Source organism: Pseudomonas sp. PKS, assembly GCF_051913525.1.
In the GTDB taxonomy this organism is placed as follows: Bacteria; Pseudomonadota; Gammaproteobacteria; order Pseudomonadales; family Pseudomonadaceae; genus Aquipseudomonas; species Aquipseudomonas guariconensis_D.
On record NZ_JBEGDO010000031.1, the window covers coordinates 1 to 53,957 of the forward strand.

General features: G+C 63.3%; 48 protein-coding genes. 21 read left to right on the top strand and 27 right to left on the bottom strand.

The genetic code is table 11. The annotated features are described in order from the left end of the window. The 9 genes from ABOA88_RS22265 to gloB form a co-directional block, all read right to left on the bottom strand. A partial coding sequence (locus ABOA88_RS22265; RefSeq protein ID WP_440127988.1) for a hypothetical protein occupies window positions 1-82 on the bottom strand: 82 nt, incomplete at its 3' end. A gap of 322 nt (window positions 83-404) precedes the next feature. Continuing rightward, a complete protein-coding gene (gene hutC, locus ABOA88_RS22270) occupies window positions 405-1,160 on the bottom strand; it encodes a histidine utilization repressor (RefSeq protein WP_328329737.1) in 756 nt (251 codons plus the stop codon). A gap of 294 nt (window positions 1,161-1,454) precedes the next feature. Further along, window positions 1,455-3,053 (bottom strand): ABC transporter ATP-binding protein, encoded by a 1,599-nt coding sequence (locus tag ABOA88_RS22275; protein ID WP_196171141.1) that lies wholly within the window; start codon window positions 3,051-3,053, stop codon window positions 1,455-1,457. Window position 3,054: 1 nt separating this feature from the next. Continuing rightward, window positions 3,055-4,074, bottom strand: coding sequence for an ABC transporter permease (locus ABOA88_RS22280; RefSeq protein WP_043214149.1), 1,020 nt, complete (start codon window positions 4,072-4,074; stop codon window positions 3,055-3,057). Window position 4,075: 1 nt separating this feature from the next. Then, a complete protein-coding gene (locus ABOA88_RS22285; protein WP_043214147.1) occupies window positions 4,076-5,149 on the bottom strand; it encodes a microcin C ABC transporter permease YejB in 1,074 nt (357 codons plus the stop codon). Between the two features lies 1 nt (window position 5,150). Beyond that, window positions 5,151-6,998: an extracellular solute-binding protein gene (locus ABOA88_RS22290; protein WP_367852132.1), complete on the bottom strand. Its 1,848-nt coding sequence runs from the start codon at window positions 6,996-6,998 to the stop codon at window positions 5,151-5,153. Continuing rightward, window positions 6,995-8,827 carry an extracellular solute-binding protein gene (locus ABOA88_RS22295; protein ID WP_230388068.1) on the bottom strand — a complete coding sequence of 611 codons (1,833 nt, stop codon included), beginning with the start codon at window positions 8,825-8,827 and terminating at the stop codon, window positions 6,995-6,997. Before ABOA88_RS22295 ends, ABOA88_RS22290 begins: the two co-directional genes overlap by 4 nt. A 167-nt stretch (window positions 8,828-8,994) precedes the next feature. Further along, window positions 8,995-10,422, bottom strand: coding sequence for a lytic transglycosylase domain-containing protein (locus ABOA88_RS22300; protein WP_196171138.1), 1,428 nt, complete (start codon window positions 10,420-10,422; stop codon window positions 8,995-8,997). A gap of 100 nt (window positions 10,423-10,522) precedes the next feature. Beyond that, window positions 10,523-11,290, bottom strand: coding sequence for a hydroxyacylglutathione hydrolase (gene gloB, locus ABOA88_RS22305; RefSeq protein ID WP_367852131.1), 768 nt, complete (start codon window positions 11,288-11,290; stop codon window positions 10,523-10,525). Window positions 11,291-11,372: 82 nt separating this feature from the next. On the opposite strand from gloB, the gene ABOA88_RS22310 reads away from it, so the two are divergent. The 4 genes from ABOA88_RS22310 to ABOA88_RS22325 all read left to right on the top strand — a co-directional run bounded on the left by ABOA88_RS22310 (window position 11,373) and on the right by ABOA88_RS22325 (window position 15,952). Continuing rightward, window positions 11,373-12,131, top strand: coding sequence for a class I SAM-dependent methyltransferase (locus ABOA88_RS22310; RefSeq protein ID WP_367852130.1), 759 nt, complete (start codon window positions 11,373-11,375; stop codon window positions 12,129-12,131). A 39-nt stretch (window positions 12,132-12,170) separates the two neighbouring features. Then, window positions 12,171-12,617: a ribonuclease HI gene (gene rnhA, locus ABOA88_RS22315; protein ID WP_070092842.1), complete on the top strand. Its 447-nt coding sequence runs from the start codon at window positions 12,171-12,173 to the stop codon at window positions 12,615-12,617. Between the two features lie 166 nt (window positions 12,618-12,783). Continuing rightward, window positions 12,784-13,560: a DNA polymerase III subunit epsilon gene (gene dnaQ / locus ABOA88_RS22320; protein ID WP_196171135.1), complete on the top strand. Its 777-nt coding sequence runs from the start codon at window positions 12,784-12,786 to the stop codon at window positions 13,558-13,560. Window positions 13,561-13,690: 130 nt separating this feature from the next. Then, window positions 13,691-15,952 (top strand): Orn/Lys/Arg decarboxylase N-terminal domain-containing protein, encoded by a 2,262-nt coding sequence (locus tag ABOA88_RS22325; protein WP_196171134.1) that lies wholly within the window; start codon window positions 13,691-13,693, stop codon window positions 15,950-15,952. Here ABOA88_RS22325 and ABOA88_RS22330 read toward each other — a convergent pair. Next, window positions 15,936-16,154 (bottom strand): hypothetical protein, encoded by a 219-nt coding sequence (locus tag ABOA88_RS22330; RefSeq protein WP_196171133.1) that lies wholly within the window; start codon window positions 16,152-16,154, stop codon window positions 15,936-15,938. The two genes, ABOA88_RS22325 and ABOA88_RS22330, sit on opposite strands and share 17 nt — an antisense overlap. A gap of 153 nt (window positions 16,155-16,307) precedes the next feature. Between ABOA88_RS22330 and chrR the strand changes: the two genes are divergently transcribed. After that, complete coding sequence (gene chrR / locus ABOA88_RS22335) at window positions 16,308-16,865, top strand: class I chromate reductase ChrR (RefSeq protein WP_043214127.1); 558 nt, start codon at window positions 16,308-16,310, stop codon at window positions 16,863-16,865. Between the two features lie 100 nt (window positions 16,866-16,965). Here the strand turns inward: chrR and phnX are convergent, their stop codons facing one another. Next, on the bottom strand, window positions 16,966-17,793 hold the full coding sequence (gene phnX / locus ABOA88_RS22340) for a phosphonoacetaldehyde hydrolase (protein ID WP_043214125.1): 828 nt from the start codon (window positions 17,791-17,793) through the stop codon (window positions 16,966-16,968). Window positions 17,794-17,830: 37 nt separating this feature from the next. Next, a complete protein-coding gene (locus ABOA88_RS22345) occupies window positions 17,831-18,937 on the bottom strand; it encodes a 2-aminoethylphosphonate--pyruvate transaminase (protein ID WP_367852129.1) in 1,107 nt (368 codons plus the stop codon). A 113-nt stretch (window positions 18,938-19,050) separates the two neighbouring features. Here ABOA88_RS22345 and ABOA88_RS22350 point away from each other — a divergent pair, with 113 nt between their 5' ends. From ABOA88_RS22350 to ABOA88_RS22385, 8 genes are all read left to right on the top strand, one after another. Next, window positions 19,051-19,914, top strand: coding sequence for a LysR substrate-binding domain-containing protein (locus ABOA88_RS22350; RefSeq protein ID WP_196171131.1), 864 nt, complete (start codon window positions 19,051-19,053; stop codon window positions 19,912-19,914). 128 nt (window positions 19,915-20,042) lie between these two features. Beyond that, window positions 20,043-21,074: an AraC family transcriptional regulator gene (locus tag ABOA88_RS22355; protein ID WP_367852128.1), complete on the top strand. Its 1,032-nt coding sequence runs from the start codon at window positions 20,043-20,045 to the stop codon at window positions 21,072-21,074. Between the two features lie 69 nt (window positions 21,075-21,143). Further along, window positions 21,144-25,631, top strand: a complete 4,488-nt coding sequence (locus ABOA88_RS22360; protein WP_367852127.1) for an NEL-type E3 ubiquitin ligase domain-containing protein — start codon at window positions 21,144-21,146, stop codon at window positions 25,629-25,631. A 121-nt stretch (window positions 25,632-25,752) separates the two neighbouring features. Next, window positions 25,753-27,399 (top strand): AMP-binding protein, encoded by a 1,647-nt coding sequence (locus tag ABOA88_RS22365; RefSeq protein WP_367852126.1) that lies wholly within the window; start codon window positions 25,753-25,755, stop codon window positions 27,397-27,399. A 12-nt stretch (window positions 27,400-27,411) separates the two neighbouring features. Continuing rightward, complete coding sequence (locus ABOA88_RS22370; RefSeq protein WP_196171127.1) at window positions 27,412-28,179, top strand: SDR family NAD(P)-dependent oxidoreductase; 768 nt, start codon at window positions 27,412-27,414, stop codon at window positions 28,177-28,179. Between the two features lie 13 nt (window positions 28,180-28,192). Then, window positions 28,193-29,386: an acetyl-CoA C-acyltransferase gene (locus ABOA88_RS22375; protein WP_367852125.1), complete on the top strand. Its 1,194-nt coding sequence runs from the start codon at window positions 28,193-28,195 to the stop codon at window positions 29,384-29,386. An 8-nt stretch (window positions 29,387-29,394) separates the two neighbouring features. Next, the gene (locus ABOA88_RS22380; protein ID WP_367852124.1) at window positions 29,395-30,522 is read left to right on the top strand and encodes an acyl-CoA dehydrogenase; all 1,128 of its coding nucleotides are present in this window, start codon (window positions 29,395-29,397) and stop codon (window positions 30,520-30,522) included. 13 nt (window positions 30,523-30,535) lie between these two features. Next, the gene (locus ABOA88_RS22385) at window positions 30,536-31,309 is read left to right on the top strand and encodes an enoyl-CoA hydratase (RefSeq protein ID WP_043213863.1); all 774 of its coding nucleotides are present in this window, start codon (window positions 30,536-30,538) and stop codon (window positions 31,307-31,309) included. A 35-nt stretch (window positions 31,310-31,344) separates the two neighbouring features. On the opposite strand, the gene ABOA88_RS22390 is transcribed toward ABOA88_RS22385, so the two are convergent. Beyond that, window positions 31,345-35,883, bottom strand: coding sequence for a hypothetical protein (locus tag ABOA88_RS22390; RefSeq protein WP_367852123.1), 4,539 nt, complete (start codon window positions 35,881-35,883; stop codon window positions 31,345-31,347). Between the two features lie 328 nt (window positions 35,884-36,211). Here ABOA88_RS22390 and ABOA88_RS22395 point away from each other — a divergent pair, with 328 nt between their 5' ends. Continuing rightward, window positions 36,212-36,616 (top strand): TraR/DksA family transcriptional regulator, encoded by a 405-nt coding sequence (locus ABOA88_RS22395; RefSeq protein ID WP_043213866.1) that lies wholly within the window; start codon window positions 36,212-36,214, stop codon window positions 36,614-36,616. A 179-nt stretch (window positions 36,617-36,795) separates the two neighbouring features. Then, entirely contained in the window at window positions 36,796-36,990 is a 195-nt protein-coding gene (locus ABOA88_RS22400; RefSeq protein ID WP_043213867.1) for a hypothetical protein, read from the top strand. Between the two features lie 15 nt (window positions 36,991-37,005). Here ABOA88_RS22400 and ABOA88_RS22405 read toward each other — a convergent pair whose 3' ends face one another. Further along, window positions 37,006-37,197, bottom strand: a complete 192-nt coding sequence (locus ABOA88_RS22405; protein WP_440127987.1) for a hypothetical protein — start codon at window positions 37,195-37,197, stop codon at window positions 37,006-37,008. A 301-nt stretch (window positions 37,198-37,498) separates the two neighbouring features. Here ABOA88_RS22405 and ABOA88_RS22410 point away from each other — a divergent pair, with 301 nt between their 5' ends. After that, window positions 37,499-37,969 (top strand): hypothetical protein, encoded by a 471-nt coding sequence (locus tag ABOA88_RS22410; protein ID WP_043213872.1) that lies wholly within the window; start codon window positions 37,499-37,501, stop codon window positions 37,967-37,969. Next, window positions 37,966-38,172, top strand: coding sequence for a hypothetical protein (locus ABOA88_RS22415; protein WP_196171122.1), 207 nt, complete (start codon window positions 37,966-37,968; stop codon window positions 38,170-38,172). Before ABOA88_RS22410 ends, ABOA88_RS22415 begins: the two co-directional genes overlap by 4 nt. Window positions 38,173-38,199: 27 nt before the next feature. Here ABOA88_RS22415 and ABOA88_RS22420 read toward each other — a convergent pair whose 3' ends face one another. From ABOA88_RS22420 to ABOA88_RS22450, 7 genes are all read right to left on the bottom strand, one after another. Then, window positions 38,200-38,565, bottom strand: a complete 366-nt coding sequence (locus tag ABOA88_RS22420) for a Na+/H+ antiporter subunit G (RefSeq protein ID WP_196171121.1) — start codon at window positions 38,563-38,565, stop codon at window positions 38,200-38,202. Further along, window positions 38,562-38,840 (bottom strand): K+/H+ antiporter subunit F, encoded by a 279-nt coding sequence (locus ABOA88_RS22425; RefSeq protein WP_043213878.1) that lies wholly within the window; start codon window positions 38,838-38,840, stop codon window positions 38,562-38,564. Before ABOA88_RS22425 ends, ABOA88_RS22420 begins: the two co-directional genes overlap by 4 nt. Beyond that, window positions 38,837-39,325 (bottom strand): Na+/H+ antiporter subunit E, encoded by a 489-nt coding sequence (locus ABOA88_RS22430; RefSeq protein ID WP_070574068.1) that lies wholly within the window; start codon window positions 39,323-39,325, stop codon window positions 38,837-38,839. The genes ABOA88_RS22425 and ABOA88_RS22430 overlap by 4 nt, the downstream gene beginning before the upstream one ends. Further along, the gene (locus ABOA88_RS22435) at window positions 39,322-41,001 is read right to left on the bottom strand and encodes a monovalent cation/H+ antiporter subunit D (RefSeq protein WP_367852122.1); all 1,680 of its coding nucleotides are present in this window, start codon (window positions 40,999-41,001) and stop codon (window positions 39,322-39,324) included. The genes ABOA88_RS22430 and ABOA88_RS22435 overlap by 4 nt, the downstream gene beginning before the upstream one ends. Beyond that, window positions 40,998-41,342: a Na+/H+ antiporter subunit C gene (locus ABOA88_RS22440; RefSeq protein WP_043213881.1), complete on the bottom strand. Its 345-nt coding sequence runs from the start codon at window positions 41,340-41,342 to the stop codon at window positions 40,998-41,000. Before ABOA88_RS22440 ends, ABOA88_RS22435 begins: the two co-directional genes overlap by 4 nt. Further along, window positions 41,342-44,257 (bottom strand): monovalent cation/H+ antiporter subunit A, encoded by a 2,916-nt coding sequence (locus ABOA88_RS22445; RefSeq protein WP_367852121.1) that lies wholly within the window; start codon window positions 44,255-44,257, stop codon window positions 41,342-41,344. Before ABOA88_RS22445 ends, ABOA88_RS22440 begins: the two co-directional genes overlap by 1 nt. A gap of 150 nt (window positions 44,258-44,407) precedes the next feature. Continuing rightward, entirely contained in the window at window positions 44,408-45,358 is a 951-nt protein-coding gene (locus tag ABOA88_RS22450; RefSeq protein WP_196171118.1) for a DMT family transporter, read from the bottom strand. Between the two features lie 84 nt (window positions 45,359-45,442). Between ABOA88_RS22450 and ABOA88_RS22455 the strand changes: the two genes are divergently transcribed. After that, complete coding sequence (locus ABOA88_RS22455) at window positions 45,443-46,006, top strand: helix-turn-helix domain-containing protein (RefSeq protein ID WP_196171117.1); 564 nt, start codon at window positions 45,443-45,445, stop codon at window positions 46,004-46,006. Window positions 46,007-46,010: 4 nt separating this feature from the next. On the opposite strand, the gene ABOA88_RS22460 is transcribed toward ABOA88_RS22455, so the two are convergent. Beyond that, a complete protein-coding gene (locus ABOA88_RS22460; RefSeq protein WP_367852120.1) occupies window positions 46,011-46,568 on the bottom strand; it encodes a cysteine hydrolase family protein in 558 nt (185 codons plus the stop codon). Window positions 46,569-46,650: 82 nt separating this feature from the next. On the opposite strand from ABOA88_RS22460, the gene ABOA88_RS22465 reads away from it, so the two are divergent. Next, entirely contained in the window at window positions 46,651-47,634 is a 984-nt protein-coding gene (locus tag ABOA88_RS22465) for a GlxA family transcriptional regulator (RefSeq protein ID WP_367852119.1), read from the top strand. A 13-nt stretch (window positions 47,635-47,647) separates the two neighbouring features. Here the strand turns inward: ABOA88_RS22465 and soxR are convergent, their stop codons facing one another. Further along, window positions 47,648-48,088, bottom strand: coding sequence for a redox-sensitive transcriptional activator SoxR (soxR, locus tag ABOA88_RS22470; RefSeq protein WP_196171114.1), 441 nt, complete (start codon window positions 48,086-48,088; stop codon window positions 47,648-47,650). Between the two features lie 87 nt (window positions 48,089-48,175). Here soxR and ABOA88_RS22475 point away from each other — a divergent pair, with 87 nt between their 5' ends. Continuing rightward, a complete protein-coding gene (locus ABOA88_RS22475; protein ID WP_196171113.1) occupies window positions 48,176-48,556 on the top strand; it encodes an antibiotic biosynthesis monooxygenase in 381 nt (126 codons plus the stop codon). Here ABOA88_RS22475 and ABOA88_RS22480 read toward each other — a convergent pair. Both ABOA88_RS22480 and ABOA88_RS22485 read right to left on the bottom strand, forming a co-directional pair. Then, window positions 48,535-49,305 (bottom strand): alpha/beta hydrolase family protein, encoded by a 771-nt coding sequence (locus ABOA88_RS22480; protein ID WP_196171112.1) that lies wholly within the window; start codon window positions 49,303-49,305, stop codon window positions 48,535-48,537. The genes ABOA88_RS22475 and ABOA88_RS22480 overlap by 22 nt on opposite strands. After that, a complete protein-coding gene (locus ABOA88_RS22485; RefSeq protein WP_367852118.1) occupies window positions 49,289-50,401 on the bottom strand; it encodes a DUF3182 family protein in 1,113 nt (370 codons plus the stop codon). Before ABOA88_RS22485 ends, ABOA88_RS22480 begins: the two co-directional genes overlap by 17 nt. 175 nt (window positions 50,402-50,576) lie before the next feature. Here ABOA88_RS22485 and ABOA88_RS22490 point away from each other — a divergent pair, with 175 nt between their 5' ends. Continuing rightward, on the top strand, window positions 50,577-52,385 hold the full coding sequence (locus ABOA88_RS22490; RefSeq protein WP_367852117.1) for an aminopeptidase P family protein: 1,809 nt from the start codon (window positions 50,577-50,579) through the stop codon (window positions 52,383-52,385). A 52-nt stretch (window positions 52,386-52,437) separates the two neighbouring features. Here ABOA88_RS22490 and ABOA88_RS22495 read toward each other — a convergent pair whose 3' ends face one another. Together ABOA88_RS22495 and rhtA are read right to left on the bottom strand one after the other, a co-directional pair. After that, the gene (locus ABOA88_RS22495; RefSeq protein ID WP_043213898.1) at window positions 52,438-52,719 is read right to left on the bottom strand and encodes a hypothetical protein; all 282 of its coding nucleotides are present in this window, start codon (window positions 52,717-52,719) and stop codon (window positions 52,438-52,440) included. A gap of 189 nt (window positions 52,720-52,908) precedes the next feature. Further along, complete coding sequence (rhtA, locus tag ABOA88_RS22500) at window positions 52,909-53,796, bottom strand: threonine/homoserine exporter RhtA (RefSeq protein WP_196171109.1); 888 nt, start codon at window positions 53,794-53,796, stop codon at window positions 52,909-52,911. Window positions 53,797-53,957 lie beyond the last annotated feature (161 nt).

Consider the following 53,957-nt stretch of genomic DNA (forward strand, 5'->3'; position numbering starts at 1 on the left):
CTTCGGTCAGCCAGCTCTTGGCGGTCAGCTTGTTGCCACGCGGGGCGCGGATTTCAGTGTCGCGGAATCGGGAAGCTTTCATGGCGGTTTCCTTCTTGTGAGTGCAATGCTGGGATGGGTGTTGTGATGTCTTATACATACAACCATATATCAACCTGTATATACAACATGAGGCAAACGAACGTTCCTCAGGTCAGGGGAAAGGATTCAGCTTCAGGGGGCAAGAAATAATTATCTTGTTTTTCAGTGGCTTGCACTTTGAAAAACAGCGATCAACGAGGCGAGATAGCGGAAAATTTGGCGACGGAAGGCAAAAAAAATTTTTGGATCAACGTCTGAGCGCGAGAAGGCGCAAGAGGCCATCGACCGAACTCAGTCGATGGCCATGCCGGACGACAGAGCGATTACTGGCCGAAACGACCTTCCAAGCGGTAGCGCGAGCCTGGATAGATCAGACGAGCGCACCCAACTTGCGTTTTACCCGACCAACTGCGACGCCGGATGAGAAGACAAGGGTCGGTGCGTTTGATGTGGAGCAGTTTGCACTGCGCGGGTGTTGCATGGATGGCCTCCACCATGTGCTCGGCCTCGGTCAGCGGCGCGAGTTGCATCAAATAGGCAAAAGGTGTGATACGTGTGAAGTCCTGCTTGAGATAATCGGGGGCGATGTCGGCATTGACGAAGCGTTCCTCGATTTGCACCGGAATTTCGTTTTCGTAATGCACTAGCACCGAGTGGAACAGGTTCTGGACCTCATCCAGGGAGAACGGCAGCGAGGCCGGGAGCGGTTCTGCCAGCGCCTCGAGCAGAACCACGTCGCTGCGATGGAGATGACCACGCTTGGTGATTTCCTCGGCGATATCGTGAATCTGAAATAGCGCGGCGTGTCCTTTGACTTCCGCTACGAAAGTGCCGACGCCTTGCAGGCGCACCAGCACGCCCTCGATGGTGAGCTCGCGCAATGCCCGGTTGATGGTCATCCGGCTGACGCCCAGCTGATTGAAGAGCTCACTCTCGGAGGGAAGCTTGAAGTTCGGCCCCCAGACGCCGGTGCGAATCTGTTGAAGGATGATGTCTTTGACTCTTGCATAAAGCGGGGCGGGGCTTTCAAGCGCAAAAGCGGCCAAAGATCCACGATCGTCGTCAGAAAGTTGGGGCACTGTTTTTTCCTGGTGATAGGGAGCGAACTGACGAGCAGTTTAACCTTTACTTCAGGGTCCTTGCCATGAACGACAAGGTGAGAGTGACCCAAGCTCTCTTCCACCAGCGGCTGCTAGGGGGCGATAGCAGTCATTGGACTCTTACCCCGCAAAATGCGCCGCCATCGTCAGTCTGTCGTACCCGAGAGGATACACCTGGTGGGCAGTCTTGGGTTCACGAGGCCTCTCCTGCATTCAGCGAGTAAACCGTGCGCAACAGTGGTCCGCACAGTCCCAGTAAACCCCAACCACTCCCTACACCTCCAAAAACGCCGCCTCCAACAACTGCTTCGTATATGCATGCTGCGGCGCATGGAAGATCGCTTGCGCATCCCCCTGTTCAACCACATGCCCATGCTTGATCACCATCAACTGGTGACTCAACGCCTTCACCACCGCCAGGTCATGACTGATGAACAGGTACGTCAGGTTGTACTTGTGCTGCAGATTCCTCAGCAACTCCACCACCTGCCGCTGCACCGTGCGGTCCAGCGCGGAGGTGGGTTCATCCAGCAGAATCAACGCAGGCTTCAACACCAGTGCGCGGGCGATGGCGATGCGTTGGCGCTGGCCGCCGGAGAATTCGTGGGGGTAGCGGTGGCGGGTGCGGGGGTCCAGGCCGACTTCTTCCAGGGCGGCAATGATCGCGGCTTCCTGTTCGGCAGGGGTACCGATGCGGTGAATGCGTAAGCCTTCGCCGACGATGTCGGCCACGCACATGCGCGGGCTGAGGCTGCCGAAGGGGTCTTGGAACACGACCTGCATTTCTCGCCGCAGGGGGCGGACGTCTTTCTGGCTGAGGCCTTCGAGGTTCTGGCCGTGGAAGCGGATGCCGCCGCGGCTGGCGATCAACCTCAAGATGGCCAGGCCCAGGGTGGATTTGCCGGAGCCGCTTTCACCCACGATGCCGAGGGTCTGGCCCTGGGGCAGGCTGAAGTCGATGCCGTCAACGGCTTTGACGTGGTCGACGGTGCGGCGCAGCAGGCCTTTCTTGATGGGGAACCACACGCGCAGGTCTTCGACTTCCAGCAGAGGGTCACCCACGGGGTTGTGGGCAGGAGCGCCGCTGGGTTCGGCGTTGATCAGCATTTTCGTGTAGTGATGCTGCGGCGCGTGGAAGAGGGTGGCGCAGTCGGCCTGCTCGACGATTTGGCCACACTGCATCACGCACACGCGGTGGGCGATGCGTCGCACGAGGTTCAGGTCATGGCTGATCAGCAGCAGGGCCATACCCAGGCGGGCCTGCAGCTCCTTGAGCAGGTCGAGGATCTTCAACTGCACGGTGACATCGAGCGCGGTGGTGGGCTCGTCGGCAATCAGCAGCTCGGGCTCATTGGCCAGGGCCATGGCGATCATCACGCGTTGGCGCTGGCCGCCGGACAGCTCGTGGGGCAGGGCCTTGAGGCGCTTGTGCGGGTCCGGGATGCCGACCATCTCCAGCAGCTCCAGGGTGCGGGCAGTGGCCTGCTTGCCGGTGAGGCCTTTGTGCAGCAGGAGGATTTCGTTGATCTGCTTTTCGATGGTGTGCAGCGGGTTCAGCGAGGTCATCGGCTCCTGGAAGATCATCGCGATGCGGTCCCCGCGGATGCGGCGCATGGGCTTCTCACCGAGCTGCAGCAGGTCCTGGTCGTTGTAGCGGATGCTGCCGCTGGGGTGGCGGGCCAGGGGGTAGGGCAGCAGGCGCAGGATGGAGTGCGCGGTGACGGACTTGCCCGAGCCGCTTTCGCCGACCAGGGCCAGGGTCTCGCCCTTGCGGATGTCGAAGCTGATGCCGTCGACCACGCGATGCACGTGTTCGCCGGTGACGAATTCCACCGAGAGGTCGCGCACTTCGATCAGGTTGTGTTCGCTCATGTCATTTCCTCGGGTCGAAGGCATCGCGGGCGGATTCGCCGATGAACACCAGAAGGCTCAGCATGATCGCCAGCACGGCGAAGGCGCTGATGCCGAGCCACGGCGCCTGCAGGTTGGACTTGCCTTGGGCCACCAGCTCGCCGAGCGAGGGGGCGCCCGGTGGCAGGCCGAAGCCGAGGAAGTCCAGGGCGGTGAGGGTGCCGATGGCGCCGGTGAGGATGAACGGCATGAAGGTCATGGTGGAGATCATGGCATTGGGCAGGATGTGCCGGAACATGATCGGGCCGTCGCGCATCCCCAAGGCCCGGGCGGCGCGCACGTATTCCAAGTTGCGCCCGCGCAGGAACTCGGCGCGCACCACGTCCACCAGGCTCATCCACGAGAACAGCAGCATGATGCCCAGCAGCCACCAGAAGTTGGGCTGCACGAAGCTGGCGAGGATGATCAACAGGTACAGCACCGGCAAGCCCGACCAGATCTCCAGGAAACGCTGGCCGGCCAGGTCCACCCAACCGCCGTAGAAGCCCTGCAGGGCGCCGGCGATGACGCCGACGATGGAACTGAGCACCGTCAGGGTCAGGGCGAACAGCACCGAGACGCGGAAGCCGTAGATGACCCGCGCCATCACATCGCGGCCCTGGTCGTCGGTGCCCAGCCAGTTGTCCGCCGAGGGCGGTGCCGGGGCCGGGACCTTGAGGTCGTAGTTGATGCTCTGGTAGCTGAACGGGATTGGCGCCCACAGCACCCAGCTGTCCTTGGCCGCGAGCAGTTCGCGGATGTAGGGGCTCTTGTAGTTCGCTTCCAGGGGGAATTCGCCGCCGAAGGTGGTCTCCGGGTAGCGCTTGAAGGCGGGGAAGTACCACTGGCCTTCGTAACGCACGGCGATGGGTTTGTCATTGGCGATCAGTTCGGCGCCCAGGCTCAGGCCGAACAGCACGATGAAGATCCACAGCGACCACCAGCCGCGGCGGTTGGCCTTGAAGCGCTCGAAGCGTCGGCGATTGAGAGGGGAGAGTGCCATGTCAATGCTCCCGGCTGGCGAAGTCGATGCGGGGGTCGACCAGGGTGTAGGTCAGGTCGCCGATCAGTTTCACCACCAGCCCCAGCAGGGTGAAGATGAACAGGGTGCCGAAGACCACCGGGTAGTCGCGGTTGATCGCCGCCTCGAAGCTCATCAGTCCCAGGCCGTCGAGGGAGAAGATCACCTCGATGAGCAGGGAGCCTGTGAAGAAGATACCGATGAACGCCGAGGGGAAGCCGGCGATCACCAGCAGCATGGCGTTGCGGAACACATGCCCGTACAGCACCCGCGAGCGGCTCAAGCCCTTGGCCTTGGCGGTGACTACGTATTGCTTGTTGATCTCGTCGAGGAAGCTGTTCTTGGTCAGCAGGGTCATGGTGGCGAAGTTGCCGATGACCAGTGCGGTGATCGGCAGCACCAGGTGCCAGAAGTAATCGAGGATCTTGCCGCTGGTGGAGAGCTCGTCGAAGTTGTTGGAAGTCAGCCCGCGCAGGGGGAACCAGTCGAAGTAGCTTCCGCCGGCGAACAGCACGATCAGCAGGATGGCAAACAGGAACGCGGGGATGGCGTAGCCGACGATGATCGCCGAGCTGGTCCAGACATCGAAGTGGCTGCCATGGCGCACGGCCTTGGCGATCCCCAGCGGGATCGACACCAGGTACATGATCAGCGTGCTCCAAAGCCCCAGGGAGATGGACACGGGCATCTTCTCGGCGATCAGGTCGATGACCTTGGCATCGCGGAAGAAGCTCTCGCCGAAGTCCAGGCGGGCGTAGTTCTTGATCATGATCCACAGGCGTTCGGGCGCCGACTTGTCGAAGCCGTACATGCGCTCGATTTCGGCGATCAGGGCCGGGTCCAGGCCCTGGGCACCACGGTAGTTGGAGCCGGCCACCGAGACTTCAGCGCCGCCGCCGGCGATGCGGCTGGTGGCGCCTTCGAAGCCTTCGAGCTTGGCGATCATCTGTTCCACCGGGCCGCCGGGAGCAGCCTGGACGATGATGAAGTTGATGATCAGGATGCCGAACAGGGTCGGGATGATCAGCAGCAGGCGACGCAGGATGTAGGCCAGCATGTCAGTTCGCCTCTTGCGCGGCTGCCGCTTCTTCGGCCTGGGCCTCGGCCGGCTTCGCACCGGGCTTGATCCACCAGGTGTTGATGCCGATGTCGTATTTGGGCGACACCTCGGGGTGGCCGATGTTGTTCCAGTAGGCCACGCGCCAGGTCTTGATGTGCCAGTTGGGGATTACGTAGTAGCCCCACAGCAGCACGCGGTCCAGGGCGCGGGTGTGGGCGATCAGGCTCTGGCGCGAGTCGGCGTTGATCAACTGCTCGACCAGTTGGTCGATGGCCGGGTCGCGCAGGCCGATGAAGTTGCGGCTGCCTGGGTTGTCGGCGGCGGCGCTGGTCCAGAACTCACGCTGCTCGTTACCCGGCGAGCTCGATTGCGGGTAACCGCCGACGATCATGTCGAAGTCGCGCGAGCGCAGGCGGTTGATGTATTGGGAGACGTCGACGCGGCGGATGTTCAGCTCGATGCCCAGGTCGGCGAGGTTGCGCTTGAACGGCAGCAGGATGCGCTCGAACTCGGTCTGGGCCAGCAGAAACTCGAGGGACACCGGCTTGCCCTGGGCATCGACCATCTTGTCGTCGACGATCTTCCAGCCGGCTTCCTGCAGCAGTTTGTAGGCCTTGCGTTGTTGGTCGCGGATCATGCCGCTGCCGTCGCTGACCGGGTTGTGGAAGGCTTGGGTGAAGACTTGTTCGGGGATCTTGCCGCGCAGGGGCTCGAGGATCTTCAGTTCATCCGGCCCTGGCAGGCCGCTGGCGGCCATCTCGGAGTTCTCGAAGTAGCTGCCGGTACGGGTGTAGGCGCCGTTGAACAGCTGCTTGTTGGTCCATTCGTAGTCCAGCAGCAGGCTCAGCGCCTCGCGTACCCGCACGTCCTGAAACACCGGGCGGCGCAGGTTGAAGATGAAACCCTGCATGCCGGTGGGGTTGCCGTTGGCCAGTTGCTCACGGATCAGCCGGCCTTCACGCACCGCCGGGATATCGTAGGCGGTGGCCCAGTTCTTCGCGCTGGTTTCCAGCCAATAGTCGAACTGCCCGGCCTTGAGCGCCTCCAGTGCGACGGTGTTGTCTCGATACGCGTCGTAGGTCATGGCGTCGAAGTTGTAGAAGCCGCGGTTGATGGGCAGGTCTTTGGCCCAGTAGTCCTTGACCCGCTCGTAGCGGATCGAGCGCCCAGCCTTGACCTCGGCGACTTTGTACGGGCCGCTGCCCAGTGGAATCTCCAGGTTGCCGCGCTCGAAGTCGCGGCCTTCCCACCAGTGCTTGGGCAGCACCGGCAACTGGCCGAGGATCAGTGGCAGCTCGCGGTTGTTCTTGTGCTTGAACTTGAACAGCACCCGCAGCGGGTCTTCGGCGACCACCTCGGCGACGTCGGCGTAGTAGCCGCGGTACAGCGGTGCGCCTTTGCTCATCAGTGTGTTGAAAGTGAACACCACGTCGTCGGCGCGCATCGGGTGGCCGTCGTGGAAGCGTGCCTCGGGGCGCAGGTAGAAGCGTACCCAGCCGTTGTCGGGGGCCTTTTCGATCTTCTCGGCCACCAGGCCGTACTCGGTGAAGGGCTCATCGAGGCTCTGGCGCATCAGGGTGTCGTAGATCAGGCCGATGTCGTCGGCTGGCACGCCCTTGTTGATGAACGGGTTGAGGCTGTCGAAACCGCCGAAGCTGGACTGGCGGAAGGTGCCGCCCTTGGGCGCGTCAGGGTTTACATAGGCGAAGTGCTTGAAGTCCGCCGGGTATTTGGGCGGCTCGCCATACAGGGTCAAGGCGTGCTGCGGCGCGGCCATCGCGGGGAGGCTCAGGCAGGCCAGCAACAGGCTGCTGGCCAGCAGGCGCAAAGGGTGCGTTGGCATCATTGGGCTTTCTCCGAAGTCTTGAGCCACCAGCTGTTCAGGCCCAGGGTGTAGGGCGGCGTGGCGACGAAGGCGAACCGGTTGCGGTAGGCCAGGCGGTGATTGTCGAGATACCAGTTGGGAATCATGTAGTACTGCCACGACAGCACCCGGTCCAGGGCGCGGGCCGCGGCGACCTGGTCGGCGCGGGTGCGGGCGGCGAGCAGGGTGTCGAGCAGGTGGTCGACCACCGGGTCCTTCACTCCAGCGTAGTTCTTGCTGCCCTTGACCGAGGCTTGGCTCGAGTGGAAGTACAGCCACTGTTCCAGGCCCGGGCTCAGGGTCTGGTTGAGGGTCATGAGGATCATGTCGAAGTCGAACTGGTCCAGGCGCTGCTTGTACTGGGCACGGTCGACCGTGCGCAGGTGTGCGTCGATGCCCATGCTGGCGAGGTTTTCCACGTAGGGCTGAAGGATGCGTTCGAGGTTCGGGTTGACCAGCAGCAGCTCCATGCGGAACTGCCGGCCCTTGGCGTTGACCAGACGCTGGCCGTCGAGCTTCCAGCCGGCCTGGGCGAACAGCGCCAGGGCCTGGCGCAGGGTCTGGCGGCTGATGCCGCGCCCGTCTGTGTGGCTGACCGTGTAGGGTTCGGTGAACAGCTTGGGCGGTAGCTCGTCACGGAACGGCGCCAGCAGCAGCCACTCCTTGCCCTTGGGCAGGCCGGTGGCGGCGAACTCGCTGTTGGGGTAGTAGCTGGTCGAGCGGCGGTAGGCACTGCTGAACAGCGCGCGGTTGGTCCACTCGAAGTCGAGCATCAGACCTAGGGCCTGGCGCACCCGTGGGTCGCTGAAGTTGGCCCGGCGGCTGTTCATGAACAGCCCCTGGGTTTGCGTCGGGATGCGGTGCGGGATCTGCGCCTTGATCACCTGGCCGCGTCGGATGGCCGGGAAGGTGTAGCCGTTGGCCCAGTTCTTGGCCTGATGCTCGATATAGATGTCGAACTCGCCGGCCTTGAAGGCTTCGAAGGCGACCGTGGCGTCGCGGTAGAACTCGTACTCGACACGGTCGAAGTTGTACTTGCCGCGATTGACGGCGAGGTGCTTGCCCCAGTAGTTCTTCACCCGCTCGAACACCAGGCGCCGGCCGGGCTGAACCTCGGTGATGCGGTACGGGCCGCTGCCCAGCGGTGGTTCGAATGTGGTGGCCTTGAAGTCGCGGCCTTTCCAGTAGTGCTTGGGCAGTACCGGCATCTCGCCCAGGCGCAGGATCAAAAGCGGGTTGCCGGCGCGCTTGAAGACGAAGCGGATGCGCAGTGGGCCGAGAATGTCCACGCGCTGCACTTCCTGCAGGTTGGTGCGGTAGATCGGATGACCTTCCTTGAGCAGGGTGCGGTAGGAGAACGCTACATCCGCCGAGGTGATGGGGTGGCCATCGTGGAAGCGCGCCTCGGGGCGCAGGTTGAACACGACCCAGCTGCGGTCTTCGCTGTATTCCACGGAGCGGGCGATCAGCCCGTAGCTGGAGGTGGGCTCGTCGCCGGAAGGGTCGTACTGGCCGGTGCCGACCATCAACGGCTCGTTCAGCTCGTTGACCCCGTACTGCAGGAAATTCGGCGTGGTGACCGGGCTCGAGCCCTTGAACGTGTAGGGGTTGAGCGTATCGAAAGTGCCGAACGCCATCGCCCGCAACGTGCCGCCCTTGGGCGCTTGCGGGTTGACCCAGTCGAAATGGGTGAAGGTGGCTGGATACTTGAGGGTGCCGAACTGCGCATAACCGTGGCTTTCGCTCACCGTTGCGGCAGCGGGAAGGCTCATGGCGAGGCTGAGTGAAAGCAACAGGAGGGGACGTATCAAGTCGGTGATCCGATCCAGGCAGCGTGGGGCGTTGGTCGGGCTACAGTAACAGCTTGTCTGGGATGGAAAAAGGGTGTCTGGCGCGGGTCTGGGCGCGGGGGAGTGTGACTGGATTTGTCCTCGGGGGCTGCTTTGTAACCCATCGCAGCGGCCCCAAGGCAATCGGATCAGTGCGATAGGTAGACTGTCAGCGTCTGCCCAGGCTTGAGGGCATGGCCGCTACGCGGGTTCCAGCGTTTGAGATGCTTCATCTCGACGTTGAAGCGCTTGGCCACCGCATAGAGGGAGTCGCCCTTGCGGACTTTGTATTGAGTGGAGCGCTGCTTGGAGGCCGCGACACGGTTGGCGGCTCCGCTCGATGAGCTGCCATCGCGCAGGGCGAGCACTTGGCCGGTCTTGAGGTGGTTGCCCGAGAGGCGGTTCCAACGCTTAAGGTCACTCACCGACACGCGGTTGGCCTTGGCGATGGCGCCCAGGTTGTCGCCACGCTTGACCCGGTAGCTACGGGTCGCTGCGGGGGCTTTGGTCTCGGCCAGAGCGGCCTGGAACACGGCCTTGTTCGGTTGCAGGCTGACCAGTTCCTCAGGCTTGAGGTTGGACAGGCTGTCGGTCAGCAATTGGGCCTTGGCGGTGGGCACCAGTAGCTGCTTGGGACCGTCCACGGTCATGCGCTTCTTGAAGGCCGGATTGAGCTGGATCAGCTCGTCCTCGTCGATATCGGCGAACGCCGCAACCCGCGACAGGTCCAGGCGATCATTGATGGCGACGGCTTCGAAGTAGGGTTCGTTGGCGATGGGGCTGAGGCTGACGCCGTAGGCTTGCGGGGTCATGACCACCTGCGAAAGGGCCAGCAACTTGGGCACGTAGTCGCGGGTTTCCTGGGGCAGCGGCAGGTTCCAGTAGTCGGTGGGCAGGCCCAGGCGCTCGTTGCGCTCGATGGCCCGGCTCACGGTGCCTTCGCCGGCGTTGTAAGCCGCCAGGGCCAGCAGCCAGTCGCCGTTGAACATGTCGTGCAGGCGGCCCAGATAATCGAGCGCGGCGTTGGTCGACGCGGTGATGTCGCGGCGGCCATCGTAGAAATTGGTTTGGCGCAGGTTGAAGTGACGACCGGTCGAGGGGATGAACTGCCACAGGCCGACCGCATGGGCGCGGGAGTAGGCCATCGGGTTGTAGGCGCTTTCGATCGCCGGCAGCAGGGCCAGCTCCAACGGCATGTCGCGCTCTTCGAGGCGCTCGACGATGTAGTGCAGATAGAGACTGCCACGCTCGCCGGCGTTCTCCAGGAACGAGGGGTTGCTGGCGAACCACAGGCGTTGCTGCTCGATGCGCGGATTGACGTCGATGTTATCCTGCAAGGCGAAGCCCTGGCGCATGCGCTCCCAGACATCCTGGGGGGCTTGCTCGGCTTTCTTGACCATCAGCGGGGCAGGCTTGTGCTTGACGCGCGCCTGGTAGCTTGCGCGAACGCTGTCGGATTCGTCGAGCTGACGGGTGCTCTGGCAGCCCACCAAGGTGGCGGCCAAAGCCAGCGCGCTGATTTGGGCCAGACGCGTCAGGGCGACGGAATGAGAGGTTCTGCGGCTACGGGAAGACATCGGCTGGGACAGGTTTCCGGGCGAAAAATTTCGGCGATTCTAGAAACCGGTCCCCCCGGGGTCAACCGTTGACAACGGGTTGCGATATATCTTGAGGTTATCAGAAAGCGTCTTTCCAAGACCTCAAGGCAGCAAAAACAGAGGCTTGGCTTGCATTGGAATGTCCCTTCCATTCGTCTGCTTTTTGTTTAACCGATGTTTCAGCCGTGCGAAGAAATGGGTTGGTGAGACGCTCCAGACCGATGGTCGAGGGCAAGCTGATGCGATTTTCATCCCGCAACTGGGTAACGTCGGCGAATCGTTGGGCAACGTGCGGGTTTTCCGGCTCCACGGCCTTGGCGAAACGCAGGTTGCTCAAGGTGTATTCGTGGGTGCAGTACACACGGGTCTCGGCGGGCAGAGCGGCCAGCCGCGACAGGGACTGGTGCATCTGTTCGGGCGTGCCTTCGAACAGGCGACCGCATCCGGCGGCGAACAGGGTGTCGCCGCAGAACAGCAGCGGCGCGCTGTAGTAGGCGATATGGCCCAGGGTGTGGCCGGGCACGGCGATGATGTCGAAGTCCAGGCCCAGCACCTTTACCCGGTCGCCATCGTCCAGCGCCAGGTCGCGGGCCGGGATGCGCTCCTGGGCCGGGCCGCAGACGCGGGCGCCGGTGGCCTGCTTGAGGGCCTCCACGCCGCCGACGTGGTCGTGGTGATGGTGGGTGATCAGGATGTCCTCCAGTACCCAGCCGGGGTTGGCCGCAAGCCAGGCCTGCACCGGGGCTGCATCGCCGGGGTCGACCACCGCGCAGCGGCGTTTGGCAGTATCCTGTAACAGCCAGATGTAATTGTCGGAGAAAGCGGGAAGAGCATCGATCTGTATCATGTGCGTACCGAATCGCCTGGCGTGAACATGAAGGCATCTTAGCCACGATGGCGCGGACGGAGAACCTTCGAGGGAGAACGCAATGACCGACAAAGCCTTTGCCCAGGCCGATCCTGACTGGATCGAACTGATGAGCCTGGCCCGTGAATGGTTCCAGGGGCCGCTGGGGCAAATGATGCTGCACGAGGAGGAGAAACTTCTCGAGGACGAGCTTGGCCGCTTTTTCGGCGGCTTCCTGGTGCATTACGGCCCCTGTGCCGAGCCACCGCCCAGTGCCCCTCAGGTGCAGCGCAATGTGCGTCTTGGCGCGCCCTTGCCGGGGGTGGACATCGTCTGTGAAGAACAGGCCTGGCCGCTTTCCGAGCATGCCGCCGACGTGGTGGTGCTGCAGCATGGCCTGGATTTCAGTCTCTCGCCCCATGGCCTGCTGCGCGAGGCCGCCAGTGCCGTGCGCCCGGGCGGGCATCTGCTGATCGTCGGGATCAATCCCTGGAGCAGTTGGGGCGTTCGCCATTTCTTCAGCCACGGGGCGTTGCGCAAGGCCCGTTGCATCTCGCCGTCGCGTCTTGGCGACTGGCTCAACCTGCTGGGCTTCGCGCTGGAGAAACGCCGCTTCGGGTGCTATCGTCCGCCGCTTGCCTCGCCGGCCTGGCAACAGCGCCTAGCTGGTTGGGAGCGCATGGCCGGTGGTTGGCAGACTGCTGGCGGCGGGGTCTACCTGGTGGTGGCGCGCAAGATGGTGGTCGGCCTGCGGCCGCTGCGCCTGGAACGCCGCGAACCCATGGGCAAACTGCTGCCGTTGCCGCTGGCCAAGGTCAATCGTCGCCACAGTGAACCCTGAGGGGCCTGCGGTCGATATCACAGAGCGAAAAGGCGGTACATGAGCGAGAGCGTCGAGATCTACACCGATGGTGCCTGCAAGGGCAACCCTGGCCCCGGCGGCTGGGGTGTGCTGATGGTTTACAAAGGCGTCGAGAAGGAGCTGTGGGGCGGCGAGCGCGAAACCACCAACAACCGCATGGAACTGATGGCGGCGATCCAGGGGCTGATGGCACTCAAGCGTGAATGCGAGGTGGTGCTCACTACCGATTCGCAATACGTGATGAAAGGCATCAACGAGTGGATGGCCAACTGGAAGAAGCGCGGTTGGAAAACGGCGGCCAAGGAACCGGTGAAAAACGCCGACCTCTGGCAGCAGCTCGACGAGCAGGTCAACCGTCACAAGGTGACCTGGAAGTGGGTACGTGGCCACATCGGCCACCCTGGCAACGAGCGTGCCGACCAACTGGCCAACCGCGGTGTCGACGAAGTGCGTGCCAAGCGCTGAGTCCTCTATCCAGGGGGTACTGCAGCGGGGAGCGATGTCTTGCGCTGCGGTGGCCTTTTCGCGGGTAAACCCGCTCCCACAGAACCTGTGTTGATAGGTGGTAGCGGGTTCACCTGACGTAGCCCCCCATGCTGTCGTTTGGGGTACAATCCCCGGCTTTGTCCTGATGCAAGTTGGAGCCACCCGCGTGGAGCAGCAAGTCAACCGGTACGTCGTCCTCGATACCGAAACCACCGGCATGCCGGTCACCGAAGGCCACCGGATCATCGAGATCGGGTGCGTCGAGGTCATCGGCCGGCGCCTGACCGGGCGCAACTTCCACGTCTATCTGCAACCGGACCGCGAGAGTGACGAAGGCGCGATCGGGGTGCACGGCATCACTGATGCCTTCCTGGTCGGCAAACCGCGATTTGCCGATGTCGCCGAAGAGTTCTTCGAGTACATCAAAGGCGCGCACCTGGTCATCCACAACGCGGCGTTCGACGTTGGCTTCATCAACAACGAGTTCGCCCTGCTGGGCCAGCATGAGCGCACCGATGTTTCCCAATACTGCACCGTCATCGACACCCTGATGTTGGCGCGGGCGCGGCACCCAGGCCAGCGCAACAGCCTCGATGCGTTGTGCAAACGCTACGGCATCGACAACTCCGGTCGTGAACTGCACGGCGCACTGCTCGACTCCGAACTGCTGGCCGACGTCTACCTGGCGATGACCGGTGGCCAGACCAGCCTGTCGCTGGCCGCCCATGGTGCGGACGGCGACGAGTCCGGCGAGGGCGGTACCGGTAGCGAGATCCGCCGCATCGTCGGGCGTCAGCCGGGGCGGGTCATCATGGCCAGCGCCGAGGAGCTCGAAGCACATGCCGAGCGCCTGGCAGCGATCGCCAAATCGGCGGGGGCGCCATCGATGTGGCAGGTCCTGACGGAGCCTGCCGCCAGCTGATTGGCTGATGCCGGGGCCGCTCTGCGGCCCTTTCGCAGTCGTCGCCAGCGCCCGCAGAAAGATGCGCAGCCTGATCGGCCAGCTTCTACCCTGAAAGGACGGACCTGTCCTGCGAAGGGAGTAGTTGCCGATGTACAAGGACCTCAAGTTCCCCATCCTCATCGTCCATCGCGCGATCAAGGCCGACAGTGTCGCCGGTGAACGCGTGCGCGGCATTGCCGAGGAGTTGGCCCAGGACGGTTTCGCCATCCTGGCCGCCGCCGACCAGGCTGAAGCCAGGCTGGTAGCGGCGACTCACCACGGCCTGGCCTGCATGCTGATCGCCGCCGAAGGCGTTGGCGAGGACGCTCATCTGTTGCAAAGCATGGCTGAGTTGATCCGTCTGGCGCGACAACGTGCGCCAGACTTGCCGATCTTCGCGCTCGGTGAACAGGTCACCCTCGAGTATGCCCCGGCTGAAGCCATGAGCGAGCTCAACCAGTTGCGCGGCATCCTCTACCTGTTCGAAGACACCGTCCCCTTTCTTGCCCGCCAGGTCGCCCGCGCCGCCCACAATTACCTCGACGGCTTGCTGCCGCCGTTCTTCAAGGCCCTGGTGCAGCACACCGCGCAATCGAACTATTCCTGGCACACGCCCGGCCATGGCGGCGGGGTGGCCTACCGCAAGAGCCCGGTGGGGCAGGCGTTCCATCAGTTCTTCGGGGAAAACACCTTGCGCTCGGACCTTTCGGTCTCGGTGCCCGAGCTCGGCTCGCTGCTCGACCACACAGGCCCTTTGGCCGAGGCTGAAGCCCGGGCCGCGCGTAACTTCGGCGCCGACCACACCTTCTTCGTGATCAACGGCACTTCCACCGCCAACAAGATCGTCTGGCATGCCATGGTCGGTCGCGACGACTTGGTCCTGGTGGATCGCAACTGCCACAAGTCGGTGGTTCATGCCATCATCATGACCGGCGCCATCCCGATCTACCTGTGCCCGGAGCGCAACGAGCTGGGCATCATCGGTCCGATCCCGTTGAGCGAATTCAGCGCGGCTTCGATCCAGGCGAAAATCAAGGCCAACCCCCTGGCGCGGGGGCGAGGGTCGCGCATCCGCCTGGCTGTGGTGACCAACTCCACCTATGACGGGTTGTGCTATCACGCAGGGCTCATCAAGCAGGAGCTCGGTGCCAGTGTCGAGGTGCTGCATTTCGACGAAGCCTGGTTCGCCTATGCCGCTTTCCATGAGTTCTTTGCCGGGCGCTATGCCATGGGCACCGCGCGCGGCGACGACAGCCCGCTGGTCTTCAGCACCCATTCCACCCACAAGCTGCTGGCAGCGTTCAGCCAGGCGTCGATGATCCACGTCCAGGACGGCAGCCAGCGGCAACTGGACCGGGACCGCTTCAACGAAGCCTTCATGATGCACATCTCCACCTCGCCGCAGTACAGCATCCTCGCCTCCCTGGATGTGGCCTCGAGCATGATGGAAGGCCCGGCCGGGCGTTCGCTGTTGCAGGAGATGTTCGACGAAGCCCTGAGCTTTCGTCGCGCCCTGGCCAACCTGCGCGAGCACATCGCCGCCGATGACTGGTGGTTCAGCATCTGGCAGCCGCCCGCCGCCGAAGGGATCCACCGCCTGGCGGCGCAGGACTGGCTGTTGCAGCCGGGCGCCGAGTGGCACGGCTTCGGTGAGGTGGAGCAGGACTACGTGCTGCTGGACCCGCTGAAGGTCACGCTGGTGATGCCGGGGCTCACGGCCGGCGGTGCTTTGGGCGAGCACGGCATTCCGGCGGCGGTGGTGAGCAAGTTTCTGTGGGAGCGTGGGCTGGTGGTGGAGAAGACCGGGTTGTACAGCTTCCTGGTGTTGTTCTCCATGGGTATTACCAAGGGCAAGTGGAGCACCTTGCTCACCGAGCTTCTGGAGTTCAAACGCCACTACGATGGCAACACACCGCTGAGCCTTTGTCTGCCCAGCGTGATGGCAGTGGCGCCTTCACGCTATCAGGGCCTGGGGCTGCGCGACCTGTGCGAGCAACTGCATGACTGCTACCGGGCCAATGCCACGGCCAAGCAGCTCAAGCGGCTGTTCACCCGTTTGCCGGAGATGGCCATGAGCCCAGCCCAGGCCTATGACCAACTGGTGCGGGCAGAGGTGGAGGCCGTGCCGATCGAGGCACTGCTGGGGCGCGTCTCGGCGGTCATGCTGGTGCCGTATCCACCGGGCATCCCCTTGATCATGCCGGGGGAGCGTTTTACCGACCCCACGCGGGCAATCATCGACTATCTGGCCTTCGCCCGGGCCTTCAATAGCGGTTTTCCGGGTTTTGTCGCCGATGTCCATGGCTTGCAATGCGAAGACGCTGGCCAGGGGCCGGTCTACACGGTCGATTGCATCAAGGAATGCGAATGAGCTCGACGCCAGTGCGGGCCAGTTCGAAGCGGTCTTCACCCAGGTGATTGACCCGGTCGCCGACGGGCAGCCGGTAGGTGACGATTGGCGCGCCGAGGGGGCTGCCGTCGGCCTGGAGTGTGGACTCCTGGAACTCATGCACGGGATAGATGCGGCCTTCGGCGTCGCGTGCGTGGAATTGACCGACCAGGATTGCTGCCATTTGAGAGAAAACCTCTGAAATTTCCGAAATATCTGCAGGCATAGACCCGTGAAACGGGCGGGAAGTTTTCCGCTTTTGGGAAAAAAACTCCGGTGGATGGGTACGGTCATCTATAACTACAACTTCCCCAACCAACAGAGGTTGCACACCACCATGAGCCAGGTCTATTCGGTAGCGGTCGTCGTCGGCAGCTTGCGCAAGGATTCCTACAACCGCAAGGTGGCCCGGGCCCTCGGGGAGCTGGCACCGTCCAGCCTTGCCCTGAAGATCGTCGAGATCGGCGACTTGCCGCTGTACAACGAGGATGTCGAGGCCAATGCGCCAGAGGCCTGGAAGCGTTTTCGCGACGAGATTCGGCGAAGCGATGCGGTGCTGTTCGTCACTCCTGAATACAACCGCTCGGTGCCAGGAGGCCTGAAGAACGCCATCGATGTGGGCTCGCGTCCCTATGGGCAGAGCGCCTGGAGCGGCAAGCCGGCAGCGGTGGTGAGCGTATCGCCGGGCGCGATTGGCGGGTTCGGGGCCAACCATGCAGTGCGTCAGTCGCTGGTGTTCCTGGACATGCCCTGCATGCAGATGCCGGAGGCCTACCTCGGGGGGGCGGCGAGCCTGTTCGAGGACTCGGGCAAGCTCAATGACAAGACCCGGCCGTTCCTGCAGGCCTTCATCGACAAGTTCGCGGCCTGGGTGAAGCTCAACCGCGCGGTCTGACATCTGGTCGACTGAACCGACCCATTCGCGGACAAGCCCGCGCTTACAAGGGACGCACAGCCTTGTAAGCGCGGGTTTGTCCGTGAATGGCACCTCAGGCTTACGAGGCCTGCGGCATTTCACCTTTGGCCAGGCGACGGTTGATGTCGGCGATGACCTCTGGCAACTCGTTGATGGTGTCGATCAGGTAGTGCGGGCGGGAGCTTTCGAACATCGCGTGGATGCGCTTGCGCTCGCTTTCGAGCTTCTCGGCGCTCAGGGCGCGGTAGCCCTCCCAGGTCAGGCCCAGGGCGTTGCCCGAACAGACCAGGGCGACAGTCCACATGCCGGCGCGGCGGCCTTCGAGTATGCCTGGTACGGTGTCGTCGACCTTGACGCAGGCAGCGACATCATCGATACCCAAGGCAATCACGTTGGCAAGGGCCTGGGCCGGCCACGGACGGCCGTTCGGGGTTTCGTCGGTGGCCACCACATGGTCGGCGACATACCCATTCTGCTTGGCCAGCTCCACCACCTTGTCCATCACCACTTTCGGGTACCCGGAGCAGGAGCCGATCTTCAGGCCGTCCTTGCGCAGGCCTGTCAGGGTGTCCAGGGCGCCTGGGATCAGCGCCGAGTGCACGGCGATCTTCTCGATCTGCAGGGGCATGAAGCGCTCATAGATGGCGGTGACGTCGTCGTCGGTCGGCGTACGGCCGAACACCTTGCGGTAGCGCTCGGCGATCTCGGGCACATCGCACAGGGTACGGATGTGATCCCATTTGCCCATGCCCATCGGGCCGCGGGCTTCTTCGATGGACACCTGGACATCGAATTCGGCGAAGGCTTCGACGAAGATCTGGGTCGGGGCGAAGGAGCCGAAATCGACCACGGTACCGGCCCAGTCGAGGATGGCGGCTTGCAGCTGGGTTGGGTTGCTGTAGTTCATGTGCGCGGGTTCCTGAAGAAAAGGGTCGGTCGTTGAATTAGATGTCCAGCACTTCCATTTCCCGCAGCACCTGGGCCACGGCATCGACGGCAGCTTGCATGCCCTCGGCGCCCACCACGCCGATGCAGCCGACGCGGAAGGTTTCCACCTGGGTCAGCTTGCCCGGGTAGAGGATGAAGCCCTTGGCCTTGACGCGCTCGTAGAAGTCCTTGAACTGGTAGCGAGCATCCCGCGGGGCATGGAAGGTGACGATGATCGGCGCCTGGATCTCGGCGGGCAGGAAGCTGCGCAGGCCGAGCTTGGCCATGCCTTCGAGCAGGGTCTTGCAGTTGTCGGCGTAGCGTTGGTGACGAGCCGGCAGGCCGCCTTCCTCGTTGTATTGCACCAGGGCTTCATGCAACGCCGCCACCACGTGAGTGGGCGGGGTGAAGCGCCATTGGCCAGTCTTGGCCATGTACGCCTGCTGGTCTTGCAGGTCCATGGCCAGCGAGTGGCAGTTGCCTTCGGACGCGGCCAGGGCGTTTTTCTCGGCGAAGACGAAGCCCATCCCTGGTACGCCTTCAAGGCACTTGCCGGAGGCGGCGATCAGGGCCTCGAACGGTACTTGCGTGGCGTCGATCGGCAAGGCCCCGAAGGAGCTCATGGCGTCGATGATCAGGCGCTTGCCGTGGCGTTTGACCACCTGGGCGATCTCGGGCAGTGGGTTGAGGATGCCGGTGCTGGTTTCGCAGTGGATCAGGGCCACGTGGGTGACAGCCGGGTCGGCGGCCAGCAGGCGGTCGACATCGGCGGCGGTGGTCGGTTGGTCCTCGGCGGTCTCGAAGGTGCTGTAGGCACGGCCCAGGACCTTGCAGATCTTGGCCAGGCGCTGGCCGTAGGCACCGTTGATCAGCACCAGCACCTTGCCGTCGCGTGGCACCAGGGTGCCGATGGCGGCCTCCACGGCGAAGGTGCCGCTGCCTTGCAGGGGGACGCAGTGGTGGGTGGCCGCGCCGTTGACGATGGCCAGCAGTTGTTCGCACAGGCTGGCGGTCAGCTGGTTGAAGTCGCGGTCCCAGGAGCCCCAGTCCACCAGCATGGCTTGGCGGGTGCGGGACGAGGTGGTCAGTGGGCCAGGGGTCAGCAGGATCGGGGCGTTGCTCATTCCGGTATTCCTCACAAGCGGTGGGCTGAAACGTATGGGGCCTAAATTGCAATTTGCCGAGTTATCAATCAAATTGTTTGTCGTTATGCCAGCCATAAGTAAGGCCGATAGCTATGAACCTGTTCCAACTGCGTGCCTTCGATGCCGTGGCCCGCGAAGGCAGCTTCACCCGCGCCGCGGCGCGCCTGTTCATCAGCCAGCCGGCGGTGACCGGACACGTCAAGGCGCTGGAGGAGCATTACCAAATCACGTTGTTGCGCCGGACCGCGCGACGGGTGGAATTGACCGAGGAGGGCACGCGCCTGGCGGCCATCACCCGGGCGATGTTCAGCCTGGCCGAAGAGGCCCAGGCGATGCTCGAGGCCAATCGGCAATTGCTCACTGGGCGCCTGGAGGTCGCGGCCGATGGCCCGCACCGGGTGATGCCGATGCTTGGCATGCTGCGGGCGCGCTACCCGGGCATCACCGTCAACCTGCGCCTGGGCAATGCCCAAGAGACCTTGGCGGCGCTATTGTCGGAGCATGCGGACGTGGCAGTGCTCACCGAGGTTGAGCCGCGCAAGGGCCTGTACTTGCAAAGCCTGGGGGACTCGCGGCTGTGCGTGCTGCTGCCGGTCAGCCACCCCTGGGCAGCAGGCGAGGGCGAGTTGCCTCTGGCGGAGCTGGACCGTCAGATCATGGTGCTGCGCGAACCCAGCTCCATGACCCGGCGCACCTTCGACCAGGCTTGCAGCGCTGCCAAGGTGCAGCCTCGGGTGTTGCTGGAGCTGGACAGCCGCGAGGCGGTCACCGAGGCGGTGGCGGCCGAGTTGGGCTTTGGTATCGTCTCGTCGATGGAGGTGGCCCACGACCCTCGGGTGGTGGCCAGGCCATTGGCCGGGGAAGGGCTGGTCAACCGGCACATGATCGGCTGCCTGGAGCGGCGCCGGGAGTTGCGGCTGATCCAGGCGTTCCTGGGGTTGGCCGCGAGCCTTTGAAGCAGCTTGCTGCTTAGCGGGTTTACCCGCGAAACCGTCGGCAGGAGCAAGCCCCTTGTATGGCGCTGGCGTTTTTCCCCCACGGGCCTAAGATGGCCGGCTGAAACAACACAGGCGCTGGATGGCCAATGAGCGATAAAGACACCATTTCCATGCAGTTGGTGCGCGAGGCGCTGTTGCAGACCTGCCCAGCCGGGCAGGCCGATGCGCCCTTGCTGGCCCGGGCTGGCATCGATGCCAGCGAGTTCGACCTGCCCCAGGCACGGGTCAGCGCCGAAGCCTACGCCCGGCTCTGGCGCTTGCTGGCGCGCCGCTGCAATGATGAATTCTTCGCCATGGACCCGCGCGGCCTGCGCAGCGGCAGCCTGGCCTTCCTGTGCCGGGCGAGCATGGCACAGCCCACCCTGGGCGCAGGTCTGGAGACGGCCCTGGCCTTTCTGTCGTTGATGCTCGAGGACCTTCAGCCGAGCCTGGTGCGTCAGCAGAGCCTGGCCGAGATCGTCATCAACGAGCCGCGGGAAACCCCTCGCCGTGCCTTTACCTACTTCACTTTCTGGATGATCGTCCATGGCGTGGCCTGCTGGCTGGCCGGGCGACGCATCCCGATCCTGGCCATCGACCTGCGCTGCGCCGAGCCGCCGTTTTGCGATGACTACCGGGTGATGTTCTCGGAGAACCTGCAGTTCGACCGACCACGCACGCGCATGATCATCGCCGCCGACTGCCTGGATGTGCCGCTCAAGCGCACAGCAGAAGAGCTGCAGCGTTTTCTGGCCGAGGCACCGGGCAACATCCTCGTCAAGTACCGCGACCCGGCCAGCCTGGCACGGCGCATTCGTCACGACCTGCTGGCCTTGGACCCGGCGTCCTGGCCAGATGCCGAAACGTTGGCACGTCAGCTGTGCCTGTCTGCTTCGACGCTGCGCCGTCGCCTGGCCGAGGAAGGGCAGACCTACCAGGGCCTCAAGGACAGCGTGCGGCGTCAATTGGCGATCCAATGGCTGGCCGATTGCGAGGTGGGGCTGGGCACCATCGCCGAGCGCCTAGGGTTTGCCGACAGCAGCTCGTTCTACAAGGCGTTTCGCAAGTGGTTTGGGTGCAACCCAGGGCATTATCGCGAGCTGATCGGAGCGTCCGGCCCGGCCAAGGCCCTGCCCTAGGCGGATTTCCGTCTGCCGCGCGAGACGGCCTGTCGCCAAGGTGGCGCCTTTCGACACGAAGGGTTCACCATGACAAAGCGCGACAAATCACCCTTGGACGCGGCAAAAAAAGCCAAGCTGGCCACGGCTACCGATGACTTCATCATCAAGCGATTGCCTGCTTGGTTGGAGCAGGGCACGCCTGGGCAGATCAGCGCGCTTCGGACGCATTACAAGGCGCTGAAGGCCAGTCAGGCCAAGGTGAGCAAGGCGACCGAAGCCCTAGTCGGGCTCCAGGCGTATGCGGAGGAAAAACTGCGCCCGCTGCTGCCCACCACGCCGGCCCCCGATAAGCTGCAATGGCGCGAGATCCTGCCCAGTCTGCAGGTTCCATTGAGCAACGGTTGGCTGGATTACACGCCCGATGAGCGTCGCCATCCCGGTTTGCTGAGGCTGATGCAGAACTTTACCGAGGGCGCCCGGTTCTTCGACGGCAGTGGTTTGGTGGCCGAGGGCAAAGACACCGTACTTACACCGGACCTCACCGAGCTGGTCCGGCAATGTCGCGCGCTGGACGCCGGTGCTGGCTATCAGGCTTTGTTGAACAAGGTATTCGACCCATCCACTTGCACCGCCCTGGCTGGCGAAAAGCGCGTAGGTCTGAAGCTTGCGGCCGCTGTCGCTGGACTGGAAGGACAGCTGGACAGCGCCGCGCAGGCAGCCTTGGAGCGGATGGTGGACGCCCGCAGCGAGCAGGGCGAGCAGACCCTCGCTTACCCCGGCTTGCTGACGGTGCTCGGGCAGCCTCTGGTGGACGGGTTGCTGGTGCAACTGCGCAGCAGCAAGGGCGAGGATGTGGGGCAGGTGCTCTATCTGGGCGGTGACCCGGAGCATGGGATGCGTCATTTCTCTTCCCACGCGGCGTTGAACCTGGCCCTGGCCGAGTCCCTGAAGCGACCTGAGTATCAACAATCGTTCAGCCAACGGATCGCGCTTGGTCAGCGGCCAGAATGGCTGGCACTGCTCAAGCGGCGCCTGGCCGACGCCCAGCCTGATCTGCAGGTCGAAGGCGAACCGGTGACGGGTGACGTGTTCGATGGCCTTGTGCAGCGCCAGGCCGAGCGTCTGAAAGCCGATGCTCGCCTGTTGCTGGTGCCCACCGCCGAGGTGGACCACCAGGCCAGCAAGGCCAGGCTACAGGCATGGAAGGAGGCGGGGCTTGGCCTGGTCAATTTGGCCGGGATATTCGTGCCTGCTGTCGGCGCGGTGCTGCTGGGGCAGTTCGTGGCGCAGACATTGGCCCATGTGTTCGAAGGGGCGGTGGACTGGCAGCGCGGTCACCAACACGAGGCGCTCGGCCATATGCTGGGTGTTGCAGAAAACCTGGCGGTGGCCGGCGTGGTGGCCGTCGGTGCCCATGCCGTGGCCACTGGGTTCGAACGCAGTGCCTTCGTCGATGCGCTGGAACCGGTGACGGTCGAGGATGGCAGGACCCGGCTCTGGAACAACGACCTGAGTGTCTATGAGTGTTCGCCGGACGAACTCCAGCCTGCGTCGGATGGGCTCTGTGGCACGGGCGAGCGGCGCTGGCTGCGCCGCGGGCAACGCTACTACGAGGTACATCGGCCGGTATCGGACGGCCCCTGGCGTCTGCGTCATCCTGAGCGCCAGGACGCGTTTGGCCCGATCGTCGAGACCAATGGCGAGCGTTGCTGGCGCCTGCGCCAGGATAACCCGCTGGAGTGGAGCGACAGCGCGCACATGCTCGACACCTTGTGGCCGATGCCCGAGCCGCTGGACGCCGAGCACGCCGAGCAGATTCTGCGCATCGCGGTGATGGAGCAGACCGAGCTGCGCGCACTGCTGGTCGACAATCGCCCACTGCCGGTGCGGCTGCGCAGCACCTTGCGGCGTTTCGAGGCCCATGGGCGAATCGAGGCGTTCTTCGATCACCTAGAGGCCGGTACCGAGGGCGAGGCGCAAATCCAGGCATGGTGCGATGCCCGACCTGAACTGCAGACGCTGAGCCCGACGGCCCGACGTGAAAAGCTGCTGGATGACCAGGCGCTGCTACGCGAGCAACTGCTCCAGCACCTGAGCCAGGAGACCCTGGCCGACGATGCGTTGCGCACCCTGCTGAAGAGGGATTTTCCCGGATTACCGGAGGCCTATGCTCAGGACGCGATCAGCGATGTGTCCGCGGTCCAGCGTAGCCTGGCGCTGGCTGAGTCCCGAGTGCCTCTGGCGCTGGCGCGCAGGGCGCGTGTGCTCAATCAGCAAGCTCGGTTGGCGCGAGCACTGGAAGGGGTCTACCTGCCCCATGCCGACAGTGACCTGTGTGGTGAATTGGTGTTGGCCGTGCTCTCGCGTGTGCCCAACTGGCCACAGGATGTAAACCTGGAACTGCGCGAAGGTTCCGATACCGGCCCCCGCTTGGCCGTGATCGTGCCCACTGCCAGGCGTGACGAGGCCCGGACGTTGCTGGTGCGCAAGAAGGGCCGGTTCCGTCTCTATGACTACCATGGGCGTGAACTGGAAACAGACGTCGCCGAGCCGGGCGGGATCTTCGAGGCGGTCAGCGCCACGCTGACGCCTGAACAGGCCGCCCGGTTGGGCTTGGCCATCGACGATGTGCCGCAGGCCTTGCGTTTACTGGTTCAGCGTCGCCTGCCGACGACGCATAAAGGACTGTTGCAACTGCTCAGTTGGCCGGAGCATGCAGCGTCGTTCAATTTGCCCCAGCGCCTGGCCGATGGCCGGCTCGGCTATCCGCTCAGCGGCCGCGGCGCGCTACGCCAGCGTGCGCAGGACACCTTGCGAATACGTATTCGCAGCCTGTACCCGCAGTTCGATGATGAGCGGGTCGAGGCGTTTCTTGCGCAATTGCTCAGTACGCCGGGCTCGCCGTTCGAGGTGTTGCTGGTCCAGGAAAGCCAGTATGCCCAGCTCGACGAGGCGCTCAATCGATGGGTATCGTCCGAAGCAAGCGCATCCAGGCGCACATTGCGCCAGCATCTGGGGCAGCGGCTGCGCCAGTGCTGGCGGCTGCAGGGGGAGTCGGTGACCGGGGAAGATGGGCAGCCCCAAGGCATGCGCCTGGACCTGAGTGGTTTTTCATCGCAAGCGCTGCCTGAGATACCCACGGAGGTCGAGTTCTCGCACGTGACGGAGTTGACGCTGTCGAGCATGGACCTTGAGCAGGTGCCTACCCCGTTCCTGCGCTGCTTCGGTTTCTTACGGCGATTGAACCTGGCGGACAACCGCCTGCGCCGTCTGCCCCAAGGCTTGGGGTATCTGTCCGAACTGCGCAGCCTGCAGCTGGCGCGCAACGGCATTCGGCTCGATGCCGCCGGCATCGCTATTCTCACGACACTGCCCGATCTTCAGGTGCTGGACCTGAGCTTCAATCCACTGGGGGCGCAGGAGATGCGCTGGAACCATCTCCCAAGGCTGGATCAGTTACGCCTGCGCCGCTGCAGCCTGGCTACCTGGCCGTCGGGCCTCGAGTTGTGCGAACGGCTCACTTACGTGGATCTGCGTGACAACCTGATCACCAGTGTTCCGACCGAGACGCTGCACATGCCTTTGGCGCATCGGATGGCGTTCATCATCGAGGGCAACCCGCTGCCGGCCGTGGAGTTGGCTCGCCTGGTCGCTCTGGACATCGATCATTTGCCCCATGACCCGCTGGACATCGAGGTGTTGGAGCCGACCACCACCCGTGATCGGTGGTTGCAAGAGAGTGAGGCCGAACTGCGTCAGGGCCGTCAGGCGCAATGGGACAGCCTTGGCGGCGACCCTGAAAGCAGTGGCTTGTTCGAACTGTTGGGCAGACTGCAACGCACAGCGGACTACCAAAACGCGCCAGCCGAGCTGGCCGAGCAAGTCTGGGACCTCATCGGTTTTCTGGCCAACAACCAGACCCTGCGCGACCGTCTGTATACCTGGGCCAATCAGCCGCGCAGTTGCACTGACAGCGTTGCCCGTCAGTTCAGTGACCTATTGGTGCACCGGCAAGTGGTCGAGGTGGAGAACCGCGCGGGTATTGAGGACGCCGGCGAAGAGCTACTGAAGTTGGGCCGCCAGCTGTTCCGGCTGGATCAGGTGGAGCGTGTCGCCTCCCAGGACATCGCCCAGCGGGTGGCGGCAGGGCAGGTCGTCGATGCCATCGAGATCAACTTGTTCTATCGGGTGCGCCTGGCCCAGACACTGGAGTTGCCTTTTCAGCCGCGTTTGATGCGTTTCATGAACCTGGCCAACGTCAGCCAAGCCCAGTTGCAGGAAGCCTTGCGCACTGTCCAGGCCGCGGAAACCAACCAGGCGCTGGTCGAGAACCTGGGCGGGCGGCTCTTCTGGTGCGACTACATACAAGCCCGTCATCCGGCGGCCTTTGCCGGCCTGAACGCGTCCTTCGAGGCCCGGGGCACCGAGCTCGACGAGGCGCGTACCGGGCTGTCCAGTCAGGAATACACCGAACGATGGGAGCGTTTGCAGAAGGCGCGAGAGGCGGCGGTGCAGCAGAGGGTCGATCAGTTGACCTATGAAATCCTCGAGTCGCAGGCCCTCGATCAGGCCTGAGGGCACAACGGCCAAACCGGTCATCCAGATTGACAGCTTTGGCCATTGCCGGCCTGGATGACCGGCGCGAACATCGTCAGACAAATGGTGCACTCCAACAACAATAACCAGGAGTCTGACGATGCGTGACTACGCCGAAGCCGCCCGTTCGTTCGATTACACCCAGGCCGTCCAGGACGCGTTGCAGGGCAACCTGCAGGCCATGAACGCCTGTGTCGAGTGCTGCGACCGCCATGTGGGCAGCGACCGGCCTGCGTTGATCTGGGAGGATCGCGACGGCAATGGCGCGGTCTACAGCTTCGACCGGATGCAGGCCCTGGCCAAGCGCTTTGCCAATGTCCTGAAGGCCCAAGGCGTCGGCGCCGGTGACCGGGTTGCCGGCCTGATGCCCCGCACCCCTGAGTTGTTGGTGACCATTCTAGCCACGTGGCGGTTGGGGGCGGTCTACCAGCCGCTGTTCACCGCGTTTGGCCCCAAGGCGATCGAGCATCGTCTGGAGCAGTCTCACGCCCGCGTGGTGGTCACCGAGCGCAACAACCGTCCCAAGCTCGACGAGGTGGCGGATTGCCCAACGATCATCACGGTGGGTGCGGCGGTCGGTGAGCTGGATTTTCATACCGAGCTCAACGCCGCCGCCAGCGAGTGCGAGCCTGTGTTGCGTACTGGGGACGACCCCTTCCTGCTGATGTTCACCTCCGGCACCACGGGCCCGGCCAAGCCACTGGAGGTGCCGTTGCGGGCCATCGTCGCCTTCCAGGGCTACATGCGCGATGCCATCGATCTGCGCCCGGACGACAACTTCTGGAACCTTGCCGACCCGGGCTGGGCCTATGGTCTCTACTACGCCGTCACCGGCCCGTTGGCCTTGGGGCACGCCACCACCTTCTACGACGGCCCGTTCAGCGTTGAAAGCTGCGCGCGGATGATCGACAAGCACGGCATCAGCAACCTGGCCGGATCGCCCACGGCCTATCGTTTGCTGATCGCTGCCGGCCGGGAGTTCTCGGCGCCGATCAAGGGCCGCCTGCGAGTGGTCAGCAGTGCCGGCGAACCGCTCAATCCCGAGGTGATCCGCTGGTTTGCCGATGAGCTGAACGTGACCATTCATGACCATTACGGCCAGACCGAGCTGGGGATGGTCCTGTGCAACCACCACGCCCTGAAACACCCGGTCCACGTGGGATCGGCGGGCTTCGCCATCCCCGGCCACCGCATTGTGGTGCTGGATGAGCAGGGCCTGGAGCTGCCGGCCGGGCAGCCGGGCATTCTGGCAGTCGATCGCGCGCAGTCGCCGCTATGCTGGTTTGGTGGCTACCACGGGTTGCCGACCAAGGCCTTCGTCGGCCAGTACTACCTCAGTGGCGATACCGTCGAGCTCAATGCGGATGGCAGCATCAGCTTCGTTGGGCGCAGCGACGATGTGATCACCACCTCCGGCTACCGGGTCGGGCCGTTCGATGTGGAGAGCGCGCTGATCGAACACCCGGCGGTGATCGAAGCAGCGGTGATCGGTAAACCCGACCCGGAACGTACCGAACTGATCAAGGCATTCGTGGTGCTGGCCAAGGGTTTCGAAGGCAGCGCCGAACTGGAGGAAACCCTGCGCCAGCATGTGCGTCAGCGCCTGTACGCCCATGCCTACCCCAGGGAAATCGCATTCGTCAGCGAGCTGCCCAAGACCCCGAGCGGCAAGCTGCAACGCTTCATCCTGCGTAATCAGGAAATCGCCCTACAACAAGCCGCGCAGGCTTCTCACGCCAGCGCCTGAAGGAAGCACATCATGCAGATAGCCAACAAGCATTTCATCGTCAGTGGCGCAGCCTCCGGGCTCGGTGCTGCCACCGCGCAGATGCTGGTCGATGCCGGCGCCAAGGTCATGTTGGTCGACCTCAATGCCGAAGCGGTCGAGGCCAAGGCCTGTGAGCTGGGCGAACAGGCCCGCTTCGCCGTCGCCGACATCAGCGACGAGCAGGCGGCCAAGACGGCCGTCGATGCCGCGGTCAGCGCCTTCGGCAGCCTGCACGGGCTGGTCAATTGCGCCGGCATCGTCGGCGCCGAGAAGGTGCTAGGTAAACAAGGCCCCCATGGCCTGGCCAGCTTCGCCAAGGTGATCAACGTCAACCTGATCGGCAGCTTCAACCTCCTGCGCTTGGCGGCGGCGGCCATGGCCGAAGGGGCGGCGGACGAGGGCGGCGAGCGCGGGGTGATCATCAACACTGCCTCGATTGCCGCCTACGACGGCCAGATCGGCCAAGCCGCCTATGCCGCCTCCAAAGGCGCCATCGCCAGCCTGACCTTGCCGGTGGCCCGTGAGTTGGCGCGTTTCGGCATCCGCGTGATGACCATTGCCCCGGGCATCTTCGAGACGCCCATGATGGCCGGCATGACCCAGGAGGTCCGCGATTCCCTGGCCGCCGGCGTGCCGTTCCCGCCGCGCCTGGGACGCCCGCAGGAATACGCAGCCCTGGCCCGCCATATCATCGAGAACAGCATGCTCAACGGCGAGGTGATCCGCCTCGACGGTGCCTTGCGCATGGCTGCCAAGTAAGGGAGATCCGCACATGACACTCGCCAACGATCCGATCGTCATCGTCAGCGCCGTGCGCACGCCCATGGGCGGCCTGCAGGGCGACCTCAAGAGCCTGACCGCGCCGCAACTGGGCGCTGCCGCCATCCGTGCCGTCGTCGAGCGTGCCGGTATCCAGGGTGACAGCGTCGAGCAGGTGTTGTTCGGTTGTGTCCTGCCGGCAGGCCTTGGCCAGGCGCCGGCACGCCAGGCTGCGCTTGGCGCGGGGCTGAACAAGCACACCACCTGTACCACCCTGAACAAGATGTGCGGTTCGGGCATGCAGGCGGCGATCATGGCCCACGACCTGCTGCTGGCCGGCAGCGCCGATGTGGTGGTGGCCGGCGGCATGGAGAGCATGACCAATGCGCCATACCTGCTGGACAAAGCCCGCGGCGGCTACCGCATGGGCCATGGCAAGATCATCGACCACATGTTCATGGACGGTCTGGAAGACGCCTACGACAAGGGGCGCCTGATGGGCACTTTCGCTGAGGATTGCGCCCAGGCCAATGGGTTCAGCCGTGAGGCTCAGGACCAGTTCGCCATCGCCTCGTTGACCCGCGCTCAGGACGCTATCAAGAACGGCCGCTTCGCCGCCGAGATCGTGCCGGTGGAGGTCACCGAGGGCAAGGAGAAGCGCCTGGTCAGTGATGACGAGCAGCCACCGAAGGCACGCCTGGACAAGATCCCGCAACTGCGCCCGGCCTTCCGCGATGGCGGCACCGTGACGGCCGCCAACGCCAGCTCGATTTCCGATGGCGCTGCTGCGCTGGTGCTGATGCGCCGCTCCGAGGCGCAAAAGCGCGGGCTCAAGCCGTTGGCGGTGATCCATGGCCACGCGGCCTTCGCCGACACCCCGGCGTTGTTCCCAACCGCACCCATCGGCGCCATCGACAAACTGATGAAGCGCACTGGCTGGAACCTGGCCGAGGTGGACCTGTTCGAGATCAACGAGGCCTTCGCCGTGGTCACCTTGGCGGCCATGAAACACCTGGACCTGCCGCACGAGAAGGTCAATATCCATGGCGGCGCCTGCGCCCTGGGCCATCCGATCGGTGCCTCCGGTGCGCGCATCCTGGTGACCTTGCTGTCGGCCTTGCGCCAGAACAACCTGCGCCGCGGCGTGGCGGCCATCTGCATCGGCGGTGGCGAGGCCACGGCCATGGCCGTCGAGTGCCTGTATTGAGGTGAACCATGCTGGTAACTGACGAGCAACAACAGATCGCCGACGCCGTCCGCGCATTTGCGCAAGAGCGCCTGAAACCCTTTGCCGAGCAGTGGGACAAGGAGCACCGCTTCCCTCGCGAGGCCATCGCTGAAATGGCTGACCTGGGCCTGTTTGGCATGCTGGTGCCGGAACAGTGGGGCGGCAGCGACACCGGTTACGTGGCCTACGCCATGGCCCTGGAAGAAATCGCCGCGGGCGATGGTGCCTGCTCGACCATCATGAGCGTGCACAACTCGGTGGGCTGCGTGCCGATCCTGCGTTTTGGCAACGAGCAGCAAAAGGCGCAGTTCCTGACGCCGCTGGCCAGCGGCCAGATGCTCGGCGCCTTCGCCCTGACCGAGCCCCAGGCCGGCTCCGACGCCAGCAGCCTGAAAACCCGCGCACGTCGCGATGGCGACCACTATGTGCTCAGCGGCAGCAAGCAATTCATCACCTCCGGGCAGAACGCCGGGGTGGTGATTGTCTTTGCCGTGACCGACCCCGAGGCCGGCAAGCGTGGCATCAGTGCGTTCATCGTGCCCACCGACTCACCGGGTTACCAGGTGGCGCGGGTCGAAGACAAGCTGGGTCAGCACGCCTCCGACACCTGCCAGATCGTGTTCGACGAGGTGCGTGTGCCGGTGGCCAATCGCCTGGGCGAAGAGGGCGAGGGCTACAAGATTGCCTTGGCCAACCTTGAGGGCGGGCGCATCGGCATTGCCTCCCAGTCCGTGGGTATGGCCCGGGCGGCATTCGAGGTGGCGCGCGACTACGCCAATGAACGCCAGAGCTTCGGCAAGCCGCTGATCGAGCACCAGGCCGTGGCCTTCCGCCTGGCCGACATGGCCACCCGCATCGCCGTGGCCCGGCAGATGGTGCTGCATGCCGCGGCGTTGCGCGACGCAGGCCGTCCGGCACTGGTGGAAGCCTCCATGGCGAAGCTTTTTGCCTCGGAAATGGCAGAAAAGGTCTGTTCGGATGCCTTGCAGACGCTCGGCGGATATGGCTATCTGAGCGACTTCCCGCTGGAGCGGATCTACCGCGACGTTCGGGTCTGCCAGATTTACGAAGGCACCAGCGACATTCAGCGCATGGTCATTGCGCGCAATCTTTGAAGGAGCAGTCTGCATGGCATTCGAAACCATCCTGTTGGACATCCACGGCAAGGTCGGCCTGATCACTCTCAACCGGCCGCAGGCGCTCAACGCCCTGAACGCGCAGATCGTCGGCGAGATCAACCAGGCCCTGGACCAGCTCGAGCGTGACCCGAACATTGGCTGCGTGGTGCTCACCGGCTCCGCCAAGGCGTTTGCCGCGGGCGCCGACATCAAGGAAATGGCCGAGCTCAAGTACCCGCAGATCTACGTCGAAGACCTGTTCAGCGACGCCGATCGCATCGCCAACCGCCGCAAGCCGATCATCGCCGCAGTGTCCGGCTTTGCCCTGGGCGGTGGTTGCGAGCTGGCGATGATGTGCGACTTCATCCTGGCCGCCGACAACGCCAAGTTCGGCCAGCCGGAGATCAACCTGGGTGTGCTACCGGGCATGGGCGGAACCCAGCGCCTGACCCGTGCGGTGGGTAAGGCCAAGGCCATGGAGCTGTGCCTGACCGGGCGCCTGATGGGCGCCGAAGAGGCCGAGCGCGCCGGCCTGGTGGCCCGCGTGGTGCCACAGGCCGAGCTGCTCGAGGAGGCCCTGAAGGTCGCCGCGACCATCGCCAGCAAGTCCATCCCGGTGAGTATGATGGTCAAGGAAAGCGTCAACCGTGCTTTCGAAGTCACCCTCAGCGAAGGTGTGCGCTTCGAGCGTCGGGTCTTCCATGCAGCCTTCGCCACGGAGGATCAGAAAGAAGGCATGGCTGCCTTCATCGCCAAGCGCGAGGCGCAGTTCAAGGATCGTTGAGAGCAGTCGGGGCGCCAATTGGCGCCCCGGTCGTTTCAGACATTGAAGAAGTACTGCTGCGCATCGGCCAGGGAGATTGGGCTGCGGTAGACCGCTTCGGTCTGCCCCGTGTCCGACCGGCTGACCTGCGCCCCCTGGGCGTATCGCTGCGCTGCGGATTTGAGGTGACCGGCGACGAAGGCGCGCTTGTCGGCCTCGAGTGTGCGGTAGTGGAAATGCGCTACCCACAGCAATGATTCGCCCTTGTAGATCCCATAGTCGTCCAGGTAGTCCGCGGGCCTGCCCTTGACCCGGGCGAGCAGGGTGCGCGGGTTCTCCGCGCGGACGGTCACCGTGCCCTGGTCGATGAGAAAACGCAGCTCGGCCATTCGCGGTTTTTGCTCCAGCGCCGCTTTGGTGCGCAGTCTGAGCGCCTTGCTGGTCAGCTGGGTGTCCAGGTCTTCAAGTTCCTTGATCGTCCCCGCCGCATCGCGGTTGCCTGTGACCTCGTCCGTCTGGTTGTCCGCTGTCAGGTGGCGCTCGATCGCTTCGCGCAAGGTACGCAGGCGGTCGCGCTGATCGTGCAGCAGCTCTTCGATTTCGATAGGTAGGTACTGGCTGAACGTGCCACCTTCCAGGCGCTGCAGTTCTTTGCGCGCGGTCTGCAGACGCGCTTGGCTGTCCTTGAGCAAGTGTTTGAGCTTGCGCGTGGTCGGGGGCTGGCTGGCCGGTGCCTGCGCTGCAAGTTCGACCCAGCGATCCTCTTCGAGTTTGTAGCTGCGCGACCCGGCACTGTGCAGCGCGATCGGCACATCGACGATCGTGTCTTCGTCTGGTCGAACGCTGCCCAGCAGCACGTCGCCTTCCTGGGTCTCGATCAAGCCTGGCATCTGCTTGCGCAGTTGGTTGACGGTGTTGTTGGGCAGCGTTGCCGCGTATTCGTCGAGTGTGGGTTGCAGGTCCTTGGCGGTGCTGTCGATGTCTTCTTGCAGGCGGGTCAGCGTCCGCTGGGCACTGTCTTGGTTCAGATGCGACTTGAGGTTGCCCAGCTGGCGCCGTGCTGTCTGGATGTGACGATCGATGCTGACGGCCATCCGATTGACTACCTCGTCATTGGGCTGGTCGATGTCCAGCAGCCGCTGACGTTGGGCAAAGGCCAGATCCAGGCTCTCGCCACAACGCTTCAGCCAGTATTCGCTTTCATCGTCGAGCGTTTCGAGCAACGACAAGCGATTGAAGCACATCTCTATACGCGACCAGCGCCACGCCAGAGGCGATTTGACCAACTCCCAATCGATCGAGACCGCGTCGAGGTACTCGGTGATCTTCGGCTGGGAGCGGCTGGCGAGGCGCTGAAGTTGCACCATGCCATCGACCAAGCTCTGGCTGTTATCCAATAACTTGTTCACCAGTGGCAGCGAGGTATCGATGCGCTGGCTCAGGCTGCGCTCGTCCGCCTCGCTCAACTTGTAGCCCTCTTGATGCTGTTTGATCAGTTGATCGATTTGTTTCCTTAGAGGGGCGTGCAGCCAAGACAGGGTTTCGTTGATCCGCTTTGCGTAGTGCAGATGCTGGGACAGGGAGTAGGCGTGTTTGACCTTGTAGTCGGGCAGAGGCTTGAGCGCATTGAATTGATTGATGCGTTTCAAGTGCTCTTGCCAGAACGCGGTGAAGTCCTCGAGCTTTGCGAGGTAGTTGCGCAAGATGCTTTCAGGGGCATTGCGGTGAGCCAGTTTTGCCACCTTGTCGAGGTATTCGCGCTGGGTCTTCTGGTAGGTCAGATCCTGCTGGATCTGGGTCTGCAGGGCTGCCAGTTCCTGCTGGTTGGCGATGCGCAACTGCTCGATTCGGCTGTGTAGCGGCATGCCGGCGCGCAGGCGCAGGCCTAGGTCCAGCTGCCAGCGACCGGCTTCATCGCGTCGCAGCCAAGGGCCTTTGATGAGCCCGTCCTTGCTGTCGACGATGCGCGGGCACTGTCGGCTGGCATCGTATTCGACCTGGTAGACCTTGTCGTCGAGCGCAACCCAGCTTCTGTCCCTGTACAGATACAGGCCCTGCAACGGGCCGTTGGGGATGGGCTTGCCCAGCCGGACGAGGGGGATGTCCGCGCGCAGTGCTTCCAAGGTTTTTCGCTGTGCGGTATCAAGCACGCGCGTGGGACGCGCCCAGGAGAAGTCGAGGATCTGCTCACGTGGCGACATCGTCAGCGTGGGCAGGGCTGGCGGTAAGGTCGTGGCAGGCGTGGTTTGCGCTCGCTGCGAAGCGGCCTGGCGCTGCACCTCGACACGCTTGAAAGCGTGGTTGAGCAAGAGCAGCGCCAGGTTGATGAGAAACTCCACGAGGGCGACGATGCGTTCGCCAGCGCTGCGGTGTTGCTGCCCGCCCACCAATTCGAGAAAGGCGGTTTCCAGCTGGATTGTCCAAAGCGGCGCGGCCAACGGTTCGGCCACAAAGGGCAATGCGGTATTGAGGAGCAGCCAGCCTAGGGATTTCCAGCGTTCCCAGCGGGCCTGGGCGCTGGTCTGGGCATGCGCTTGAAAGTGGCTGATGGTTTCTTCTATGCACCCCTGGTAGATGGCGTGGGCTGGGTCCGCCAATGCGGGCTCCCGCGTCAGAGTGACCGGCGCAGGGGGGCCGAACGGGACGGCCCAGTCGTCTTCCAGTGGGTGGAACAGGTGGGGTTCGACGAAGCCGCCATGGGCATAGACCTTACGGTCCTGTTCGGGCAGGCGATCGAGCAGGTCGTCTTGCAATGGGCCGGGGGCGGCGATTGCATCAAGCAGCGCCTGCCTGTCCTCGAAGGCCAGCAAGGGTTCGCTGTGCAGCGGGCGGTACAACAGGCAAGGTTGTGGGGCGGCAGTGGGTGTTTCGATCAGCCATGTGTTGAGCGGGTGGTCGGGGCTGGCATCCAGGCTCCTGAGCAACCCCAACGGGCGCAGTTGCCAGGCAGCGCTGCGTTGCGGCGTCTCGCCAAATACGTCGCCGATACCCTTGATGGCGTCGAAGCCTATCGGCTTGCCTTGCAGGTTCAGCGCCATGGCAAGGGCGGGTAGCTGGGTGTGCAACTGCCTTCTGAGCAACGATTCGCGACGCGACCGTTGCGATGGATCATCCAGCAGCGTGGCGCGCAGCATGGCCGGGTAGTGCTGTGCGACATCCACCTCGGTGATGAGGTTGCGCAAATAGGTTTCATTGAACCAGTCCGGCACCGGCTTGCCGTCGAGCGTCTGGAGTGTGACCTTACCTGGGCGCAGCAGCCCCAGGTTGCTGATTGCCAGTTGGGGGAGGGTGAATGTTTCAGTGTGTGGCGTGTTGTCCGTGGCGATAGTTTCCTGGGCCGGCAGCGCGGCTACCGTGGTTTGAGCGTTGAGGACCCTGAGCGTCGAGAGGTCCAGGTTGGCTTCGGGGTGATCCTCCCTAATGCGAGCCAGGAGCTTTTGCGTGGCGAAGGTCTGGGCATCGGCGACGCCATCGAGCCAGGAAGTGTACTGGGCATCGTGGTAGCTCTGGGCAACCTGAGTCAGCAGCGTGCTGTAGCGCAACAGCTTTTTCGGGGAGGCCTCCTTCAACCAGGCGGGCAAATGGCCCGCCAGGCGCTCGTGCAGGGTGGCCTCGGCCGGGCTGCACAGGCCGAACATCGATGTCAGGCGGTCCAGGGCAGTTGACAGATCGGTCGCACGGACCAGGTCGTCCTCCAGCCAGGCGGTCAGTTGCGATCCATGTAACTGCTGGCACAGCACGCCGAGTGCCTGGCTTTGGAAGTACGGCAAGGTCGGCGTTACCAGGTGCACAGCCGGCCCGGCCACACCGGGCAGCGCTGGCCAGGGCCTTGCGGCGTGGCTGAGCAAGGCTTGACGTGACGCAAAGGACGTCAATTGCCCGGTAGGGGTGTAGAGCAATATCGTGCCGGGGTCGCCACTGTCCTCGATCAGCAGGGCACTGGAAAGCTCCGGATCCAGCTGCCAATTGCTCACGAAGTCCATCCGCAAATTGTTGACCTGCACCTGGAGCGGTTCCAGGCTGGCTTGCGTGCGTGGGGCTGGGTGGGCTTGTACCCACTGTGCCGTCCTCAGGGCCTCGGGAGGGAGCGTCGCGTCCCGTTGGCTGTCCTTCACGGCTTGGGTGAATTGTTGCTGCAGGTAATCGCTGTACCACTGCCAGGGCGTCTGCCCCTGGTCGTCGGTGTCTGTCCAGAAGCTGATCAGGGCCTGTTGGTACGCCTCCAGCATGAACGGACCGCATTCATTGATCATGAGTGTCAAAGGATCAAGATCCAATGACAGCGCCTTTTCCGGTTCATGTGCCTGTACCGGCGTGACGTAGTCTTCATGAGGGGTCAGGTTCAGCGTACGACGCGAGCAGAAGCGCTCGACCAGCACATGGCTCAACGGACGGATGTAAGGTGGCGCGGATTCCGGCCCGAGGCTGACCAGAAACAGCGCGCGAGGGTCTTCGCTGGGCGGCAGGCGGCGTGTCAGCCATTGTTCGGCCAGCACCTGGTCGGCGATGTCGAACAGGCTGGGGCGGGCATTGAAGCGGATCGCCACCTGACACTCCAGGCTTGGGCTTGCGGGACGTTGGGACGTAGTGCTCATGGACAGCTCCGAAAATGAACGGTCCATTAGCAAAGCCGCCTTCGTGACGCCGCGGTCGGTAGCCCGCTACTACGTGTTGCATGCGCCTTGCCTGGCGGTTGCACGTTGCAGCGTAAAACCGACGAGCTGTTGCCGTGGTACGGGGCGCAAACGGTGGCATTTCGGGTAAATTCACGGATCAATGGTGTTGCCCCATACGGCCCGCCGCCTTAGACTGCCGCCCCCTGTAAAACAGAGCCGGTTGGCGCTTTAAGAATTTCGTTGCCCACGAACTGTCGTTGGCGACACCCGAATCGCCCAAAATGCCTATATTTTCATAGAGAAATCGATGACCAAGGAACAGTTGCTGGCTATGTCGGCCGATGACTACATGAATGCCGAACAGTTGGCTTTCTTCACTGGCCTGCTGCAAGCGATGAAAGTCGAAACCCACGAGCGCATCGAGCTGAGCCGCGCCACCATCGAAAGCCTGGACACGCCTTCGGATCCGGCCGATGTGGCCTCGGTGGAAGAGGAGCGCCACTGGCTGGTCAACGCCATCGAGCGTGACCAGCGCCTGCTGCCACAGCTGGAAATGGCCCTGGGCCGCATTGCTGACGAAAGCTTCGGCTGGTGCGACGACAGCGGTGAACCAATCGGCCTGCAGCGTCTGCTGATCAGCCCGACCACCAAGTACTGCATCGAAGCCCAGGAGCGTCACGAACAGCTCGACCGCCACCAGCGCCAGATCTGATCGTCATATCCAGCAGAGGCCCCATGAAGCGATTCATGGGGCCTTTTGCGTTTTCGTCTGTTGGGCGCATTTATTGCCGTGGATGCAATACAGCTGTACTGGCGTGCGCTTTTTCCACTTGCTGGGCGGGCGTATGATGGCGATATCGTTAGGTTGCTAATTAAGTTCCGGAGGGGATGATGAATAGCCGAGTCGATGTCGCCGTCATGATTGGTTCAGGTGTACCTGCGACACTGCAGGCCATGGGCCGGCGTGTCTGTTGGGTGGTGTTGGTCAATGGCGAGCGCCGCGGTACGGCCTTTGGCAGTCGCAAAGAGGCAGTCGAATGCCAGGCGGCATGGCTGGCGCAGCTGGAAAAGGGCAAGGCCGCCTGAGCGGTGGGCCGAGCATCATTGTTCAAGCTGGCGTGCCAAGTCACAGGCGTCCTGATGGCGGCGGCGAAACCCTTTGATGCGACCGGTAGTGCGTTCGGCAACATGAAAGAAATCGATGCCGGCGGGAATGACGATAAACCGCGGACGGTTTTTGCTGAGGCAAGAAATGCACTTGACCTCTCGACGGATTTCAGTGTTTTCGTGCATATTCTTTCCCCTGTAATGCGCTGATGGATACCGGGCCTTTTCTGCAAAGGGCCTGACATTATCTATTGCATCTTTTTCTGCAAATTTGTTGTCAGAGCATTACGTTTCCTGTTGAGGAAACTGCCGAAAAGCCGTCTTGGGGTCTTGGCTGGCAAGCTAGAGTAACGATTCCTGCCTGCCGCATCGCATGCCTGCACAGACGTTTCGTGCATCGCTTCATTAGTCTTTCATGACATCGACTTGATATGTCCGCGCCCCGCCTTCGGTTGGGGCGCCTGTAACCGATTCGAGGAATTCTTCATTGGCAGTCAGTACACTGGATACCCACGCGTTGTTCGCCCTGGGCGATTTGCGGGCCAAGTTGGCCAAGCTGTTCCACGGGCGTTTCGTCTATGTCACCGAGCAGAGCCCCGATGGCCTTTACATGGCCGAGATCGATACTGATGACGCTCTGGTGGTCGACAACAAGCAGCACCTTGAATTGAAAGTGGGTGACCACTTCCGCGCGGCGGTATTGCCCAGCCGCGAGGGTGGCAAGCTGGAGCTGCGTTTTCGGGAAATCAAGCTGAACGTCTATGGCGTTGGTGACTATGCCTTCGTCTCGGTGCCGGAGGGTGAAGGCATCGTCTTTCGTGAAGGGCATGGCGTGATGCTGGTGTTCGCGGCGCAGCAACAAGTGCAGGAAGGCCTCGGCAAGCTGCTCAAGGCCGTGACCGGCAAGGTCGCCAAATGGCGCAAAGGCGAGCTGACCACCTTCAAGGCCAGCGAATGAGCGACAAGGCGCCCACGGGCAGGGCGCAATTTCATCGAGAGCATCAGGCGCAGGCCGTCGAGCAGGCTGAGCGGCTGCTGGCGCAGCGTGAGGCACTGGGCAGTGCCTGGCTGGCCTGGGTCGCGGGCCAGCTGTACCAACTCAGCCCGCCTGAATTCGCCGCTATGGTGCGCCGGGAGCTGCAACGCCTGGCGCAGGGGTGAGGCCAGCTCGTGATCTTGATGCGGGCGTCAGTTACCGCCGTCCCGCCCGCTGCTGATCTCTTCCGGCACAGCCTCTCCCGATGTGCGCTTGCGGAACAGCGCCGCCCTGGCCAGCAACAGCGTGGTCACCGGCACGGTGATCGACAGCAGCACCGGTATCAGCCAGGCGTGCAGTACCGGGCCTTGCTTGAGCCAGGAGAAATACAGGATCGAGGCCAGGCACACGCACCAGGCGCCCAAGGTCGAGGCCAGGGCTGGTGGGTGCATGCGCTGGAAGTAATCTTTCAGCCGCAGCAGTCCCAGGGCGCCGATCAGGGCGAACAGACTGCCCGCAAGCAGCAGCAAGGCGGTGACCAGCTCCAGCCATAGCGGTATTTCGAGGGCTTCGTTCATTCGATCACCTCGCCGCGCAGAAGGAATTTAGCCAGGGCGAAGGACCCGACGAAGCCGAACAGGGCGATCAGCAAGGCGCCTTCGAAATAGGTGTCGCTGGCATAGCGGATACCCAGGACCAACATCATCAGCATGCCCAGGATGTAGAGGTAGTCCAGTGCCAGGACCCGGTCCTGGGCAGAGGGGCCACGGAACAGCCTGACCAACGCCAATGCCATGGCGATGGCAAAGATGAACAGGCTGGCGAGGACGGCGTTGGCAAGCAGGCCGGTCATTCAAAAATCTCCATCAGCGGGCGCTCGTAGGTGTGCTTGAAGTGCTCGATGAAAGCTGCTTCGTCCTCCAGATCGAACACATGCAGCAGCAGGACGCTGCGGTCCAGCGCCAGCTCCGACCAGACCGTGCCTGGCACCACCGTCGTGATCATCGACAACGCCGCCAGGCCATGGGCATCGCGCAGCGCCAGAGGAATGTGGACGAATGCTGAGCGCGGCGGGCGATGGCCGGCACACAGCACACCGCGGGCCACCAGCAGGTTGGAATGGATGACATCCAGGCCCACACGACAGATCAGCCGCACGACCGCCCACGGACGCCGGACATGGGCGTGCTGGGGACGCAGCGGGGCCATCAGCAGGGGCGCAAGGATACCCAGGGCAGCGCCGAGCAACAGGTTGCCCGGGCTGACCGACAGGTTGAGCAGCAGCCACAGGGCAAACAGCGACAACGACAGCAGCGGGGCGGGAATCAGTCGGCTCATGGCTGCACCTGTATGTCGGCGGTGGTCGGGCCAGGAACCGGACGCGTCGCCATCACGGCCTGGATGTAGGCATCGGGCGTCTGCAGGCTGGCGGCGGTGTCCTGGGTGTAGCGCAACAAGGGTTCGGCCTGGACGCTGAGCAGGATGCACAGTCCTAGCAGGATGACGATGGGCAGGCATTCATAGCGGCGCAGCAGGGGAGAAGGACGCTCCTCCGGCTTCCAGAAGCGCTGGATACCCACACGCCCAAAGGCAATCAGCGAGGCCATGCCCGAAAGGATCAACAGCACCACCAGGCACCAGGCGGAGGCGGACAGCGGCTGCTCGGTCGGCACACCCAAGCCTTGGGGATTGAACAAGGCGCTGATCAGGCTCAGTTTGCCAATGAAGCCCGACAGTGGTGGCATGCCGATGATCAGCAGGGCGCAAGCGATGAAGCTTAAGCCCAGAAATGCCATGGTCCAGGGAATGATCTGGCCGATCACCGCCTTTTGTTCGTCGTCCAGATTGATGCCTTTGGGTGGGTGCAGCGACTCCAGTGGCGAGGGAATCCCATCGTCCTCTTCGTCCAATGGCGCCTCGTTGGCCGAGCGTGAGCGCTCCACCAGTTCGGCAAGCAGGAACAGCGCGCACAGGGCCAGGGTCGAGCTCACTAGGTAGAACAACGCACTGCCGGTGAGGATCGGCTGGCCGAAACCGATGGCCCCCAGGAGGGTGCCGGCGGAGACCAGGATGCTCAGGCCGGCCAGGCGCTCCAGGCGCTGGGCGGCGAGGATGGACAGTGCCGCCACCGCTAAAGTGGCCAGGCCGCCATAGACCAGCCATTGGCCGCCGAAGTGCGCCGAAGCGCCGGCCTGGCTGGAGAACAGCAGGGTCCACAGGCGCAGCACTGCATACAGGCCAACCTTGGTCATGATGGCGAACAGTGCCGCGACCGGTGCACTGGCCGAGGCATAGGCCGGCACCAGCCAGAAATTCAGCGGCCAGATACCGGCCTTGACCAGGAAGGCCATGGCCAGGATTGCCGCGCCGGCGTGCAGCAAGCCGCGATCGGCCTCCGGCACCAGCGGGATCTTCAGCGCCAGGTCGGCCATGTTCAGGGTTCCGGTCACGCCATAGAGCATCGCTGCGCCCACCAGGAACAGCGACGAAGCGAACAAGTTGATGGCGATGTAATGCAGGCCAGCTTTCACCCGAGCCCGACCCGAGCCATGCAGCAGCAAACCGTAGGAAGCGGCCAGCAGGACCTCGAAGAATACGAACAGGTTGAACAAATCCGCTGTCAGGAAGGCGCCATACAGTCCCATGAGCTGGATCTGGAACAGGGCGTGGAAGCTGGCGCCGGCGCCATCCCAGCGGGCCCTGGCGAAGAGCAGGGCGCTGACGCCGATGATGCCGGTGAGGGTCAACAGCAGCGCGGACAGGTGGTCCACCACCAAGACGATGCCGAACGGTGCGGGCCAGTTACCCGGCAGGTAGACACCGATCGATTCGGCCTGACCCTGGCCGCGTACCCAAGTGAGCAAGGTGATGGCGATGCCCAGGCCAATCAGCGTGGACAACAGGTTCAGGTGCCCCTTGAGCGGACGACGCTTTTCACCCAGCAGCAGCATCAAGGCGGCTGTCACCAGCGGTAGCAGGATGGGGGCGATGATCAGTTGGTTCATCAGGCTCATTCTTCACGCTCCCGACCGTCGACGTGGTCGGTGCCGGTCAGGCCACGCGAAGCGAGCAACACCACCAGGAACAGTGCGGTCATGGCAAAGCTGATGACAATTGCGGTGAGTACCAGCGCCTGGGGCAGTGGATCGGTGTAGTGCAGCAGATCCTGCGTCACCCCTTCCTTGATGATCGGCTCCTTGCCGATGAACAGGCTTCCCATGCTGAAGATGAACAGGTTGACGCCATACGACAGCAGGCACAGGCCCATGATGACCTGGTAGGTACGTGGGCGCAGGATCAGCCAGACCCCGGAGGCGGCCAGCACGCCAATGGCCACGGCAATGACTTCTTCCATCAGGCGGCTCCTGCTTGGCTGGATTTCGTGGGAGTGCCCGGGCGATAGGCGCGTACCGACTGGTGCGCCAGGGCAGTGAGGATCAACAGCGTGGAGCCGACCACGACGGTGTAGACACCGATGTCGAAGAACAACGCGCTGGCCACGTGCACGTCACCCAGCACCGGCAGGTGCAGGTGGGCGGTGTGGGTGGTCAGGAACGGGTAGCCAAGGAGCATGGCACCGGCACCGGTCAGGGTGGCGCACAGCAGGCCCGTGCCCATCCAGCGCAGCGGGCGCAGGCTCATCTGGGCCTCGACCCACTGGGTGCCGGCGACCATGTATTGGAGGATGAACGCCACCGACATCACCAGGCCAGCGACGAATCCGCCACCTGGCTGGTTATGGCCGCGCATGAACAGGTACATCGACACCACCAATGCAATCGGCAACAGCAGGCGAACCAGCGCGGCCGGCACCATCATGAAGCCCAGGGCGGTGTCGGTGGCATGGCGCGGGTTGATCAAATCGGTGACCACATCTGGGGCCAGCGAGCGCTGCTGGGCCGGCAGCTGCATGCTTTCCTTCGGTGGGCGGAAGCGCCGCAGCAGGGCAAATACGGTCAGGGCCACGGCCACCAGGACGGTAATCTCGCCGAGGGTATCGAAGCCGCGGAAGTCCACCAGCATCACATTGACCACATTGGTGCCGCCACCTTGGGGCAGGGCTCGGCTGAGGTAGAACGAAGAAATGTCGTTGGGCGTAGGACGGGTCAGCATGGCGTAGGACAGCAAGGCCATGCCACCGCCGACCAGCACGGCCAGCAGCAGATCGCGCAGGCGGCGAAGGCGTGCACGCTCCTGAGTTGCACCCAGCGCCGAGACGCCTTCGATACGTCGTGGCAGCCAGCGCAAGCCGAGCAGGATCAGCACGGTGGTCACCACCTCGACCACCAGTTGGGTCAGGGCCAAATCAGGGGCGGAGAACCAGACGAAGGTGATGCAGGTCATCAGGCCGCAGACACTGACCATGATCAGTGCCGCCAGACGGTGGTACTTGGCCTGCCAGGCGGCGCCGATGGCACAGGCGATGGCGATCAACCAGAGCGCGACGAATACCCCGGACCCTGGGATTTTCGGTCGATCACCCCAGGTCAGGCCGCTATCTAGCATCGGCAGCAGCCCGGCGAGGAAGGCCGCCAGTGCCAGCATGAACAGTTGCTTCTGCAGGCGGCGGGTAGTCAGCAGCCCTTCAAGGCGACGGGCCAGCAGCATCAGGCGCACCAGGCCACGCTCGAACAGGCGCTTGCCGTTGAAGCGTTCGATTAGCGGTGGGTGTGGGAAGCGGCCTCGACGCAGTTGCTCGCGCAACAGCAGGTAGAGCACCACGCCGCCGCACATGGCGATCAGGCTCATGATCAGCGGGGCGTTCCAGCCGTGCCAGATGGCCAGGCTGTATTCAGGCAAGGTCCCGCCGACCACCGGCAACGCGGCAGCGGCCAGCAACGGGCCGACCGACTGAGCGGGGAAGATGCCCACCACCAGGCACGTCAGCACCAATAGCTCTACTGGCGCGCGCATCCAACGCGGCGGCTCGTGGGGTGTGTGCGGCAGATCCTGAGCGGTCGGGCCGAAGAAAACATCGACGGTAAAGCGCAGCGCGTACGCCACGCTGAAGGTACCCGCCAGGGTGGCAATCACCGGCAATGTGGCCTCGACCCAGGCGGTGGAGGTGATGAACACGGTCTCGGCGAAGAACATCTCCTTCGACAGGAAACCGTTCATCAGCGGAACGCCGGCCATCGAGGCGCTGGCGACCATGGCCAGGGTGGCGGTGAACGGTATCAGGCGGAACAGCCCGTTCAGGCGACGAATGTCGCGCGTGCCGCTTTCATGGTCGATGATGCCGGCGGCCATGAACAGCGAGGCCTTGAAGGTGGCATGGTTGAGGATGTGGAACACCGCGGCCACGGCTGCCAGCGGGCTGTTCAGGCCCAGCAGCAGGGTGATCAGGCCCAGGTGGCTGATGGTCGAGTACGCCAGCAGGCCCTTGAGGTCGTTCTGGAACATGGCGCAGAAGGCGCCGAGCAGCAGGGTCATTGCACCTGCACCGCCGACGATCCAGAACCACTCCTCGCTGCCGGAAAGCACCGGCCAGAGCCGGGCCAGCAGGAACACTCCCGCCTTGACCATGGTGGCCGAGTGCAGGTACGCGGAGACGGGGGTTGGCGCTGCCATCGCATGGGGCAGCCAGAACTGGAAGGGGAACTGGGCGCTCTTGCTCAGCGCGCCGATCAGGATCAAGGGAAGCAGGACGGGATACAGCGCATGTTGGCGAATCAATTCGCCGGCAGCCAGGACCTTGTCCAGGTCGTAGCTGCCGACCACATGGCCGAGCAGCAGCACTCCGACCAGCATGCACAAACCGCCGGCGCCTGTGACCATCAGCGCCATGTAGGCGCCTCGGCGAGCATCGCTGCGATGGTGCCAGTAGCCGATCAGCAGGAAGGAGAACAGGCTGGTCAACTCCCAGAAGAACACCAGCTGGATGAGATTGCCGGAAATCACCAGGCCGAGCATGGCGCCCATGAACGCCAGGAAGAAGGCAAAGAAGCGGGGCACAGGGTCCTGGGGCGACATGTAGTAGCGCGCATACAGCGACACCAGCGTACCGATGCCGAGCACCAACAGGGAGAACAGCCAAGCGAAGCCGTCCATGCGCAGGACCAGGTTCAGCCCCAGGCTCGGCAACCAGAGGAACTCCTCGCGGATGACGCCGCCATGGGCGATCTGCGGGTACAGCAATGCTACCTGGATGGTGCCCGCCAGGGCGACGAGCCCGGCGAGAATGGACTCTGCGTTGCGTGCGTTGTGCGGCAGCACGGCTGCCAGGCAACTGCCCACGAACGGCAGAAGCAATAGCACTATCAATGACATAGCGTTCTAATCTGGAGGAGTTTGCCAAGGATCATACGTGCCGAGGAGTTGATCACCAACACGCAAGCGGTTGAACATTCCTACATATGGGGTGTGAAAAGCTGTTTTTTTATAACAGTTTTTTTCAAAGCATAGCTGCTGAGCGGGACTTCACAGGCCTGGTTCGTGTTCGTGGGCGTCGCGGCTTTCTTGCGTGGCCGGGCCTTCGTCGGTGCGGCGGATCTTCAGTTCGCTGACCACCACGGCGATCACGATCAGCAAGCCCCCAAGCAGTGCCAGGCCTGGCAGTCGCTCCCCGGCAATGCGCCCGACGATGCCGGCCCACACCGGTTCGCCGGCATAGATGAGGGTGGCGCGGGTGGGGGATACGGATTTCTGCGCCCAGTTCATCGCCACCTGGATCACCGCGCTCATCGCGCCCAGGCCGATGGCGCTGAACAGAAGCAGCCAGGAGAAGTCTGGGATGCGTTCTTGGGTCGGAACGATCATGAGAAATGCCAGGGCCGAGGCGGTCAGCAGTTGAACCACCGTGACACGACGTACATCGACTTGGCCAGCATAGCGGCTGATCAGGATGATTTCGGCTGCGATGGCCACGGCGCTGATCAAGGTCAGCAGCTCACCTTCGCTGAGGTTCAGGGTTCCGCTGTCAGGGCCTGCCACCAGCACCAGGCCTATGAAGGCCAGGCAGATCCCGAGGCTTGGCATCAGCCCTGGGCGACGCCCGAGCACCAACCACTGCAACAGTGGCACGAAGGGGACATAAAGGGCGGTGATGAACGCCGACTGGCTGCTGCTGATGGTCTGCAGGCCCATGGTCTGCAAGCCATACCCGAGCATGATCGATACGCCGATGAGCATGCCGGCCTTGAGCTCGGTCAGGGTCAGCCCCGGCAGCGAGCGCGCCGACACCAGGCCCACGAACAGCGCTGCGGCGGCAAAACGCAGGCCGACGAAAAACATCGGGCCGCTGACCGTCATGACGTTATGCACCAACAGGAAGGTGCCACCCCAGAGCATGGTGATGAACACCAGCACCAGTTCCGCTTTGCTCAAACGCAGGGATACGATGGCTTTCGACGAGCTGGAGGATGGGGTCATGGTCTTGCGTGCTCAAAGAGGGCGGCGCACAATCGGCCGCAAAGTGGGCAGTATACTGCGCAATCCTAATCTGTGAGCAATATAGTGCACAAAGATTCCTCGCATCGTGCCTCGGTGCTGCAACATGTCAGCCAGAACATCCGCCAACTACGCCATGCCGCGGGGTTGAGCCAGACAGCCCTGGCTGAACGATCCGGGGTCAGCCGGCGCATGCTGGTGGCCATCGAGGCTGGCGAGAAAAACGTCAGCCTCACGACGCTCGACCTGATCGCCGAAGCGCTCGGAGTGGTCTTCAGCACGCTTATCCAAGCGCCTGGACAGCGCGATCCGAGCCGAATCAACGAACTCGCCTGGGCAGGCGAGCATCCGCTAAGCAAGGCCGTGCTATTGGGCAGCAGCACCGCCTTGCGCGAGGTCGAATTGTGGGAGTGGACCCTGGCGCCAGGGGAGTGCTATGTCAGCGACGCTGACGCCGAGGGGTGGAGCGAGCAGATCTACGTGGTCGCAGGTTGCCTGACGCTACTGATCGAAGCGCGTGAGCTTCGCTTGCAGGTCGGTGAGTTCCACGTGTTTCCCAGCAATTGCCGGTACGCCTATCGCAACGACGGCAGCGAGCCCACGCGGTTCGTGCGCAACGTGGTGATATGACCTTTCAGGCGCTGTAATCGCCCAGCAGTTGCTCGGTGCTCTCGACTCGGGCATAGGCGAATGCCAAGGCAGCCATGGACGCGGCCTGGACCTGGGCGGCAGGGACTTGCTCGCCGGCAAAGTCCAGAGGCAGGGTGGCGCAGGCATCATGGGCCACTGCGACTTGGTAGCCATGATCGGCGGCGGCCCGGGTCGCGGCATCGATGCACATGTGGCTCATGCTGCCGACGATGGTCACGACCTTGACCTGATGCTCGTCCAGCAGGGCCTTGAGGTTGGTATCGCGAAATGCGTTGACCTGATGCTTGAGCACCACCGGTTCTCCCGGCGCTGGCGCGACTTTGGGATGGATCTGCGCGCCTTCGGAGGCCGGAGCGAAGAACGGCGCGTCGGCGCTGTCGAACTCATGGCGAACATGCACCACCAGGTCGCCCCGCTCGCGGGCGGCATCGAGCAGGCGGGCGGCGTTGTCGGCGGCCGCGTCGGCGCCCTCGAGGGTCCACTTGCCGCCGGGGAAGTAATCGTTCTGGATGTCGATGATGATCAGGGCCTGCTTGCTCATGCTGCCTCCTGTGGCAGTAGTGGTTGGATGTGGATAGTTATAGGCTTGGGCGATCACTTATGGGATTGGCGCGATCGACACAATGACGGCAAAAACTGACAGCCCCAACATCCTGGAAATCGGCGTGTTGATCTATCCCGGCGCCCAGGGCGCGGCGGTGATGGGCCTGACGGACCTGTTCGCGGTGGCCAACCGGGTGGCCGCGGAGCTTGGGGCAAGCGATCTGCCTAGGTTGCGCGTCAGCCATTGGCAGGTCGACGGCGATGGGCAGGTACGGGCCATCCAGGACAGCTTGCCGCAGCCTTCCCATGAGGTGCGTGCGTTGGTGATTCCGCCAAGCCTGGCGTCGGCCCCCGCGTCTGCAGTGCTCGAGCATCATCGCGCCGCGCTGAGCCAATGGCATGGGCAGGGCACGGTGCTCGCCTCAGTGTGCATCGGAGTGTTCTTCATTGCCGCCAGTGGTTTGCTCGATGGCCGTCAGGCCAGCACTCACTGGAATTACGCGCAGGCCCTGGCCGAGCGCTTCCCCAAGGTTGAAGTGGTGGCCAACCAGCCGTTGCTCGATGATGGCGACATCATGACCTCGGCAGGCCTGATGGCCTGGACCGACCTGGGACTGCGCTTGCTGGAGCGCTTTCTCGGAGCGACCTTGGCCCGTGAGACCGCACGCTATCTGGCGGTCGAGCCTCTTGTCACGACCTCACCCGGCGCACGCTTCAGCCCGCGGCTGGACCATGGCGACGAAGCGGTGCTCAAGGTCCAGCACTGGTTGCAGGGCAGTGGTGCGCAGGAGGTGGACCTTACGACCATGGCGTTGTGCGCGGGCCTTGAGCCGCGCACCTTCCTGCGTCGCTTTCGGGCGGCGACCGGCATGCGGCCGACCGAGTACTGCCAACAGGTGCGGGTGGTGAGGGCGTGCCGGCTCCTGGAGTTCACGCGGCGCAGCGTGGATCAGATCGCCTGGGGCGTGGGTTATCAGGACCCGGGAGCGTTTCGCAAGGTCTTCCAGCGCATCACCGGATCGACACCCAGCGATTACCGCCGGCGTTTCGTTGCCCAGGCATGAGAGACCGCGGCTGTCATTGCGGATGCGGCCCCGGACCTTCTTCGGCCAGGCGGTCTTGATGATTGCGTAGCGGGCACTCCTTGAGTGACAGGCAGCCGCAACCGATGCAACCGTCCAGTTGGTCGCGCAGCAGGGTCAGTTCGTCGATACGGCGATTGAGGTCCTCACGCCAGCGCGCCGACAGCCGGCTCCAGTCCTCGGCGGTCGGGACGTGGTCGTTGGGCAGGCTGTCGAGGGCCTTGGCAATGTCGGCAAGGGCGATGCCCAGTCGCTGGGCCATCTTGATCACGGCGACCCTGCGCAGCATCGAGCGCGGATAGCGGCGCTGGTTGCCGGCGTTACGTGTGCTGTGGATCAGCCCCTTGGTTTCGTAGAAGTGCAGTGCGGTGACCGCCACGCCGCTGCGGGCCGCCAGCTGGCCGACGCTCAGCATCATCTGATGGGTGCCAGACATGGAAAAAATCCCTTGACCTTGAGTTAACTGGAGGTTTTAGCCTTGATAGCCATCGTGAAGCAAGCATCCGGAACAAGGAGACTGTCCATGGCGGCTCAGCCCCATTCTTTATGGTTTACCCAGATGATTGAATACGAAGTGCCGGCAGCCTGCCAGCATGCCTTGGCGGATGCCTTGGTACTGCGCAGCGAAGAGCTGGCAGCGCGTTGTGATGGGTTGCTGGGCGTTAGTATTCAAGCCAGCGATGACGGCAGTCGGGTGCTCCAGTACCTGCAATGGCAATCACGCCATGAATGGGCGGCGGCTGCCAGCTTCTTCGTCGAGGAGCGGTTTCTCGACCTGTTGTGCCAGCACCAGGCGCGGGGCGTGAACTTCGCCGCTTTCCAGACCTTGCGCAGTCTTGTGCGAGGCGAGGATGGTGGTCTGCATTGCCAGGTCGGTGAGCCTCAGGCATACCACGGGGCATAGTGTGGATAACGGTCCAGACGGGCGCCGATGACCATTTCTGCGATCCAGGACGCGAGGATCGAACTGTAGCCTTTCTGGCTCTTTTCGCTGGACAGCGCATGGTCTGCTCCGTCGACAATGCGATGGGTCAGGGAGTGGGCGGCAACGAACGCCGCGCGATAGCTCATCAACGTATTGTGTGGCACATAATCATCGTGCTCGGACTCTACCAGCAGCACGTCGCCTTCGAATTCCGCGCAGGCTGCCAGGGCGCGATTGTCGGCCGGGCCCAGAATCCGCTGGCGGTAGTTGTTCAGGCGCTGGCGGTCCAAGGCGTGCTTGGGGGTGCCCCAGTCTTCGTCCCAGTACAACGCCGGAACCCGCAAGGCCAGCCATTTGACAGGCCGCTGGGTGGTGAGCAATGTCGCCAGGTAGCCGCCATAGCTGCTGCCAATCAGTGCGATTGCGCTCGGGTCCACTGCCGGGTGGCTGGCCAGGCGGTCATAGGCGGCCAGAAGATCGTCGAGGTTCTGTTGGCGGGTGACGGTCAATCGCTGGCTTTCGGTCTTCTCGTGGCCGCGCAGGTCGAAGGTCATGCACACGCAGCCCAGCCCGGTGATCTGCCGTGCTCGAGCCAGGTCGCGCTGCTGGCTGCCCCCCCAGCCGTGGACGAAGAGAATGGCCGGCATCTTGCTGCCGGGGCTGACCACGGTGCCGGCGATGCGACCGTCCTCAACCTGCAACTCTACGGTTTCACTCTGAATGGTCATGGTGACGTATCCGTGCATACTTGCTGAGTTGTCCAAGTTCACTGTCGTTTCCTTGGTAGAAAAGTGTGGCGTCGGCCGGCAACCTGGCGGTGCCGAAGACTTCATGGCTCGAAGCGCACACCTGCTGCAGGGCCGGGTCGTCGGCGAAGGCTTGCAGGGCCAGGACCTCGGCGCTGCTGGCACCACCCAGGCGCCAGGATTGCTCCAGCACACCGCTGCGCAGGTGCTGGCGCGCGTCCAGTCCGCGGGCGATATCGTAGTTGCGGCGCGAAGCGATGAAGCCTGGAAAGTGCTGCTGTGCGGCGCGTTCGTAGGTCATGGCCTGGGTGATCGCCAGACGCAGATGATCCTCCAGCGGCAATTGCAGCAAGGCTTCATAACCCCCGCGCACCACGATCAGGTCCGAGCCACCATAGATTTCGGTGCCCGAGTGATCGTGAGTCAGGCGTTGGGTGCCGTAGTAGCTGCAGCTCAGTTGTCCTACGCGCACCTGGCCGACGCTGAAGGTCTGTACTTGTTCCAGATGCTCTTCGAGCACGAGGCCGACCAGCGCCAAGGTCTTGTCGTCCATTGGCGCAAGCATCGGCTCCAGGTCCTGTGCATTTTCGATTACTGCCTGTCCTCGTCCGGCGCAGGCCAGTACCGGTTTGACCCGCAGCGGACCCTCGCGTAGCAGCAAGTGCGCAGCTCGCCGAGCGTCGGTCTTGCTGAAAACGGTATAGCCGCGCAGGAGGGCATCGCACGCGTCTTGGGCGAAGGCATCGCTCCAGCCGGGTGGGAAGCTGGCGTTGGCCGGCAACGGGTGGGAAATCGCCTTGGTCGCCACGAACGGGAAGGGGACCACACCACCGAACAGGTCGTCCTCGTCGAGGATGCCCATGGCACGGTAGCGTTGTGGATCAACCAGGGTTTCGGTGGGCAGGTAATAGTAGGCGCCGGTGCTGGCCGAGGGCAGTCGGGCCTCCACACGGTCGATGCCCAGCAGTCGAGCCAGGTAATCGGCGATTTTGAGATGGACCGCGTGCTCGTGCTCGGGGGTGTGCTCACGTGTGTCGAGCAGGACAACGGCGTTTTTCGGATCGCTGGACTGGGGCATAGGCGATGTCTGTCCGCTGGGATGTATGGAGTCTGAAGGCACTTGGGCGGGCAAAGTTCAGCCGACATGATCAATGGCCGTCGCCTGCCGATGCAGCGTGGCGATTGCAGGGCATGGCTGGCTGCTCCATTATCAATGGCTTGGAATAGCCGATGATGTATCCGCAGGAGTGCGAATGAACATTCAGTCCCCGATTCAGCAAAGTGTTCCGGCCCGCCTGGCGCGCGTGCGCGAGATAATGGCCGGCGAAGGCGTGGATGCCCTGCTGGTACCCTCGGCTGACCCCCATCTGTCCGAGTATCTGCCAGGCCACTGGCAAGGCCGCCAGTGGTTGTCTGGCTTTCATGGCTCGGTGGGGACATTGGTCGTCACGGCGGACTTCGCCGGGCTGTGGGCCGATAGCCGCTACTGGGAGCAGGCACAGCATGAACTGGCGGGCAGTGGCATCGAGCTGATGAAGTTGCTGCCCGGCCAACCGGGGGCGCTGGAGTGGCTTGGCGAGCATGTTCGGTACCAGGGAACGGTGGCCGTCGATGGAGCAGTCATGGCGCTGGCCTCCGCCCGGCAGTTGCAGGAGCGACTGAATGCCCGGGAGGTGCGCTTGCTGACCCATCTGGACTTGCTGGAGCAGGTCTGGGAAGGGCGGCCGGCTCTGCCAGGCAATCCGGTCTACCAGCATCTACCGCCTCATGCGACCGTCAGTCGTGCGGAAAAACTCACCGAGCTGCGGCGGACCTTGACTGAGCGCGGTGCCGATTGGCATTTCATCGCCACTCTCGATGACATCGCCTGGTTGTTCAACCTGCGCGGCAGCGATGTGTCCTACAACCCCGTGTTTGTCTCCTTCGCGTTGATCGGGCAGGAGCAGGCGACGCTGTTCGTCGGCCTGGACAAGGTCGACGATCACCTGCGCCATGTGCTCGCGGTCGATGGGATCACGGTGCGTGACTATGCCGAGATCGGCCGGGCCTTGGCTGCGATCCCTCCGAAGGCCCGCCTGCTGGTGGATCCGGCCCGTGTCACCTGTGGCTTGCTGGATCATCTGAGCGCCGATGTGCAATTGCTCGAGGGCATCAATCCGACCACCTTGAGCAAGTCACGCAAGGGTGAAGAAGATCTGGTGCATATCCGTCAGGTGATGGAGCAGGATGGCGCGGCGTTGTGCGAGTTCTTCGCCTGGTTTGAGGCCAACCTGGGCAAGCAAACCATTACCGAGCTGACCATCGACGAACGGTTGAGCGCGGCGCGTGGGCGTCGGCCGGGGTTCGTGTCGTTGAGTTTTTCCACCATCGCAGCATTCAACGCCAATGGTGCCATGCCGCATTACCGGGCGACCGAGCAGTCCCATGCGGTGATCGAAGGCGATGGTCTGCTGCTGATCGATTCTGGTGGCCAATACCTGGGGGGTACCACCGACATCACCCGGATGGTGCCGATCGGCAGTCCCAGCTTCGAGCAGAAGCAGGATTGTACCCGTGTGCTCAAGGGCATGATTGCATTGTCACGGGCACGCTTCCCCCGAGGGATCCTGTCGCCCTTGCTCGATGCCATCGCCCGTGCGCCGATCTGGGCCGACCAGGTCGACTATGGGCACGGCACTGGCCATGGCGTGGGCTATTTCATGAATGTCCATGAGGGGCCACAGGTCATTGCCTACCAGGCGGCGACCCTGCCGCAGACGGCCATGCAGGTGGGCATGATCAGCTCCATCGAGCCAGGTACCTATCGGCCAGGAGCCTGGGGGGTGCGGATCGAGAACCTCGTTGTGAACCGCGAAGCTGGCAAGAGTGAGTTTGGCGACTTCCTGAGTTTCGAAACCTTGACCTTGTGCCCGATCGATACCCGTTGCCTGATCCCAGAGATGCTTGGGCGGGACGATATTCAGTGGCTCAACAGCTACCATGCGACGGTGCGAGAACGACTGGCGCCGTTGCTCAAGGACGAAGCCCTGGCCTGGCTCGAGGTGCGCACCGCCCCCCTTTGATGGGAAAGGGCCGCAACGACAAAGGGCAGCCGATCGGCTGCCCTTTCTCATGTCATTTGCACAGGACAATCATGCTGCGGCTGGTGTAGCCGGCAGGGTTGATGCCGAACAGGTAGTCGCCCGGTTCCTCGTCGGTTTCGCCGGAGCGGGCGATGACTTTGTAGCCACGTTTGCCACAGGAGGTGGCCGCTTTGCTGTAGCACTTGTCCCAAGAGGAGGACAAGCCTGAGCAGTTGATGTGCAAGCCCTTCTTTCCCCGTTTCACCTCCGTTTTGGAGGTGGCGGCGCATCCAGCTATGGCCAAGATGACCAGGATGAGAAAAATACGTTTCATTCCTGTCCTTAAAAGCAGAACCGACCAGCATGCCTGGCTCTGTCGTTTTCGCGCTTTTCTTCCTGAAGGTTCTCCAACATCCCTGTTTGTACAGTAGATAGCGTAAAGATCAAATTTTTATGACAGCTTAGTCAGGCAGGCAGGGTGAGACAACGGGAAATTCCCTGTCAAATGAAAAGATTTCTCATATCAGTCTGCCGCTACCGGAGCGGGTGCTTCCCGGCGCATGGACAACGTCGCGCCCACCGATGCAGTGATGATCGCCAGAACCGCCAGCCACTGGGCGAGCGTCAGCACCTCACCTAAGAACAGCAGGCCAGAGAGCGCCGCGATGACAGGCTCGATGCTCATCAAGGTGCCGAAGGTTCGTGCGGGCATTTTGGTCAAGGCAATCATTTCCAGGCTGTAGGGGAGTGCCGTCGAGAGGATTGCGACACCCAGGGCCACCGGAAGCAGGGCTGGGGTCAGTAGTGCGCTGCCGGCATGGGCGATGCCAATGGGGGCGACGAACAGCGCGGCGACCAGCACGCCAAGCGCGGCGGTCTGGATGCCATGTTCGGCCCCTGCGCGTTGCCCATAAAGAATGTAGAGCGCCCAGCAGACTCCAGCGCCCAGGGCATAGGCAGCGCCTGTCGGGTCGATGGCGTTACCGGATTGACCGATCGGGATCAACAGCAACAGGCCGATGACCGCCAGTCCGATCCAGAGAAAGTCCATGACCCGGCGCGAGGCCAGGAGTGCCACGGCCAATGGGCCGGTGAATTCCAATGCGACGGCGATTCCCAGCGGGACGGTGCGCACAGCCATATAAAAAAGGAGGTTCATGCCGCCCAGTGCCAGTCCGTAGATAACCACGCTGCGCAGGGCTGCGGCGCTCATGCGCACTCGCCATGGGCGAAGCAGCAGCAACATGATGATACTGGCGAACACCAAGCGCAGCGCAGTGGTGCCTTGGGCCCCGACGACAGGAAACATGGTCTTGGCCAGAGAGGCGCCGGATTGGATCGACGTCATGGCGATGATCAGCAAGCCGATAGGAAAGAGTGTGGCGGCCAGGCTGCGGGGCTGGATGTTCATTTAGGGCAGGCAATCCTTTTGAGAAGGGTAACGCGGTGTGCGCACTATAGTGCGCAATGGGGCAGGTTGGTCGCAAGAGTGTAAAGGAGATGTTTTTTAAAATAGCTGTTGACGGGGTTTCGAATCCCCTTATAATGCGCCCCACTTCCGACGCAGTCGAA

What these genes read in the sequence shown, in the direction of transcription:
- ABOA88_RS22465 (WP_367852119.1), top strand. Translation starts at nt 46,651, where the DNA reads ATGACGGCAAAAACTGACAGCCCCAACATCCTGGAAATCGGCGTGTTG.
- ABOA88_RS22485 (WP_367852118.1), bottom strand. Translation starts at nt 50,401, where the DNA reads ATGCCCCAGTCCAGCGATCCGAAAAACGCCGTTGTCCTGCTCGACACA.
- ABOA88_RS22380 (WP_367852124.1), top strand. Translation starts at nt 29,395, where the DNA reads ATGCTGGTAACTGACGAGCAACAACAGATCGCCGACGCCGTCCGCGCA.
- ABOA88_RS22420 (WP_196171121.1), bottom strand. Translation starts at nt 38,565, where the DNA reads ATGAACGAAGCCCTCGAAATACCGCTATGGCTGGAGCTGGTCACCGCC.
- ABOA88_RS22330 (WP_196171133.1), bottom strand. Translation starts at nt 16,154, where the DNA reads ATGGCAGCAATCCTGGTCGGTCAATTCCACGCACGCGACGCCGAAGGC.
- soxR (WP_196171114.1), bottom strand. Translation starts at nt 48,088, where the DNA reads ATGTCTGGCACCCATCAGATGATGCTGAGCGTCGGCCAGCTGGCGGCC.
- ABOA88_RS22370 (WP_196171127.1), top strand. Translation starts at nt 27,412, where the DNA reads ATGCAGATAGCCAACAAGCATTTCATCGTCAGTGGCGCAGCCTCCGGG.
- ABOA88_RS22435 (WP_367852122.1), bottom strand. Translation starts at nt 41,001, where the DNA reads ATGAGCCTGATGAACCAACTGATCATCGCCCCCATCCTGCTACCGCTG.
- ABOA88_RS22325 (WP_196171134.1), top strand. Translation starts at nt 13,691, where the DNA reads ATGTACAAGGACCTCAAGTTCCCCATCCTCATCGTCCATCGCGCGATC.
- phnX (WP_043214125.1), bottom strand. Translation starts at nt 17,793, where the DNA reads ATGAACTACAGCAACCCAACCCAGCTGCAAGCCGCCATCCTCGACTGG.
- ABOA88_RS22425 (WP_043213878.1), bottom strand. Translation starts at nt 38,840, where the DNA reads ATGACCGGCCTGCTTGCCAACGCCGTCCTCGCCAGCCTGTTCATCTTT.
- ABOA88_RS22400 (WP_043213867.1), top strand. Translation starts at nt 36,796, where the DNA reads ATGAATAGCCGAGTCGATGTCGCCGTCATGATTGGTTCAGGTGTACCT.
- ABOA88_RS22480 (WP_196171112.1), bottom strand. Translation starts at nt 49,305, where the DNA reads ATGACCATTCAGAGTGAAACCGTAGAGTTGCAGGTTGAGGACGGTCGC.
- rnhA (WP_070092842.1), top strand. Translation starts at nt 12,171, where the DNA reads ATGAGCGAGAGCGTCGAGATCTACACCGATGGTGCCTGCAAGGGCAAC.
- ABOA88_RS22460 (WP_367852120.1), bottom strand. Translation starts at nt 46,568, where the DNA reads ATGAGCAAGCAGGCCCTGATCATCATCGACATCCAGAACGATTACTTC.
- ABOA88_RS22475 (WP_196171113.1), top strand. Translation starts at nt 48,176, where the DNA reads ATGGCGGCTCAGCCCCATTCTTTATGGTTTACCCAGATGATTGAATAC.
- ABOA88_RS22405 (WP_440127987.1), bottom strand. Translation starts at nt 37,197, where the DNA reads ATGCACGAAAACACTGAAATCCGTCGAGAGGTCAAGTGCATTTCTTGC.
- ABOA88_RS22375 (WP_367852125.1), top strand. Translation starts at nt 28,193, where the DNA reads ATGACACTCGCCAACGATCCGATCGTCATCGTCAGCGCCGTGCGCACG.
- ABOA88_RS22350 (WP_196171131.1), top strand. Translation starts at nt 19,051, where the DNA reads ATGAACCTGTTCCAACTGCGTGCCTTCGATGCCGTGGCCCGCGAAGGC.
- ABOA88_RS22440 (WP_043213881.1), bottom strand. Translation starts at nt 41,342, where the DNA reads ATGGAAGAAGTCATTGCCGTGGCCATTGGCGTGCTGGCCGCCTCCGGG.
- ABOA88_RS22495 (WP_043213898.1), bottom strand. Translation starts at nt 52,719, where the DNA reads ATGAAACGTATTTTTCTCATCCTGGTCATCTTGGCCATAGCTGGATGC.
- ABOA88_RS22275 (WP_196171141.1), bottom strand. Translation starts at nt 3,053, where the DNA reads ATGAGCGAACACAACCTGATCGAAGTGCGCGACCTCTCGGTGGAATTC.
- ABOA88_RS22290 (WP_367852132.1), bottom strand. Translation starts at nt 6,998, where the DNA reads ATGATGCCAACGCACCCTTTGCGCCTGCTGGCCAGCAGCCTGTTGCTG.
- ABOA88_RS22430 (WP_070574068.1), bottom strand. Translation starts at nt 39,325, where the DNA reads ATGAGCCGACTGATTCCCGCCCCGCTGCTGTCGTTGTCGCTGTTTGCC.
- ABOA88_RS22355 (WP_367852128.1), top strand. Translation starts at nt 20,043, where the DNA reads ATGAGCGATAAAGACACCATTTCCATGCAGTTGGTGCGCGAGGCGCTG.
- ABOA88_RS22445 (WP_367852121.1), bottom strand. Translation starts at nt 44,257, where the DNA reads ATGTCATTGATAGTGCTATTGCTTCTGCCGTTCGTGGGCAGTTGCCTG.
- ABOA88_RS22285 (WP_043214147.1), bottom strand. Translation starts at nt 5,149, where the DNA reads ATGCTGGCCTACATCCTGCGTCGCCTGCTGCTGATCATCCCGACCCTG.
- gloB (WP_367852131.1), bottom strand. Translation starts at nt 11,290, where the DNA reads ATGATACAGATCGATGCTCTTCCCGCTTTCTCCGACAATTACATCTGG.
- ABOA88_RS22280 (WP_043214149.1), bottom strand. Translation starts at nt 4,074, where the DNA reads ATGGCACTCTCCCCTCTCAATCGCCGACGCTTCGAGCGCTTCAAGGCC.
- ABOA88_RS22395 (WP_043213866.1), top strand. Translation starts at nt 36,212, where the DNA reads ATGACCAAGGAACAGTTGCTGGCTATGTCGGCCGATGACTACATGAAT.
- ABOA88_RS22385 (WP_043213863.1), top strand. Translation starts at nt 30,536, where the DNA reads ATGGCATTCGAAACCATCCTGTTGGACATCCACGGCAAGGTCGGCCTG.
- chrR (WP_043214127.1), top strand. Translation starts at nt 16,308, where the DNA reads ATGAGCCAGGTCTATTCGGTAGCGGTCGTCGTCGGCAGCTTGCGCAAG.
- ABOA88_RS22345 (WP_367852129.1), bottom strand. Translation starts at nt 18,937, where the DNA reads ATGAGCAACGCCCCGATCCTGCTGACCCCTGGCCCACTGACCACCTCG.
- ABOA88_RS22360 (WP_367852127.1), top strand. Translation starts at nt 21,144, where the DNA reads ATGACAAAGCGCGACAAATCACCCTTGGACGCGGCAAAAAAAGCCAAG.
- ABOA88_RS22490 (WP_367852117.1), top strand. Translation starts at nt 50,577, where the DNA reads ATGAACATTCAGTCCCCGATTCAGCAAAGTGTTCCGGCCCGCCTGGCG.
- rhtA (WP_196171109.1), bottom strand. Translation starts at nt 53,796, where the DNA reads ATGAACATCCAGCCCCGCAGCCTGGCCGCCACACTCTTTCCTATCGGC.
- ABOA88_RS22365 (WP_367852126.1), top strand. Translation starts at nt 25,753, where the DNA reads ATGCGTGACTACGCCGAAGCCGCCCGTTCGTTCGATTACACCCAGGCC.
- ABOA88_RS22310 (WP_367852130.1), top strand. Translation starts at nt 11,373, where the DNA reads ATGACCGACAAAGCCTTTGCCCAGGCCGATCCTGACTGGATCGAACTG.
- ABOA88_RS22450 (WP_196171118.1), bottom strand. Translation starts at nt 45,358, where the DNA reads ATGACCCCATCCTCCAGCTCGTCGAAAGCCATCGTATCCCTGCGTTTG.
- ABOA88_RS22415 (WP_196171122.1), top strand. Translation starts at nt 37,966, where the DNA reads ATGAGCGACAAGGCGCCCACGGGCAGGGCGCAATTTCATCGAGAGCAT.
- dnaQ (WP_196171135.1), top strand. Translation starts at nt 12,784, where the DNA reads ATGCAAGTTGGAGCCACCCGCGTGGAGCAGCAAGTCAACCGGTACGTC.
- ABOA88_RS22300 (WP_196171138.1), bottom strand. Translation starts at nt 10,422, where the DNA reads ATGTCTTCCCGTAGCCGCAGAACCTCTCATTCCGTCGCCCTGACGCGT.
- ABOA88_RS22390 (WP_367852123.1), bottom strand. Translation starts at nt 35,883, where the DNA reads ATGAGCACTACGTCCCAACGTCCCGCAAGCCCAAGCCTGGAGTGTCAG.